33 protein-coding genes are annotated in these 41979 nt (G+C 67.8%); 4 read left to right on the top strand and 29 right to left on the bottom strand.

Annotation, left to right across the window (positions count from 1 at the left end; genetic code table 11):
• Positions 1-167: 167 nt before the first annotated feature.
• The 21 genes from gloA to ABD767_RS14535 all read right to left on the bottom strand — a co-directional run bounded on the left by gloA (position 168) and on the right by ABD767_RS14535 (position 26288).
• On the bottom strand, positions 168-581 hold the full coding sequence (gloA, locus tag ABD767_RS14635; protein ID WP_344869862.1) for a lactoylglutathione lyase: 414 nt from the start codon (positions 579-581) through the stop codon (positions 168-170).
• Between the two features lie 79 nt (positions 582-660).
• Positions 661-1449, bottom strand: a complete 789-nt coding sequence (locus ABD767_RS14630) for a glucose 1-dehydrogenase (protein WP_103046293.1) — start codon at positions 1447-1449, stop codon at positions 661-663.
• 58 nt (positions 1450-1507) lie between these two features.
• Entirely contained in the window at positions 1508-2500 is a 993-nt protein-coding gene (locus ABD767_RS14625; RefSeq protein ID WP_103046294.1) for a tripartite tricarboxylate transporter substrate-binding protein, read from the bottom strand.
• Between the two features lie 55 nt (positions 2501-2555).
• Positions 2556-4142 carry an AMP-binding protein gene (locus ABD767_RS14620; RefSeq protein ID WP_103046295.1) on the bottom strand — a complete coding sequence of 529 codons (1587 nt, stop codon included), beginning with the start codon at positions 4140-4142 and terminating at the stop codon, positions 2556-2558.
• A gap of 39 nt (positions 4143-4181) precedes the next feature.
• A complete protein-coding gene (locus ABD767_RS14615; RefSeq protein ID WP_103046296.1) occupies positions 4182-5996 on the bottom strand; it encodes an acyclic terpene utilization AtuA family protein in 1815 nt (604 codons plus the stop codon).
• A gap of 13 nt (positions 5997-6009) precedes the next feature.
• On the bottom strand, positions 6010-6777 hold the full coding sequence (locus ABD767_RS14610) for an enoyl-CoA hydratase-related protein (protein WP_103046297.1): 768 nt from the start codon (positions 6775-6777) through the stop codon (positions 6010-6012).
• A gap of 23 nt (positions 6778-6800) precedes the next feature.
• Positions 6801-8825, bottom strand: a complete 2025-nt coding sequence (locus ABD767_RS14605) for an ATP-binding protein (protein ID WP_103046298.1) — start codon at positions 8823-8825, stop codon at positions 6801-6803.
• Between the two features lie 43 nt (positions 8826-8868).
• Entirely contained in the window at positions 8869-10047 is a 1179-nt protein-coding gene (locus tag ABD767_RS14600; RefSeq protein WP_103046299.1) for an acyl-CoA dehydrogenase family protein, read from the bottom strand.
• A gap of 164 nt (positions 10048-10211) precedes the next feature.
• Entirely contained in the window at positions 10212-11885 is a 1674-nt protein-coding gene (locus tag ABD767_RS14595) for an acyl-CoA carboxylase subunit beta (RefSeq protein ID WP_344869861.1), read from the bottom strand.
• A 34-nt stretch (positions 11886-11919) separates the two neighbouring features.
• Positions 11920-12645 (bottom strand): TetR-type transcription factor C-terminal domain-containing protein, encoded by a 726-nt coding sequence (locus ABD767_RS14590; protein ID WP_103045859.1) that lies wholly within the window; start codon positions 12643-12645, stop codon positions 11920-11922.
• Between the two features lie 140 nt (positions 12646-12785).
• Positions 12786-13370 (bottom strand): HXXEE domain-containing protein, encoded by a 585-nt coding sequence (locus ABD767_RS14585; protein WP_103045862.1) that lies wholly within the window; start codon positions 13368-13370, stop codon positions 12786-12788.
• Positions 13371-13499: 129 nt separating this feature from the next.
• Positions 13500-15668: a 3-hydroxyacyl-CoA dehydrogenase NAD-binding domain-containing protein gene (locus tag ABD767_RS14580; protein ID WP_103045858.1), complete on the bottom strand. Its 2169-nt coding sequence runs from the start codon at positions 15666-15668 to the stop codon at positions 13500-13502.
• A 35-nt stretch (positions 15669-15703) separates the two neighbouring features.
• The gene (locus ABD767_RS14575) at positions 15704-16909 is read right to left on the bottom strand and encodes an acetyl-CoA C-acetyltransferase (protein ID WP_103045857.1); all 1206 of its coding nucleotides are present in this window, start codon (positions 16907-16909) and stop codon (positions 15704-15706) included.
• Positions 16910-17049: 140 nt separating this feature from the next.
• Positions 17050-18216 carry an acyl-CoA dehydrogenase family protein gene (locus tag ABD767_RS14570; protein ID WP_103045856.1) on the bottom strand — a complete coding sequence of 389 codons (1167 nt, stop codon included), beginning with the start codon at positions 18214-18216 and terminating at the stop codon, positions 17050-17052.
• Between the two features lie 129 nt (positions 18217-18345).
• Entirely contained in the window at positions 18346-19515 is a 1170-nt protein-coding gene (locus ABD767_RS14565) for an ABC transporter substrate-binding protein (RefSeq protein WP_103045855.1), read from the bottom strand.
• Positions 19516-19555: 40 nt separating this feature from the next.
• Entirely contained in the window at positions 19556-20719 is a 1164-nt protein-coding gene (locus ABD767_RS14560; protein WP_103045854.1) for an ABC transporter substrate-binding protein, read from the bottom strand.
• Between the two features lie 73 nt (positions 20720-20792).
• Positions 20793-22655, bottom strand: a complete 1863-nt coding sequence (locus ABD767_RS14555; RefSeq protein ID WP_103045861.1) for an AMP-binding protein — start codon at positions 22653-22655, stop codon at positions 20793-20795.
• A gap of 5 nt (positions 22656-22660) precedes the next feature.
• A complete protein-coding gene (locus ABD767_RS14550) occupies positions 22661-23464 on the bottom strand; it encodes an ATP-binding cassette domain-containing protein (protein WP_103045853.1) in 804 nt (267 codons plus the stop codon).
• Positions 23461-24321 (bottom strand): ATP-binding cassette domain-containing protein, encoded by an 861-nt coding sequence (locus tag ABD767_RS14545; RefSeq protein WP_103045852.1) that lies wholly within the window; start codon positions 24319-24321, stop codon positions 23461-23463. Before ABD767_RS14545 ends, ABD767_RS14550 begins: the two co-directional genes overlap by 4 nt.
• Complete coding sequence (locus ABD767_RS14540; protein ID WP_103045851.1) at positions 24318-25394, bottom strand: ABC transporter permease subunit; 1077 nt, start codon at positions 25392-25394, stop codon at positions 24318-24320. The genes ABD767_RS14545 and ABD767_RS14540 overlap by 4 nt, the downstream gene beginning before the upstream one ends.
• Positions 25395-25415: 21 nt before the next feature.
• Complete coding sequence (locus tag ABD767_RS14535; protein ID WP_103045850.1) at positions 25416-26288, bottom strand: ABC transporter permease subunit; 873 nt, start codon at positions 26286-26288, stop codon at positions 25416-25418.
• A 164-nt stretch (positions 26289-26452) separates the two neighbouring features.
• Here ABD767_RS14535 and ABD767_RS14530 point away from each other — a divergent pair, with 164 nt between their 5' ends.
• A complete protein-coding gene (locus tag ABD767_RS14530) occupies positions 26453-27058 on the top strand; it encodes a hypothetical protein (protein WP_146031493.1) in 606 nt (201 codons plus the stop codon).
• A 139-nt stretch (positions 27059-27197) separates the two neighbouring features.
• Here the strand turns inward: ABD767_RS14530 and ABD767_RS14525 are convergent, their stop codons facing one another.
• The 6 genes from ABD767_RS14525 to dsrO form a co-directional block, all read right to left on the bottom strand.
• Positions 27198-30086, bottom strand: coding sequence for a bifunctional diguanylate cyclase/phosphodiesterase (locus ABD767_RS14525; RefSeq protein WP_344869860.1), 2889 nt, complete (start codon positions 30084-30086; stop codon positions 27198-27200).
• 163 nt (positions 30087-30249) lie between these two features.
• Complete coding sequence (locus ABD767_RS14520) at positions 30250-31704, bottom strand: ATP-binding protein (RefSeq protein ID WP_344869859.1); 1455 nt, start codon at positions 31702-31704, stop codon at positions 30250-30252.
• A complete protein-coding gene (locus ABD767_RS14515) occupies positions 31701-32417 on the bottom strand; it encodes a response regulator (protein ID WP_344869858.1) in 717 nt (238 codons plus the stop codon). Before ABD767_RS14515 ends, ABD767_RS14520 begins: the two co-directional genes overlap by 4 nt.
• Positions 32418-32578: 161 nt before the next feature.
• Positions 32579-35728 carry a tetrathionate reductase subunit A gene (locus ABD767_RS14510; protein WP_344869857.1) on the bottom strand — a complete coding sequence of 1050 codons (3150 nt, stop codon included), beginning with the start codon at positions 35726-35728 and terminating at the stop codon, positions 32579-32581.
• A 107-nt stretch (positions 35729-35835) separates the two neighbouring features.
• A complete protein-coding gene (nrfD, locus tag ABD767_RS14505) occupies positions 35836-36873 on the bottom strand; it encodes an NrfD/PsrC family molybdoenzyme membrane anchor subunit (RefSeq protein ID WP_344869856.1) in 1038 nt (345 codons plus the stop codon).
• A 13-nt stretch (positions 36874-36886) separates the two neighbouring features.
• Complete coding sequence (gene dsrO / locus ABD767_RS14500; protein WP_103046024.1) at positions 36887-37675, bottom strand: sulfate reduction electron transfer complex DsrMKJOP subunit DsrO; 789 nt, start codon at positions 37673-37675, stop codon at positions 36887-36889.
• A gap of 344 nt (positions 37676-38019) precedes the next feature.
• Between dsrO and ABD767_RS14495 the strand changes: the two genes are divergently transcribed.
• Positions 38020-38349, top strand: a complete 330-nt coding sequence (locus ABD767_RS14495; protein ID WP_425549928.1) for a hypothetical protein — start codon at positions 38020-38022, stop codon at positions 38347-38349.
• A gap of 69 nt (positions 38350-38418) precedes the next feature.
• Positions 38419-39900 (top strand): 23S rRNA (uracil(1939)-C(5))-methyltransferase RlmD, encoded by a 1482-nt coding sequence (gene rlmD, locus ABD767_RS14490; protein WP_103046025.1) that lies wholly within the window; start codon positions 38419-38421, stop codon positions 39898-39900.
• A 62-nt stretch (positions 39901-39962) separates the two neighbouring features.
• Here rlmD and ABD767_RS14485 read toward each other — a convergent pair whose 3' ends face one another.
• Together ABD767_RS14485 and ABD767_RS14480 are read right to left on the bottom strand one after the other, a co-directional pair.
• Complete coding sequence (locus ABD767_RS14485) at positions 39963-40355, bottom strand: hypothetical protein (RefSeq protein ID WP_344869855.1); 393 nt, start codon at positions 40353-40355, stop codon at positions 39963-39965.
• A gap of 107 nt (positions 40356-40462) precedes the next feature.
• Positions 40463-41155 carry a Bax inhibitor-1 family protein gene (locus tag ABD767_RS14480; RefSeq protein WP_103046026.1) on the bottom strand — a complete coding sequence of 231 codons (693 nt, stop codon included), beginning with the start codon at positions 41153-41155 and terminating at the stop codon, positions 40463-40465.
• Positions 41156-41409: 254 nt separating this feature from the next.
• Between ABD767_RS14480 and ABD767_RS14475 the strand changes: the two genes are divergently transcribed.
• The gene (locus ABD767_RS14475) at positions 41410-41817 is read left to right on the top strand and encodes a heme-binding protein (protein ID WP_103046027.1); all 408 of its coding nucleotides are present in this window, start codon (positions 41410-41412) and stop codon (positions 41815-41817) included.
• Positions 41818-41979 lie beyond the last annotated feature (162 nt).

Raw genomic sequence — 41979 nt, 5'->3', positions numbered from 1 at the left:
GAACAAGCTCGTTACTTTGTGCTCCCGCCTCGTCGCACTGAGCGATCCTTCCCGCGTGAGGTCAAACGCTCTCGCAGCAAGTTCCCAACGAAAAAATGCCAGTCAGCAGGTTAACTGACTGGCATTGCGCCTTGGCGGGTTTTTTTGTAGGTGCTTGTCCTGGAGGATCAGCGCAGGCCGCCGCCCGCGGCGTCTTCGGCGCGCTGGATAAGTTCGATCTTGTAGCCGTCAGGATCGGTGACGAAGGCAATCACCGTCGTGCCGCCCATCACCGGGCCGGCCTCGCGCGTCACGTTGCCGCCAGCGGCCTTGATTTTTTCGCAGGCGGCATAGGCGTCGGGCACGCCCAGGGCGATGTGGCCGTAGGCCGTGCCCAGTTCGTAGTTGTCGGTGCCCCAGTTGTAGGTCAGCTCGATCTCGGCCTGGCCGGGGTTGCCGCCGCCATAGCCGACGAAGGCCAGCGAGTATTTGTACTCGGGGTTCTCGCTGGTGCGCAGCAGCTGCATGCCCAGCACCTGGGTGTAGAAGTCGATGGAGCGCTGCAGGTTGCCCACGCGCAGCATGGTGTGTAGAAGTCTCATGCGCCGATTATGGCAACGTTGGACAAGTCCCTCGCGCGTCATGCAGACTTGTCCAGCGTCGCCTTGAGTGCGGCCAAAGTCAGACCGGGACGGTGTAATTGAGCGTCATGCGCCCGCCGTCGATGGTGACGATCTCGCCAGTGACGTAGCTGGCGGCGTCGCTCGCGAGCCAGGCGACGACGTCGGCCACTTCGGATGGTTCGCCCAGGCGCTTCATTGGCGTGCGGCTGAGGATTTTGTTTTTCGCTTCTTCGCTGGTCAGCACCGCCCGGGCGGCCAGCTCGGTGGCAATCGTGCCGGGCGCAACCGCGTTGACGCGGATGTTCCTGTCGGCCAGCGCCAGCGCCATCACGCGTGTGAGCTGGTTGACCGCGCCCTTGCTGACGTTGTAGCTGGCGATGTTCGGGATGGCCATCACGCCGTTGACCGAGCTCATGTTGACGATGGCACCGCCGCCTTGCGCGCTCATGGCGCGCGCCGCCGCCTGGCCCATCAGAAAGGCGCCCTTGACGTTGATGCGCAGCACCGCGTCGAAATCTTCCTCGCTGACCTCCAGGAAGTCGCAGGCGCGAAAAATGCCGGCGTTGTTCACCAGGATGTCGATGCGCCCGTGCTGCTGCAGCACGCTGGCGACCAGCGCGTCGACCTGCGCCTTGTCGCCCACGTCGCAGTGCGCGTAGCTGGCCAGCGGCAGCTCTTGGGCCAGCGCCTGGCCGGCTGCGTCCTGGATGTCGGCAATGACGATGCGGGCGCCCTCGCGCGCGAAGCGGCGCGCGCAGGCAGCGCCAATACCCTGCGCGCCGCCGGTGACGATGCAGACGCGGCCGTGGTGGCCCAGAGAAATGGAATGCGTGGTGCCGGAGTTCATGTCCGCATCGTAGCGGCGCGACGGGCCGCCCGGAAACCGCGGTACCCGCACCTGCGCTTTATTTCAGCTCGATGCCCAGCTGATCCAGAAAGACCTTTTCCTTGGGCATCTGCTCTTGTGCGTAGTCATGGTATGCCTGGGCCGACATGTAGAGGTCGTCCTGATCCCACTGCGCGATCAGGCGCTGGTAGGTCGGATCCTGCATGGCCTGGCGCAGTGCGTCGTGCAACTGGGCGACGACTTGCGCCGGCATGCCCCGGGGACCGACGACGCCGATCGGGGAGGTGATCACCAGGTCATACCCCTGCTCCTTGAGGGTGGGCACGTCGGGGCGCTGCTTCAGGCGCTTGCCGCTGTAGGTGGCCAGCAGGCGCATCTTGCCGGCGTCCACCTGCGCGCCCCAGCCGGCGTTGGAGATGAAGTCGATGTGCCCGCCCAGCAGCGCGGTCGCTTCCTCGGCGCCGCCCTTGAACGGGATGTAGTTGAAGCTGGTGCCCGTCGCCTTGGCCAGGCGCTCCATGGCGATGTGGCCGCTGCTGCCCACGCCGGTGGAGCCGTAGTTGATCTGCCCCGGGCGCGTGCGCGCGTCCGCGATCAGGTCGTCCAGCGTCTTCCAGGGGGCGTCGGCGCGCACCGCGATGCCCATGGTGTAGCCGGTGAGGTTGATGAGATAGGTGAAGTCCTTGAGCGGGTCGTAACTCACCTTTTGCAGCAGCGGCAGGCGGTACAGCGTGTTGCCGGCGATCGACAGGGTGTAGCCGTCCGGCGCCGCCGTGCGGGCCATGTTGGCCGGCCCCAGCGTGCCGCCCACGCCGGGCTGGTTGACGACGACCACGCTCTGCCCCAGTACCTTGCCCGCGGCGGCGGCCAGCGCGCGCATCTGGGCGTCGGTGGGGCCGCCGGCCGGGAACGGCACGATCAGCGTGAGGGGCTTGTTCGGGAAGGCCGCGGGCTGCGCCGTGCCGGCCAGGGGCAGGGCGGCCAGCAGGGTCGTGAGCGCGCCGGCTCCAGCAAGGCGCAGGGCGCGGCGGCGGTGCAAGGGTGTGGACATGGCGGTCTTTCGGCAGGAGAGGTTTGCAGGTATGGATGTGCGGAGGGAGGGTTGCTCAGGCGGTGGTGGCCTGGTTCGAGAACAGCTCCAGGAACTGCGTGCGCAGCCGGTGTTTCTGGATCTTTCCAGTGGGCGTCATCGGGAACTCTTGCAGGATTTGCACGTGCTTGGGCGCTTCAAAGCCGGCGAGCTGCTGGCGGCCGTGCCCGATCAGCTCGTCCACGGTGGCCTGCGCACCGGGCTTGAGCAGCACGAACACGGTCACCGCCTCGCCCCAGCGTGCGTGCGGCAGGCCGACGACGGCGGCGTTGGCGACGGCAGGGTGGCGCAGGTAGACCTCCTCGACCTTGATCGATGGGACGTTCTCGCCGCCGGTCTTGATCATGTCCTTGGTGCGGTCCAGGAACAGCAGCTGGCCGTCTTCGTCGAACTTGCCGATATCGCCCGTGTGGTGCCAACCGAAGCGGCTCACCGCGGCCGTGGCCTCGGGATCCTTGTAGTAGCCCAGCATGACGTTGGCGCCGCGGTGCACGATCTCCCCGACTTCGCCCCAGGGCAGCAGGTTGCCGTCGCCATCCATGATGGCGGTGTCGTTGGCCATGGTCGAGGTGCCCCAGTAGCTGCCAAAGCGCTGCAGCTGCTGCTCGGGGCGAAAGCGCACCGTGATCGGGAACGCCTCGGTCTGGCCGCTGCCCAGCGCAAACGAGGGGCAGAAATGCGCGGTGAGCTTCTCCAGCAGCGGGCGCGGCATCGGCGCCATGCCGTAGGTGCACATCTGCAGGCTCGACAGGTCGCGCGGCTGCTGCGTCTGCACCTGCAGCAGCGCGGCATACATCAGCGGCAGGCCGGTGAGCTGGGTGATGCGCCGGCGCTCGACGGCGTCCAGGTAGACATGCGGGTCGAACGCGCGAAACAGCACCATGCTGGAGCCTGCGATCAGCCCGGCGCCCAGGCCGGAGAACTGCGCGCAGTGAAACAGCGGCAGCCCCAGTGTGGCGACCATGTGGATGTCCATCTTGCCTTCGGCGGCGTTGGAGAGCAGGGCGCTGTGCACCGACGCATGGCTGTGCATCACACCTTTCTGCTTGCCGGTGGTGCCGCTGGTGTACATCAGCAGCACCAGGTCGTCGTCATCGATGGCAATGCCCGGCGGCGTAGCGGGCTGGCCTTGCAGTGCCTGCAGCAGCGGGGTGGTGGCGCCGGACGTGCGCCCGGGCGAGAGCACCAGCACCGGCAGGCCCAGTTCCTGCACGGTGGGCGCGAGGTCGGGGCGCTGCAGCAGCTCGTGGTCGGCCAGCACCATGGCGGCCTCGGCGTGCTCGATGACGTAGCGCACGTCGGCGCCGCCGAGCATGTGGTTGACCGGCACCCAGACCATGCCGGCCTTGAAGATGCCGAAGGTGGCGACGACCATCTCGATCGAGTTGCTGGCCAGCATGGCCACCTTGGCGCCGGGCTGCAGGCCGCTGGCCAGCAGGTGGTGCGCCAGCTGGTTGGCCTGGGCTTCGAGCGCGGCGTAGGTCAGCGATTCGTCGCCGTCCCACAGCGCGATGGATTGCGGGCGCCGGCGGGCGCTGCGCGTGGGAATGTCGCCCAGCGTGGTGCGGCGGATGATGTGGCGCGGTGCGTCGGTGGTGGTCATGCGGCTTGTCTCCGGGTGTCGTCGATGTCTTTGTCGTATTCAGTGCTGCGCTTGCGTGGCCGGATGGCCGGGCGGCACGCGCACCGGCAGGGTCAGCACGATCTGGCCCATGCCCTTGCCCAGCGGGTCGTTGCGCAGCGAGCTCATGCCGCCGCCGTCCAGCGCGTCCTCGCACAGAAAGTTCAGCGCGGCGATGCCGGGCAGCTCGTAGCGCGTCACGCGCCCCTTGACCAGGTGGGCCAGGTACTGGCGCAGCGCCTCGGGCGTCAGCTGGGCGCGCAGCAGCGGCAGGTCTGCGCGCCGGCGGGCAATCACGCCGATGTTGGAGTGGTTGCCCTTGTCGCCGCTGCGCGCGTGCGCCAGCGCGATCAGCGGCACGCTGACCCAGTCCGCCTGGGGCTCTTGCACCGGCTGCGCGGCGATGGCCGGCGCCGGGCTGGCGCCGTCGGCACGGCAGGCCAGCGGCAGCGCCACGGCCTGGCCGTCCATCCACACCTGGGGCGCGATCAGCGCCTTGGGAATCAGAAAGCCGCAGTGGCGCAGGTTGGGGCTGACGCTGGAGCGCCCGCCCCCGCCCCCGGTGGTGCCGGGCGACCAGGAGGTACCGGCCGCGGCGATCTCGCGCACGAACAGCGCCAGCGCCTCTTTTTGCGGGTGGCGCACCGCCAGGCGCATCTGCGCCTCGAACAGGTCGGGCGGCGCGCGGTGTGGGCCCAGGCACTGCGCCGCGCCGACCACCTGGCTGTGCGTGGCGCTGAAGTCCTGCAGCCCTTGTTGGGCCAGCAGCTCGCGCACGCGCACCAGGATGGCGTCGGCGGTGCGTTCGGCCTTGGCCGCGGCGTCGAAGCCGACGATGGTCAGCTGCGCCTGGGTGCGCCAGCCATCGACGAAGGTGGCCGACACCTTGTATTGATCGGAAGGCGGACGGCCCAGCGCGCCGTGCACGCGCACCCGGTGGGCGCCGGCCGGCTCGATCTGCACCTGGGTGAAGTCGCAGGTCACGTCGGGCAGCAGGTAGTTCTGCGGGTCGCCGATCTCATAGACCAGCTGCTCGCTGACCACCGGCACGCTGACCAGCCCGCCCGTGCCCTCGGGCTTGGTGACCTCGAAGCTGCCGTCGGCCGCGCACTCGATGATGGGGTAGCCGATGTGCGGCCAGTCGGGTACCTCCCGCCAGTCGGTGAACAGGCCGCCGGTGGCCTGGCAGCCGCATTCGATGATGTGGCCGGCGAGGCTCCCTCCGGCCAGGCGGTTCCAGTCGCCCGCGTCCCAGCCGAATTCGTGCATCAGCACGCCCAGCGTGAGCGCGCTGTCCACGCAGCGGCCGGTGACGACGATGTCGGCGCCCGCGTCCAGCGCCGCTTTGACGGGCAGCGCGCCCAGGTAGGCGTTGGCGGTGGTCAGGCGCGCGGGCAGCGGTTGGCCGGTCTGCATGTCCAGTGGCGCGGCGCCGTCGCGGTACGCCGCCCATTGCGGCATGAAGTCGTCGCCGTGCACCTCGGCCACCTTGACGCTGACACCCAGCTCGCGCGCCAGCGCACGCACTGCCTCGGCGCAGCCGGCCGGGTTGACGCCGCCCGCGTTGGCGACGATGCGCACGCCCTGCTCCACGGCGTCCCGCAACACCTGGCGCAGCGCTACGGTGACGAAGTCCGTGGCGTAGCCGGCCTGCGGGTTCTTCAGCCGCGCGCCGGCCAGGATGGACATGGTCAGCTCGGCCAGGTAATCGAAGGCCAGGTAGTCCAGCCGCCCGGTGCGCATCAGCTGCGCCGGGCCGACGCTGCTGTCGCCCCAGAAACCCGAGGCGCCGCCAATGACGACACGATCAGGGTGGTGTCTGCTGCGTTGTGTCATGTGTGCTCCTGGTTCAGCGCCCGGTCCATACGGGCTTGCGTTTCTCGCGGAAGGCCGCCTGGCCCTCGCGCGCGTCCTCGGTCTGGGCGAACAGCGCGATCTGGCTTTCGGTGAAGGCCATGGCCTGCTCGAACGGCATGCTCCGCGCGGTCTTGAGTGTGTACAGGCCGCGGCGCTGCGCCACGCCCGAGACGGCCAGCAGGTCGGCCAGCAGCGCATCGAGCGCCGCGTCGCTCGCGTCGATGGCGTTGATGAGGCCCAGCGCCAGCGCCTGCTCGGCACCAATGGGGCGGCCGGTCAAGCACATCTGGTTGAGCACGCGCGGCGGAATCAAAGACTGCAGTACCGCCAGCACCTGCGCCGGGAATACGCCGACGCGCACCTCGGGCAGGCCGAACTGCGCGTGCGGCGCGGCCACCGCCATGTCGCACATGGCCAAGAGCCCCATGCCGCCGGCCATGCAGGCGCCGTTGACGCGCGCGATCAGCGGCACGTGGCTGGCGTGCGCGGCGCGCAGCAGGTTGGCAAATCCCAGCTGTGGGCGGGAATAGTCGAACTGGAAGGACTGGCCGCTCTGCAGGTCGGCGCCGGAGCAGAACGCCTGCTCGCCGTTGCCGGTGATGACGATGGCGCGCACCGCGCCGCCCTGGCCGGCTTCGGTGATCGCGCGCGTCAGGCCTTCGACGACGGCGGTGCTCATCGCGTTGCGCCGCTCGGGTCGGTCGATGGTCAGGCGCAGCACGCCGCCGTCCAGTGTTTCGATCAGGTCTGGTGAAGACATGGGGGAATTCCTTGTGGTAATCGTCACGGCTCGGCCGGTGCAAAGCGCATCAGCAGCTGCCCGCGCGTGACCTGCTGCTCGGCCTCGACCAGCACCTCGACGACGGTGACTGCGCCGCTGGTGCTGAGCACGTGCTCCAGCTTCATCGAGTCGATGACGACTGCGGCGTCGTCCGGGCCCAGCGCGTCGCCGGCGCCCGCGCCGATGCGGATCACCCGGCCGTTGAAGGGCGCGCGCAGTTCGGCGGCGCCGGCTGCACCGGCGTCGCTGTCGGCGCCGGCCATGCTGCGGTCGCGCAGCCACAGCTCGTCGCCGGCGCTGGTCTGCACATGCCATTCGTCGCTGGCGGTGCGCACCGCGCTTACCGCAAGCTCCTGCCCGCCGCAGTGCAGGCGCAGGCGCTCGTGCGCATGCATGGCGGGCTGCCACTGCCATTGCGTCGGTGGCTGCGGCGTGCCGGCGTCGGCACTGCGCGCGCGCACCTGTATGCGCCGGCCCGGCTGCAGCGCCATGCCCCAGTCGTGGGCCTGGCTGCGGTGGGCCATGCGCAGCGGGCGCTCCAGCGTGCAGGGCAGGGCGCCGTCGGGCGTTGCATCGGGGGGGCTGGCTGGCAGTTGCGTGGCCAGTGCGGCGGGCAGCAGTGCAGCGGCTTCGCTCGCGGCCAGTTGCTGGCGCAGCGGTGCGGCCGCAGTCTGCAGGAAGGGCACCAGCGCCTGGCCCTGGCGGAAGGCCTCGATGTCCAGGCAGGCGGCCAGGAAGGCGCGGTTGGTCGGCAGGCCCAGCACCTGGGTCTGGCGCAGCGCGAGGATCAGTGCGTCGATCGCTGCATCGCGGCTGTCCGCATGCACGATGAGCTTGCCCAGCATCGAGTCGTAGTAGGGCGAGACGGTGAGCCCTTGAGCAATGGCGTGGTCGATGCGCAGCACCGGGCCCGCGTTGCCCTGCGCAGCCGGCGCGTTGGAAAAGCTGGCGTGGGGCGGCGCGTGCCAGTGCTGGATGGCGCCGGTGCAGGGGGTGAACTGCTCATCCTCGGCGCACAGGCGCACCTCGATGGCGTGGCCCGAGAACTGCACCTGATCCTGCGCCAGCGGCAAAGGCTCGCCGCGCGCCACGCGGATCTGCCATTCGACCAGGTCCAGGCCGGTGATGGCTTCCGTCACCGGATGCTCGACCTGCAGGCGGGTATTCATCTCCATCAGGTAGAACGCGCCGTCCTGCACCAGAAACTCCACCGTGCCCGCGCCCACGTAGCCGGCAGCCTGCGCCAGCTGCACCGCGCAGGCGCCCATGTGGTTGCGCAGCGCGGCGTCCACCGCCGGGCTGGGCGCCTCCTCAATGATCTTCTGGTTGCGCCTCTGTACCGAGCAGTCGCGCTCGCCCAGATGGATGCAGCGGCCGTGCGCGTCGGCAAACACCTGTACCTCGACGTGGCGCGGCGCGAGCAGCGCGCGTTCGAGCAGCACGCGGTCGCTGCCGAAGGCGGCCTGCGCCTCGGAGCGGGCGCTGGCCAGCGCGGCGGCAAAGTCCTTGGCGTCGGCCACCAGCCGCATGCCGCGCCCGCCGCCGCCGGCCACGGCCTTGACCATCACCGGGTAGCCGACCTGCTGCGCCTGCGCGGCCAGCAGCGCCTCGTCCTGCGCGTCGCCGTCGTAGCCGGGCAGGCAGGGCACGCCAGCCTGGCGCGCCAGTGCCTTGGCGCCGGCCTTGTCGCCCAGCGCGCGGATCGCCGGCGGCGGCGGGCCGATCCAGGTCAGGCCCGCCTGCTGCACCGCCTCGGCGAAGTCGGCGTTCTCGCTAAGGAAGCCGTAGCCGGGGTGGACTGCGTCGGCGCCGCTGTCGCGCGCTGCCTGCAGCAGCTTGTCTGCGCGCAGATAGCTCTCTGCCGAGGTCTGGCCGCCCAGCGCGCAGGCGGTGGTGGCCTCGCGCACGTGCAGCGCGCCGGCGTCGGGGTCGGAGTACACCGCCACGGTCTGGATGCCCATGGCGTGGGCGGTGCGGATGACGCGGCGCGCGATCTCCCCGCGATTCGCAATCAGGATTTTTTTCATGTGTCGTGCCTTTGCGGCGGGATCGAGGGGCAGTGCATGCGCGTCAGTCCCGCGCTTTCTTGGCAATGCCCATGGTCTTGGCCAGGATGCCCAGCATCACCTCGTCGGCGCCGCCGCCGATGGAGCCCAGACGGCCGTCGCGGTAGGCGCGCGAGATGCGGTTGTCCCAGGTAAAGCCCATGCCGCCCCAGAACTGCAGGCAGGTGTCAGCCACCAGGCGGCTGGTGCGGCCTGACTTGAGCTTGCACATGGTGGCCAGCTCCAGCACGTTCTTGCCGCCGACGTATTCCTCGCAGGCGCGGTACAGCATGCAGCGCAGCGCCTCGACCTCGGTGGCCAGCTCGCCCATCTTGAACTGGAACCACTGCATGTCGGCCAGGCGCTGGCCGAACATGGCGCGCTGCTGCGCGTATTCGATGGTCAGGTCGATCAGCTGGCGCAGGCCGCCCGCGTTGGACGCGGCAGCCCACAGGCGCTCTTCCTGGAATTGCTGCATCTGGTAGACGAAGCCCTTGCCTTCCTCGCCGATCAGGTTGCGCCGGGGCACGCGCACGTTGTCGAAGAACAGGTGGCCGGTGTCGCTCGAATGCATGCCGATCTTCTCGATCTTGTGCGCGGTGATGCCGGGCACAAGCTTTCCGTTCTCGCGCAGGCGCACCATGATCAGGCTCTTGTTGTGGTGCGTGTTGCCGCCCACGGGCTCGCTGGTGTTGGCCAGCATGCACATCCAGTCGGCCTGCAGGCTGTTGGTGATCCACATCTTCTCGCCGTTGATCACGTAGTCGTCGCCGTCCTTCTTGGCCGTGGTGCGCACCGACGACACGTCGCTGCCCGAGCCCGGCTCGGACACGCCGATGCAGCCGACCATGTCGCCGGCAATCGCCGGCGCCAGGAATTCATGGCGCAGCGCGTCGCTGCCAAAGCGCGCCAGCGCCGGCGTGCACATGTCGGTCTGCACGCCAATGGCCATCGGGATGCCGCCGCAGCCGATGTGGTGCAGCATCTCTGCCATGGCCACGCCGTAGGAATAGTCCAGCCCGGCGCCGCCAAATTCCACCGGCTTGGTCAGACCCAGCAGCCCCAGGTCGCCCAGGCCCTTGAAGACCTGGTGCGCGGGGAAGATGCCGGCCTTCTCCCACTCGTCCACGTGCGGGGCGATGTGGTCGTCGATGTAGCGCTTGAGGGTGCGCTGAATTTCCAGGTGTTCATGGTTCCATTGCATGGTGGGTCTCCTTGGGGTTTGCGTCGTGTGTGTTGGTGGGTTGGAAGGGGTGGATCGGTCTCATTCCATTTTTAAATCAAACGGTTACTTTGTCGGCTTCGCTTGCCGTGCTACAGCACTGTCTGCGCTGCGCCTTCGCGTACCCGATTGATTGAAAAATGGAATCACATGCGCGGCAGGCTGAACTGCAGCGGGTGCATCTGCCGGCTGTTGGCGTCGGCAAAGATGGCCAGGCACTGCGCCAGTACGGCGCGGGTGTCGCGCGGGTCGATCAGGCCGTCGTCCAGCATCTGGCCGCTGGTGTAGAAGGCGTCGGCCTGGCGTTCGAAGTTCTGCACGATCTGCGCGGTCTGTGCATCGAGCTGCGCGCGCATGGCGTCGTCCATGGCCACGCCCTTGCGCGCCAGGCCCGCCTCGGCCACGGTGCGCATGGTCTGCGCGGCCTGCTCGGCACCCATTACCGCGGTGCGCGCGTTGGGCCAGGCGAACAGAAAGCGCGGCGCGTAGGCACGCCCGCACATGCCGTAGTTGCCCGCGCCAAAGCTGGCGCCGCACTGGATGGTGATCTGCGGGATCAGGCGCGCCGCGTTGGTCACCGCCTGGATCATCTTGGAGCCGTGCTTGATCATGCCGGCCTGCTCGCTGTCCTTGCCGACCATGTAGCCGGTGGTGTTCTGCAGGTAGACCAGCGGCTGGCCGAGCTTGCACATCCACTGGATGAAATGCGTGGCCTTGTTGGCGCCGGCCACGTCGATCGGGCCGTTGTTGGTGATGAAGCCCACGGGCTGGCCGTAGATGCGCGCCTGAGCGCAGATCGTGGCCGCGCCGTAGTCGGGCTTGAATTCCAGCAGTTCGGAGCGGTCGGCCAGCCGTGCGATCACCTCGCGCATGTCCACCGGCTGGCGCAGATCCTCGGAGAACAGGCCGAGCAGGTCGTCGGCCGCCAGCGCGGGCGGGGCCGGGTCGGCCGGGGGCAGGGCGCGGCTGGCCCAGCCCAGGCCGCCTACCACCTGGCGCGCAATGCCAATGGCCTCGCGGTCGTCGCCGGCCAGGTATTCGCCCAGGCCGGTGGTCTGGCAATGCATCTCGGCTCCGCCCAGCTCCTCCTCGGTGGCAATCTCGCCGGTGGCGGCCTTGAGCAGCGGCGGGCCGGCCAGAAAGGCGCGCGAGCGGCCCTTGACCATGATGACGATGTCGGACAGCCCCGGCATGTAGGCGCCGCCCGCGGTGCCCGAGCCGTGCTGGATGGTGACGATGGGAATGCCCGCGGCGGACAGCCGCGCCAGGTTGCGAAACAGCGCGCCGCCCTTGACGAAGCCCTCGACGCGGTAGCGCATCAGGTTGGCGCCGGCGCTCTCGACCAGGAAGACGAAGGGCAGCCTGTTCTCCAGCGCGATTTCCTGCGCACGCAGCATCTTCTCGCCGCCCATGGGCTGCATGGCGCCGGCGTTGATGCCCGAGTCGTTGGCGACGATCATGCAGCGCACGCCATTCACCCAGCCAATGCCGGCCAGCACGCCGCCGCCGGGCACGGATCGATCCAGGTCGTCGGTGTCGGCGCCATAGCCGGCCAGTGCCGACAGCGGCAGCCACGGCGCGCCGGGGTCGAGCAGCAGTGCGATGCGCTGCCGCGGCAGCAGCTGGCCGCGCCGCTCGAACGCGGGCAGCGAGCGCAGCGATGCGCGGGCGGCGCGCTCCTCCAGCGCCTGCCACTGCGCAATGCGCGCCAGCAGCGCAGCCTTGCGCTCGGCCGTGGCCCTGGACTGGCCGTTGAAGCGCGACGCGAACGGCAGGAAGGAGGTGGTGGGCTGGCTGGGGTTCATTGGAGAAAAAAGCATGGCGGTGTTGCGGGTGGGTGCGGTGTGCCGGGGGTCACGGGCGCGTGGCAGGCGTGCTTGCGCCAGCATTGGCGGCGGGCAGCGGCGCAATGAAGATCGCCATGTAATGCCCGGCCAGCGCCGGCAGCGACAGCTTTTGCCGCCGGTCGTACCAGGTCAGCGTGCCGTGCAGGCTGCCAAACAGCGCCAGCCGGGTGATGGACGCCGGCGCGCGCAGCAGGTCCTGGTCTTCGAGCTCGGCCAGAACCTCGATCCAGGCCTGCTCATAGCGGTTGCGGATGTCGCGGATCGCCGCGTGGTGCTCCTGCAGCAGCGCACGCTGCTCGGTCACCATCACCGCGATGAAGTCGTTGCCGGGGTCGAGCAGCACATGCAGGTGGTGCAGCACCAGCGCGGCCAGCCGGTCGCGCGCGCCGGCGCTGGCCGGCAGGCGGGCCAGCGCGCGCTGCTGGCTGTGCAAGGCCTTGTCCATGCCGTGCTGCATGACGGCGAACAGCAGCGCGTTCTTGCTCTTGAAGTGATAGAAGGGCGAGCCGCTTTGCATGCCCGACGCGGCGGCGATGTCGCGCGTGGTCGTGGCGTCGAAGCCCTTCATGCGAAAGCTGCGGGCGGCGATCGCGATCAGCTCGTTGCGCCGCGCGTTGCCGTCGCCGCCCTGCCCGCGCGGGCGCCCGGCCTTGCGCGGCGCCTCGGGCGCGGTAGCGGCGCCTGGAGCGCCGCCGTCATCGGTTTCAACCGTAGGTGCAGACTGGGAATGCATGTCCGCCAGTGTGGGTGAAGCAAATGATTTAATCAATCAAGCGATTGCTTGAAAAAATAGTTAGAAACCCTTGGTTGTACGGAGGCGTGCCAGTTGCTCACACCAGCAGTAGGCGCAAGAAAGCCGGTGGCCAGCGCGCCTTATCGCGCCGCCTTGTCACCCTGCAGGGCTGCCAGGCGGCGCATGGCGTGCGCCAGAATGGCCGCGTGCAGTGCCACGGCGATGGCCAGCCCGGCAGCGTGGTGCGCCAGCGAGCCTGCCCCCGCGTGCTGGATCAGCCAGAGCGTCGTGCCGCCGAGCGGCACGAACACGAGGACGGCGGTTGCCAGACCCGGGTTGTAGCGGCGAAGCACGACGGCATGCACGATGTGCACCAGCGCATTGACCAGCATGAGGTAGGTGGCAGCCAGCGCCCAGCCCAGGTGCTGCGTGGCCGCGGCGTGAAACGCCAGCGTGAGCAGGCCCCATACCACGGGAACGTTGATGATGAACACGGCCAGCGGGGTGAGAACCTCGTGGCCCCTGCCGATGTGCATGTTCACGAACCGCCGGAACCGGTCGTGGTCGTGCTCCTCGTACTGGTGGAGCATGTACGCAGGCAGGTGCAGAAACACCGCGACTTGCGCCAGCGGCCGGCCGGCGAGAAGCGCCGGGGCCAGCGCCAGCAGCAGGACGGCGGCAAGCGCGCCGCCGTAAACCCAGAAAGAGACCAGTCGCTGCACCATGGGCGCCACCTTTGCCAAGCCAAGGTGGCCCGGCCACCTTCATGCAGGCGATGATGCGGCCTGGCTGGTCGAGGCACAACCCGGAGAGCGCGGGAGCAGGCCCGGGGCGCGATCTCTCAGAACCCGTTCTCAATACCGGGGCTGGTGGCGCTCGATGGCTTCGCGCACCGCGGGGCTGATTGCAAAGCCCTCGCCGTACTGCTCGGCCAGCTGCTGCGCGCGGGCGCAGAAGGCGTCCACACCGGTGCCGTAGATGAACTGCATCGCACCGCCCGTCCAGGCCGGGAAGCCGATGCCGAAGATCGAGCCGATGTTGGCGTCGTGCACGCTGGTCAGCACACCCTCCTGCAGGCAGCGGGCGGTTTCGATGGCCTGGCGGTAGAGGATGCGATCCTGGATGTCCTGCACGCTCCAGGGTTGGCCCGGCTTTTCGAACAGCGCCTTGAGCTGCGGCCACAGCTGCTTTTTGCCGCCGGCGGGGTAGTCGTAGAAGCCGCCGCCACCGGTGCGGCCCGGGCGGTGCAGTTCCTTGACCATGCGCTCGACCAGCAGCTGGCCGGCGGTGGCTTGGTAGGTCTTGCCCTCGGCGGCGAAGTCGGCACGGGTCTGGTCCATCACGTGCACGCTCAAGGAGAGCGCGGTTTCGTCGAGCACCGCCAGCGGGCCGACCGGCATGCCGGCCTGCATCGACGCGTTCTCTATCACTGCCGCCGGGATGCCCTCGGCCAGCATGGCCGCGCCTTCCATCACGAAGGTGCCGAAGGTGCGGCTGGTGTAGAAGCCGCGCGAGTCGTTGACGACGATGGGTGTCTTGCCCAGCGCCTGCACGTAGTCGAAGGCGCGGGCAACGGTGGCGTCGTCGGTCTGTTTGCCGCGGATGATCTCGACCAGCTGCATCTTGTCCACCGGGCTGAAGAAGTGGATGCCGATGAACTTCTGCGGCGCGCGGCTGGCCTGGGACAGGCCGCTGATCGGCAGCGTCGAGGTGTTGCTGGCGAAGAAGCCGCCGGCGGCCAGATGGGGCTCGGCCTCCTGCGTCACCTTGGCCTTGAGCTCGCGGTTCTCGAACACCGCCTCGATGATCAGCTCGCAGCCTTGCAGGTCCGTCGCGCTGCCGGTGGGCGTGATGCGCGCCAGCAGCGCGTCGCGCGCCTCGGCGCTCATCCGGCCTTTTTCCACGCGCTTGCCGGCCAGCTTGGCGCTGTAGGCCTTGCCGGCCTCGGCCTTCTCGGTGCTCACGTCCTTGAGCACGGTGGCGATGCCGCGGCTGGCCTGCGCCCAGGCGATGCCCGCGCCCATCATGCCGGCGCCGAGCACGCCGACCTTGGCGGGCTTGAAACGCTCGGCCGCGGCTGGGCGCGACTTGCCGCTCTTGATGGCGTTCAGGTCGAAGAAAAAGGTGTTGATCATGTTCTTCGCCACCGGGCTGGTCATCAGGCCGGCCAGGTAGCGGCTTTCGATGCGCAGAGCGGTGTCGAAATCGACCTGCGCGCCCTCGGCCATGGCCGAGAGGATGGCCTCGGGCGCAGGGTAGCGTCCGCGCGTGGTCCTCTTGAGCATGGCGGGCGCCACGCTCAGCGCGCCGGCCACCTTGGGGTTGCTCGGCGTGCCGCCGGGAATCTTGTAATTCTTGTCGTCCCAGGGCTGGTGCGACGCGGGGTGGGCGGCGATGTGCGCCAGCGCGGCGGGCAGCAGCTCGTCGGGCGTGGCGACCAGCGCGTGCACCAGGCCCAGCTCCAGCGCCTGCTGCGGGTTCATCAGCTTGCCTTCGAGCAGATAGGGCTGGGCGCCCAGCAGGCCGAGCAGGCGCACCGTCTTGGTCACGCCGGTGGCGCCGGGCATCAGGCCGAGCGTGACCTCGGGCAGGCCGAACTGGGTCTTGGGGTTGTTGGTGGCAATGCGGTGGTGGGCCACCAGCGCCACCTCCCAGCCGCCGCCCAGCGCCGTTCCATTCAGGCAGGCGACGACCGGGATGCCCAGCGTCTCCAGCGTGCGGAACTGCTTCTTCATGCGCTCGATTTCGGTGAACACCTGGGGCGCGTCGGCGGGCGTCAGGCGCATCGTCGCCTTCAGGTCGGCGCCGGCAAAAAAGCTGCTCTTGGCCGACGCGAGCACGACGCCCTTGAGCGCGGCGCCAAGCTTCTCGCGGTCGGCCAGCACCTGCGCGGTGACGGTGGCCAGGTCGTCCTGCCAGCGCTGACACATGGTGTTGACGGGCGAGCCCTGCTCGTCAAAGGTGATCAGGGCGATCTGGCCATCGTCCTGGGCGGCGATCAGTTCGTAGCGGATGGTGTCCATGGCAATCTTTCAATCTCTTGGAATAGGGGCGTGGCTTACAGGCGCTCGACGATGGTGGCTATGCCCATGCCGCCGCCCACGCACAGCGTGACCAGGCCATAGCGCAGGCCGCGGCGGTGCAACTCGTCGATCACCGTGCCCAGCAGCATTGCGCCGGTGGCGCCCAGCGGGTGGCCCATGGCGATGGCGCCGCCGTTGACGTTGACCTTCTCGTGCGGCACTTCCAACTCTTTCATGAAGCGCATCGGCACGGCGGCGAATGCCTCGTTGACCTCGAACAGGTCGATCTGGTCGATGGTCAGGCCCGCCTTGGCCAGCACCTTGCGCGTGGCGGGCATGGGGCCGGTGAGCATGATGGTCGGGTCGTCACCACTCACCGCGGTGGCGACGATACGCGCGCGCGGGCTCAATCCGTGCGCGCGGGCGGCGGCGTCGTTGCCGATCAGAACGGCGGTGGCGCCGTCGACGATGCCCGAGGCGTTGCCCGCGTGGTGCACATGCTGGATGCGCTCGACCTGCGGGTAGCGCTGCAGCGCCACGGCGTCGAAGCCCATGCCGCCCAGCTGCTCGAACGAGGGCTTGAGCGCGGCCAGGCCTTCGAGCGTGGTCTGGGGCTTGATGAATTCGTCCTCGGCCAGAATGGTCTGGCCCAGGAAGTCGCGCACCGGCACCAGCGAGCGGCTGAACCAGCCCTCGGCGCGCGCCTTGGCCGCGCGGCGCTGCGACTCGACGGCGAAGGCGTCCACGTCGGCGCGGGTAAAGCCGTCGAGCGTGGCGATCAGGTCGGCGCCGATGCCCTGGGGCACGAACAGCGTCTGCAGGTTGGTGGCAGGATCCTGCGCCCAGGCGCCGCCGTCGCTGCCAATCGGCACTCGGCTCATGCTCTCCACGCCGCCGGCCACTACCAGGTCTTCCCAGCCGCTGGCGACTTTCTGCGCCGCCAGGTTCACCGCCTCCAGGCCCGAGGCGCAGAAGCGGTTGACCTGCACGCCGGCGCAGCGCCAGTCCCAGCCGGCCTTGAGCGCGGCGACCTTGGGCAGCACCGAGCCCTGCTCGCCGATCGGCGAGACGATGCCCATGACCACGTCGTCGACGGCGGCGGTGTCGAAGCCGTTGCGCTCCTTGAGCGCCGACAGCACGGTGACGGCCAGGTCGATGGGCTTGACCTCGTGCAGGCTGCCGTCCTTCTTGCCCTTGCCGCGCGGGGTGCGCAGCGCGTCGAATACATAGGCGGTGGTCATGTGTCTTCCTTTATCAAAATCAAAACAGGTGTTTCTCCTCCCCCTTTGGGAAAGACAGGGATGGGGCGGCATGCGCCTGTGCGCGGCGCCGGCCTCCACCCCCAACCCTCCGCCAGCGGGAGCGGGCATGGCGGGGCATTTCAGCGGGCGGGCAGGCCCATCGCGCGGGTGATCACTTCCTTCATGATCTCGTTGGTGCCGCCGTAGATGCGCTGCACACGCGCGTCGGCCCAGGCGCGGGCGATCGGGTATTCCCACATGTAGCCGTAGCCGCCGTGCAACTGCACGCAGTCGTCGATCACCTTGCACTGCAGGTCGGTGGTCCAGAACTTGGCCATGCTGGCGGTGGCGGTGTCGAGTTGCTTGGCTTGCAGCAGCTCGCAGCATTTGTCCACGAAGACGCGCGCCACCTGCACCTCGGTCTGTGCCTGGGCCAGGGTGAAGCGGGTGTTCTGGAACGCGGCCACCGGCTGGCCGAAGGCCTTGCGCTGCTGCACGTAGGCCACGGTCTCGTCGATGGCGGCCTGGGCGCTGGCCACGGCGCTGATGGCGATCTGCAGCCGCTCCCAGGGCAGCTGCTCCATCAGGCAGACAAAACCCTTGCCCTGCATGGCCGGGCCGCCCAGCAGGTTCCCGGCCGGCACCTTGACGTCGTTGAAGAACAGCTCGGAGGTGTCCTGCGCCTTCATGCCGACCTTCTTCAGGCGCTGGCCCTTCTCGAAGCCCGGCATGCCGCGCTCGACCAGCAGCAGGCTGGTGCCCTTGGCGCCGGCGGCCGGGTCGGTCTTGGCGACGACGATGACCAGGTCGGCATGCCAGCCGTTGGTGATGAAGGTCTTGCTGCCGTTGACCACGTAGTGGCTGCCGCCGGCCGAGAGCTGCGCGGTGGTCTTGACGCCCTGCAGGTCGCTGCCGGCGCCGGGCTCGGTCATGGCGATCGCGCCGACCATCTCGCCGCTGGCAAGCCTGGGCAGGTAGCGGCGTTTCTGCTCCTCGGTGCCGTAGTGCAGGATGTAGGGCGCGACGATTTCGCTGTGCAGGCCGAAGCCGATGCCGCTGCAGCCGGCGCGCGCGATCTCCTCCATCTGCGCCATGCTGTAGCGCAGGTCGGCGCCGGCGCCGCCGTATTCCTCGGGCAGCGTCATGCACAGAAAGCCGTTGTCGCCGGCGCGTGCCCAGACGGCGCGATCCACATAGCCCTGTTCCTCCCACTGCGCGTGGTGCGGGGCGATTTCCTTGTCGATGAAGCGGCGGAAGCTGTCGGCAAACGCCAGGTGTTCGCTGTCGTAGAGAGTGCGTTCGATCATGGTGTTCGGTATTTATACAAAGCAAATGCTTGGTTAAATTCTGACAGCGAAAAACACGATCTCCAAGCCCTGAAAACACCAAACCGCCCCAAGGGGCGGTCTGATGTGTCACCAAGGTGATTCAGGAGGTCAGTCGTCGATGTAGTCGGCCACCACCTTCCAGCGCCCATCCTGGATCTGCGACAGGCGCGAGGCGTTGCTGCCCAGGTGCTTGGTGGGCGAGAAGCTCATGCTGGGCATGCCGAAGATGTCGGGCTCGGAGGTGAAGCTGTCCATGGCCTTGACGAAGCTGTCGGTGCTCAGGTTGGCGCCGGCCTTGTGCAGCACCTGGCCGAACACGTCGACCAGCATGTAGCCATAAACCGAGAACACCGCCGGATCCTCGCCGAACTTGGTCTTGTACTTGCTGGCCCAGAAGCGGATCGGCTGCGAGGCGTCGTCCAGGTAGGGCTGCTGCACGGTCATCGTTGCGTACAGGCCGTCCATGGCCTTGCCGCCGAGCTTGTGGATCAGCTCGGTATAGGCGCCGCTGGAGCCGAGGAAGGTCGGGTTGAAGCCGGTCTTGCGCGCCTCGCCGATGGTGCCAATGGTCTCGCGGATCAGCGTGCCGAGCACGACGAAATCGCAGCCGGCGGCCTTCATCTTGGCCACTTGCGACGAGAAATCGGTCGCGCCGCGCTTGAACGAGGTCTTCTCGGCGTATTCCATGCCGATGGTCTTGAGCCCGGCCTCGCCGCCGCGCAGCACCTCCAGGCCGAACTCGTCGTCCTGGTAGATGGCGCAGACCTTGTGCGCGTTCTTCTCCTTGACCAGCTGCGGCGTGCGCTGGCGGATCTGGTCGTAGTAGGTGGCTGCAAACGAGTACTTGAGCCGGTGCAGCGGCTCATACATCTCGCGCGCGGCGGTGACCGGGAAGAAGCTGATCACGTTCTTGGAGAACAGCACCGGAAAGCTGGCCACGTTGCCGGCGGTGCCGATGTGGCCGAGCATCGCGAAGATTTTGTCCTGGTTGACCAGTTTTTGCGCCGCCAGCACCGCGCGCTTGGGGTCGTAGCCCGAATCTTCGACCTTCAGCACCAGCTTGCGGCCGTCGATGCCGCCCTGTTCGTTGATCTCTTCGACGCGCAGAAGCATGCCGTCGCGGATCTGCTTGCCGAAGCCGGCCAGCGGACCGGACAGATCCTGGATGGTGCCAACGGTGATGCTGTCCTTGGTCACGCCCTGCGTGGCCTGGGCGTGGGCGGTGCTGCCAAAGGCGGCAACGGCAAGGGAGGCGAGAGCGATAAGCGTATGTTTCATGGAGTTCTCTGCGGGTGGGTGGTCGGAAAGCGACGCGACATCAGGGCTGGGCGTAGTCGGAGACCACCTTCCAGCGTCCGTCCTGGATCTGCGAGACGCGCGACAGATGGCTGCCCAGACGCTTGGTCGGGCCGAAGGTCTGCTCGGGGCTGCCGAAGATGTCCATCGGGATCTTCATCGTGTCCATGGCCTTGGTGAAGCTGTCCACAGTCAGGTTGGGGCCGGCCTTTTGCGCCGCGGCGATGAAGGCGTCCATGGCGTTGTAGCCGTAGACGGCGAGCACCGAGGGATCCTCGTTGTACTTGGTCTTGAACTTGTTGGCCCAGAAGCGTATGGGCTGCGATTCATCGTCCAGGTAGGGCTGCTGCGCGGTCATCGTCGCGTAGTAGCCGTCCATGGCCTTGCCGCCGAGCTTGTGGATCATCTCGGTGTAGGAGGCGGCCGAGCCGATCGCCGTCGGGTTGTAGCCGCTCTTGCGCATCTCGGCGATGGTGCCGATGGTCTCGCGGATGATGGTGCCCATCACGACGAAGTCGCAGCCTGCGGCCTTCATCTTGGCGACCTGCGAGGAGAAGTCGGTCGCCCCGCGCTTGAACGAGGTTTTTTCGGCGTATTCGACGCCGATGGATTTCAGCCCCGCCTCGCCGCCGCGCAACACCTCCAGGCCGTATTCATCGTCCTGGTAGATGGCGCAGGCCTTCTGGGCGTTCTTCTCCTTGAACAGCCGGGGCGCGTGCGTCTGCAGCTGCTCGTAATAGGTGGCCAGCGACGCGAATTTCAGCGGGTGGGGCGGCTCGTACATTTCGCGCGCGGCGGTCAGCGGGAAGAAGTTGGCCACGTTCTTGCTGAACTGCACCGGCATCGCCGCCATGTTCTGCGCGGTGCCGATGTGGCCGACCATCATGAAGATCTTGTCCTGGTTGACCAGCTTTTGCGCTGCCAGCACCGCGCGCTTGGGGTCGTAGCCCGAGTCCTCGATCTTGAGCACCAGCTTGCGGCCATGGATGCCGCCCTGTTCGTTGATCTCGTCCACGCGCAGCTGCAGGCCCAGGCGTGCCGGCTTGCCCAGGCCGGCCACCGGGCCGGAAAGATCCTGGATGGTGCCCAAAACAATGGTGTCTTTGGTCACGCCCTGCGTGGCCTGGGCGCTGGCCCAGGTACTGGCGACAAACAGCGCGGCGGCGACATAAAGCTGGCGTTTCATCGGCATCTCCTGAACGGGTTGGGTGAATGTGACAGGTTGTTATAGGGCGATGACGGCTGCACAGGCACCCGCACTAACCCTGGCGGTACATGGCTTCGATCTGCGGCGCGTACTTGGTCTGCACCAGCTTGCGCTTGAGCTTCATCGTCGGCGTCAGCTCTTCGTCCTCGGCGGTGAGTTGGGTGTCGAGCAGGAAGAACTTCTTGATCTGCTCGACGCGGGCGAATTTCTTGTTGACCTCGTCGATCACGTCCTGGATCAGCGCCTGCACCTCGGCCGCGCGCGTGAGGCTGGCGTAGTTGGAGAACGGCACGTCGTGATCCTGCGCATATTTCTCGACGTTCTCCTGGTCGATCATGATGATCACCGTCAGATATGCCCGCGCGTCGCCGATGACCACCGCGTCGGTCACGTAGGGGCTGAACTTCAGCTCGTTCTCCAGCTCGCTGGGCGTCACGTTCTTGCCACCGGCGGTGATGATGATGTCCTTCATCCGGTCGGTGATGCGATAGAAACCCTCGTCGTCCACGGTGCCCACGTCGCCGGTGCGCAGCCAGCCGTCTTCGGTGAAGGTCTCGGTGGTTTTTTCAGGCAGGTTCAGGTAGCCCTTGAACACGTTGGGACCCTTGACCTGGATCTCGCTGGTGGCTGGATCAAGCCTCACCTCGTTGAAGCCGATGGCCGGGCCGATCGAGCCGGGCTTGATGCGCTCGGCGCGCATGCCGGTCGAGGCGCCGCAGGTCTCGGTCATGCCCCAGACTTCGAGCATCGGCACGCCCAGCGCCAGATACCACTTGACCAGCTCGGGCGAGATGGGCGCCGCGCCGGTAACCAGGAAGCGCGCGCGGTGAATGCCGATCATCTTGCGCACATTGCCCAGCACCAGCCAGCGCGCCAGGTGGAACTGCGCCTTGAGTGTGGCCGGTACCGGCTGCTGCGCCAGCACGCGGTCGGCAATGCGCGTACCCACGCCAATCGCCCAGGCGTAGGCCAGTTGCTGGACGCGGCTCGACTCCTTGAGCGCGATCATCACGCCCGAATAGAACTTCTCCCACACCCGCGGCACGGCGGTGAAGACGGTGGGCGCGATCTCGCGCACGTTCTCGGGCACGGTGTCGGGGTTCTCGACGAAGTTGAGCTTGCAGCCGGTGTAGAGCGAGAAATACTCGCCGCCCATGCGCTCGGCGATATGGCACAGCGGCAGAAAACACATGGCCTCGTCGGCCTCGCTGCGCGAGACCAGCGTGTTCAGCCCGCGCGCGCTGTAGACCAGGGCCTCGTGCGTGTGCATCGCCCCCTTGGGCTTGCCGGTCGTGCCCGAGGTGTAGACCAGGATGGCAACGTCCTCGGGGCGGGTGGCGGCCACGCGCTCGGCCAGGGCTTCGGGGTGTTGGGCGTTCCATGCGCGCCCCATCTCGCGCAGCGCGTCAAGGCTCAGGATGGACGGGTCGTCGAGCTGGTGCAGGCCCTCCATGTCGAAGACGATGATCTTGTCCAGCAGCGGTAGCCGCTCGCGCACCTCCAGCGCCTTGTCCAGCTGCTCGTCGTCCTCGACGAACAGCAGGCGCGTGGCCGAGTCCTCGCACAGGTAGTGCACCTGGCTGGCGGCGTCGGTCGGGTAGATGCCGTTGGCCACGCCGGCGCAGCTGAGTACGGCGATGTCCGACAGCACCCATTCGATGTTGGTGTTGGACAGGATGGAGGCGCAGTGCCCAGGCGCAAAACCCAGCGCCATCAGGCCGCCGGCGATCTCGCGCACCGCGTCGGCCGTCTGCTGCCAGCTCCAGCTCTTCCAGATGCCGAGCTTTTTCTGGCGCATCCAGGTCTGCGTGCCGCGCTGGCGGGCGGCGTTCCAGAACATCTTGGCCAGCGTGTCGCCTTCGACGACGACGTCGTTGCATGGCTGGATGCGGGACAGATCCCAAAGCGTGGACATGCGGCTCATCTCCAGGTTTTCTTTTTCTTCCAGCGCCGCTCGCCGCGCACGCCTTCGTCCTTCATGCCGAGGTAGAACTCCTTGATGTCGTCCTTCTCGCGCAGCACCTCGCAAGCGCCCTCCATCACGATGCGGCCGTTCTCCAGTACGTAGCCGTAGTCGGACGCATTGAGCGCCATGTTGGCGTTCTGCTCGACCAGCAAGATGGTGGTGCCGCGCTCGCGGTTGATGCGCACCACGATCTCGAAGATCTCCTTGGTCAGGCGCGGGCTCAGGCCCAGGCTGGGCTCGTCGAGCAGGATCAGAGCGGGCGCGGCCATGATGGCGCGCGAGATGGCCAGCATCTGCTGCTGGCCGCCAGACAGCAGGCCGGCGTCTTGCGCGGCGCGCTCCTTCAGGATGGGGAAGTAGCCGTAGACGGTCTCCATGTCGCGCGCCACCGCGTCGCGGTCGGTGCGGGTGTAGGCGCCCATCAACAGGTTGTCGCGCACCGACAGCAGGGGGAACACCTCCCGTCCCTCGGGCACGTGCGACAGGCCGCGGCGCACGATGGCCGCCGGGTCGTGGGCGGTAATGTCCTGGCCCTGGAACACCACGCTGCCCTTGCGCGGGTCGATGATGCCTGAGATGGTCTTGAGGATGGTGGTCTTGCCTGCGCCGTTGCTGCCAAGCACCGTGGCGACCTCGCCGCGCGCGACCTGCAGGCTGACGCCGCGGATCGCCTTGATCGGGCCGTAGCTGCTCTCGACGTTCTGCAGGCGCAGCACGGTGTCGGCAGCGGCGCTTGCGGGGGGGCTGTCCTGGCTCATGCGCGCCTCGCTGGCTGGGCGCCCGCCGGGCGGCGCAGGCTGCTGACGTCGTCGATGCTGCCCAGGTAGGCCTCGGCCACGCCGGGGTGGTTCTGCACCTCGCGCGGCGTACCCAGCGCCAGCACCTCGCCCTGGTTCATCGCCAGAACGCGGTCGGAGACCTTGGAGACCAGCCCCATGTCGTGCTCGACCATCAGCACCGTGATGCCCAGGTCGTTCTTGATGTCCTGGATCCAGAACGCCATGTCGTCGGTCTCCTCCACGTTCAGGCCCGACGAGGGCTCGTCGAGCAGCAGCAGCTCGGGCTCGGTGCACAGCGCGCGCGCCAGCTCGACCACCTTGCGCACGCCATAGGGCAGGCCGGCCACCAGCTGGTCGCGGTAGTGCTGCAGATCCAGGAAGTCGATCACCTCCTCGACCTTCTCGCGGGCGCGTATTTCGGCAGCGCGCACCTTGGGGGTGAAGCACAGCTCGGACCAGAAGCCGCTCTCGCGCTGCGTGTGGCGGCCAATCAAGAGGTTGCTCAGCACGCTGGCGTGCTCGAACAATTCGATGTTCTGGAAGGTGCGCGCAATGCCCAGGCCGGCCACCTGGTGCGCCGGCTGCGCCGTGAGCACCAGCGGTGCGCGGCCGGTGCCGGCATAGGTGATCGACCCGCTGGTGGGCTGGTAGATGCGGCTGATCAGGTTGAACACCGTGGTCTTGCCGGCGCCGTTGGGGCCGATCAGCGTGAACACCTCGCCGCGGCGCACGTCGAACGAGACGTCGCTCACGGCCAGCAGGCCGCCGAAGCGCACCGTCAAGTGCTCGGCGCGCAGCAGCACGTCGGAGGGGAGGGCGGGGGAGTGCGTCGTCATTTCAGGCGATCCGATTTCTGGAACGATTTCTGCCGCTTGAACATGCCCTTGCGGTAGAACGGGAACAGCTCCAGCCAGGTGCGCATCTTCAGCCAGCGCCCGTACAGGCCCAGCGGCTCGAACAGCACGAAGGCCACCAGCACCGCGCCGTAGACGACGGCCTGCAGGCCCGGCGCCTGGCCGATCGCGTCGGGCAGCCAGTCCTTGCCCATCGAGATCAGCTGCGGCATCAGGATCAGGAACATCGCGCCCAGAAACGCGCCATGCACCGACCCCAGGCCGCCGATCACGATCATCAGGAGCAGGTCGATGGACTGCACGATGTTGAACTGGTCGGGCGAGATGAACATCATCTTGTGCGCATACAGCGCGCCGCCAATGCCGGCCAGTGCTGCCGACAGCGCGAACGACAGCGTCTTGTAGCGCGCCAGGTGAATGCCCATGCTCTGCGCCGAGATCTCCGAGTCGCGGATCGCGACGAAGGCGCGCCCGGTCGATGAGCGCAGCAGATTCAGGATGGCCAGCGTGCAGACCACGGCGATCGCCAGGCACAGGTAATAGAAGGACTCGGTCGAGGAGAACTCGTAGCCGGCGATCTGCGGCGGCATCAGCGACTTGCCGCTGTTGCCGCCGGTCACCGACTCCCAGCGGGCGAACACCTCCTCGACGATGAAGCCGAACGCCAGCGTGGCAATGCCAAGGTAAATGCCCTTGACCCGCAGCGCCGGCAGGCCGACGACCACGCCCACGGCCGCCGACAGCCCGGCCGCGCAGGCCAGCGCCAGTGCAAACGGCCAGCCCAGGCCGACCAGCGCCGCCTGGGTGTAGGCGCCCACGCCCAAAAATGCCGCATGCCCGAGCGAGAACTGCCCGGTGAAGCCCGCCAGCAGCATCAGCCCCAGGCCGACGATGCCGTAGATCAGAACGAAGGTGAGTTGCGCCAGCCAGTACTCGGGCGCGGCCCAGGGGGCCAGCAGCAGCGCCAGGCACAGCAGCCCGTACCAGAACACATGGCCGCCGTGCTTGGCCAGGCGGATGTCCTGCGCGTAGCTGGTCTTGAAAATGAATCGCATGGGAGGTTCAGCCTTGGGGGTTCACACTTTCTTGCGCAGCTTCTCGCCGAACAGCCCGTTGGGCTTGAGCATCAGCATTACCAGCACCACGATGTAAGCGGCTGTGTCCTTGAAGCCCTCGGGCAGGTAGAAGCCCGACAGCGACTCGATCACGCCGATCGTCACGCCGCCGACGATGGCGCCCGGCAGGCTGCCAAAGCCGCCGACGACCGCCGCCGGAAACGCCTTCAGGCCGATGAAGCCCATGTTGGCGTGCACAAAGGTGATAGGCGCCAGCAGCAGCCCGGCCAGCGTGGCCACCGCCGCCGCCAGGCCCCAGACCAGGCCGTTGAGGCGCTGCACCGGAATTCCCATGTAGTAGGCGGCAAGCTGGTTTTGCGACGCCGCCTGCATGGCCACGCCCAGGCGGGTGTAGCGAAACATCAGGTACAGCAGCGTGCACAGCAGCACGGTGGAGGCGATCACCATCAGCTGCTCGGCGCTGAGCACCAGCGCGCCCAGCTGGTAGGTCACGTCCTTGTAGGGCACGGGCAGCGCGTGGGTTTCGGTGCCCAGGCCGGGAATCATCGTCACCAGCCCGCGCAACACATAGCCTATGCCGATGGTGAGCATGACGATGGAGAACTGCGGCTGGCCAAGGATGGGGCGTATCACCAGGCGTTCGAGCAGCACGCCGAACAGCGTCATTGCGACCAGGCTGGCCAGCGCCGCCAGCCAGAAGGAAAAGCCCAGGCCCATCAGCACCAGGCCGCTGAACGCGCCCAGCATCATCAGCTCGCCCTGGGCGAAGCTGACGGTCTCGGTGGCCTTGTAGATCAGCACGAACCCCAACGCGATCAGCCCGTAGATGCACCCTTGCGCGATGCCGCTGATCACGAGTTGGATAAATTGCACACTGCGTCTCCAAAGATTTATACAAAGCAACCGCTTTGTATAAATCATGCAGCAGCGCAAGCCGCCGCGCATTCGGTGCTAACCCTCGCTTGCAGTCACCACGGTGATACGCTCACGGCCCCGATTCAATGGCGGGCGCGCATGCGCCCCAGGAGATCCCGAGCATGAACTTTCGACATGCGGCCGCATTGGCCGCGGTGCTGGCCCTGGCGGCCTGCGCCAGCAGCGGCCCGCGCCCGTCCGCAGTGCATCAGAGCGTGGCGCAGGATGGCAGCAAAGTGGTGACCATGGCAGCGCAGCCGCTGGCCTGCGAGGGCATGCGCTGCCCGGTGCTGGCCGCTGCGTGGAGCAGCGCCAAGCCGGGCCAGGCGTTGCTCACCGTGGGCCTGCCGGGCCAGCCGGCCGCGGTGAGCGGCGCGGATTTCCGCCTGATGACCGCTGGCGTGGTGCGCCTGCGCCTGGCCGCGCACGGCGAGGCGCCCCAGCTGGGCTACCCGGCCACCGCGTTCGACGTGCCGCTGACCCTGATCGAACGCATCGCCTACACCCAGCGCAGCTCGGTCAAGGTCTATACCGACGACGGGCGCAGCGTGGAGGAAGGGCTCAACGGCGCCGAGGGCGGCATGGACGCGCGCAACCCGCGCTCGCGCGCCAGCGAGGTGATGGCGCAGTTTCTGGCGGCGGTGCAGTCGGCCGGCGGCGGCGAGGGCCTGCAGGCACCCGGCGGCGGGCTGCTGCAACTTCTGGGCGACGAACGCCAGCGCAAATAAGTTGTGCCTCTGCCCCGGGCAGAGGGCAGCGCAATTCATTCCATTTCCATATCAACCGATTACTTTGTCGGCTTCGCTTGTCGTGCTACAGCACTGTCTGCGCTTCACCTTCGCGTACTCGATCGATATAGAAATGGAATCAGGCGGCGCGCACGCCCTCGCGCTCGCTGCGCTGCACGAAGGTGTGGAACTGCTCGGGCGGCAGCGGCCGGCTGAAGTAATAGCCCTGCACGTGGGTGCAGCCGCGCGCGCGCAAGAAGGCCAGCTGCTCGGCGCTCTCCACGCCCTCGGCCACGGTGGCCAGGCCCAGGCTGCGCGCCAGGTCGACGATGGCGCCGGTGATCGCCTGGTCGTCGGCGTCGGTCTCGATGTCGCGCACGAAGGACTGGTCGATCTTGAGCGCATGCAGGAAAAAGCGCTTGAGGTAGCTCAGCGATGAATGGCCGGTGCCGAAGTCGTCGATCGCCAGGCGCACGCCCAGCTCGCCCAGACGCTGCAGCTGCGCGGCGGCGGCCTGCGGGTTCTTCATCGTGGCCGCCTCGGTCAGCTCGAGCTCCAGCTCGTCGGCCCTGGCACCGGTCTCCTGCAGCACGCGCGAGACCAGCGCGGGCAGCTCGACCTGGTTGAACTGCACGGCCGACAGGTTGACCGCGATGCGCAGCGGCGGCAGCCCCTGCGCGCGCCAGGCCACCAGCTGCGCCATGGCGGTGCGCAGCACCCATTCGCCAATCGGCACGATCAGTCCGCCGGATTCGGCAATCGGAATGAATTCGGCCGGCGAGACCGCACCCCACTGCGCCGAATGCCAGCGCAAGAGCGCCTCGGCGCCGACCACGCGCCCGTCTTCGAGCGCGATCTGCGGCTGGTAGACCAGGTGCAGCTCGTTGCGCGCCAGCGCCAGCTTGAGCGCGCTGGCCAGCGCCAGCGTGCGCGCCGAGTGCTCCTGCATCGCCGGCGTGAAGAAGCAATAGCTGTTGCGGCTGTCCTGCTTGACGCGGTACATCGCGGTCTCGGCGTTCTTGAGCAGGTCGTCGAATTCCCGGGCGTCGTCCGGGTACAGCGCAATGCCCATCGACGCCGACAGCGCGATCTCCTGGCCCGCCAGCTGCAGCGGCTGGTCCAGCGTCCTGAGCAGCCGCTCGGCCAGCTGCGCCAGCTCGCCCTGGCCGATGTCGGGCAGCAGCGCGATGAATTCGTCGCCCGACTGGCGCGTGAGCATGTCCTGCGGGCGCAGCGTGGCGCGCAGGCGGTGCGCCATCTCCAGCAGCAGCAAGTCGCCCATGCTGTGGCCGAGTGCGTCGTTGACGTCCTTGAAATGATCCAGATCCAGCCACAGCAGCGCCAGCGATTCGCTGCGCGAGCGTGCGTGCAGAAACTGCTCCTGCAACAGGCTGCGGTTGGGCAGGCCGGTGAGCTGGTCGTACTGCGACAGGTGCTGGATGCGTTCGGCACTGCGTTTCTTCTCGGAAACATCCTCTTTGTGCGCCAGGTAGTGGGTGACGGCGCCCTGGGGGTTGCGCACCGGGTAGATCAGCACCGACTCGGTGTATTCGCGCCCGGCGCTGTCGCGGTTGACCAGCTCGCCCGACCAGGACTGGCCCTTGCCGAGCCGCTCCCACATCGCGCGGTAGGTGCTGGGCGCGGTCTTGCCCGACTGCAGCAGGCTGGGGTTGCACCCCAGCACCTGCTCTTGGGTGTAACCGCTGTTGCGCGTGAAAGCCTTGTTGACGTATTCGATGCGCGCCTGCACGTCGGTGATCACGATGGCCACCGGGCTTTGCTCGACCGCTTCGGACAGCAGGTGCAGGCTTTGTTCGTCGCGCTGGCGTGTGGTCACGTCGCGCGAGAGCATGAAGAAGCGCTCGCCCTGGTCGTCCTGCACGCGTTTGTAGGACACCGACAGCTCGAACCAGCGGTGGTTCCCGGCGGCCTCGCCCAGGTCAATGACCTTGCCGCGCGAGACGCCGTGCTCGCGCGCCTCGTCCAGCGCCGCGTAGGCGGTGCGGGCGGCCTCGGCCGGCAAGATCTCGGCCAGCGATTTGCCTTGCACGCCCCCGGTTGGGCCGTGCAGCTGCTCCAGGTTGCCGGTGTGCAGGCGCAGGTAGCGCCCATGGCCGTCGAACTCGAAGAACAGGTCGGGCAGGGCGTTGAGCGTGGCCGTAAGGCGCTGTTCGGAGGCATGCAGCAGTGCATACGGGCGGCGTACGGTCTGGCCGAAGACGGCGCGAAAGACGAAGACACAGGCCAGCGTCGTGTACGCATGGCCGAGCAGCACGGTCAGGTCGGTGACCTGCTCGTACAGCGCGAACAGCAAGCTGCCCATCGCCATCAGGCTGGAGGCGACGAACAGGCGGCGGGCGTCCGTGCCGTGGGGGTGGCGCGCGTGGCCGCAAAAGACCACGGCGGCCCACAGGTAGAGCGCAATGAGCAGCACTTCGGCGCCGATCTTCCAGCCGGCAGGCCCCTGGCCCGGGATGAAGGCGGTGGGCAGCAGCGCGGGCGCGCCCAGGGCGAGCAGCAGAACCAGGACGACGAAGCCGGCGATGATCATGCCCACCGGCCGCTGACCGCGGCCGCGAACCGCAGGCGGGGCCTGGCCGTTCCAGGGCGACATGGCCGCGCCCAGCAGCGCCAGCGCCGCCAGCAGGCGCGCAGCCAGTGACAGGACAATCGACTTGTCCGGCGAATTTGGCGTGATGAACACCGGCATGCCGGCATAGGACAGCATGTGCGCAAAGTCCAGCAGCGCCACGCCCAGAAAGGCGTGGCCAAGCAACAGCACATGGGTGGGCAAGCGGGTGTGGCGGGCGCTGCTGTAGACCACGGCGAACACCAGGCTGGCCAGCACGATGGCCATGGTCTCCAGCGCCAGGTGCATCGGCATATGCCAGGCATCGTGGCGTGCCGTCAACGTAGGCGCGGGCAGCAGCACGACCAGCAGCATCAGCAGCGCAGATGCCCCGACGGTCCTCAGGCTGCGGTGCATCTGGCGCCGGCGCTTGGAGGGTGAGGACAGGTCGGTCGACATACGGGGCGGCAAAGCAAACAATTGTAAATGCGAACGTGCGGGTAATCTTGATGTGAGTCAAGATCGGGCGCCCGCCCACGCTGCGCTTGACGCACCGCGGTGCGCAATACCCCGGCAACCATGGGGCTGTGATCCGTGGACGCGGCGAAAGAGGGCGTGTCGGTCAATGGCCCTCAATCGGTGCAACCAGTGGCAGGCGCAGTTGCACCTGCAGTCCGGGCTGGGCCGGCGCCAGCTGCAGACTGCCGCCGCCGCTGTGCATGATGCGGTCGGTGATCGTCAGCCCCAGGCCGCTGCCGGGGCTTTGGCCGCTCTTGCGCCAAAAGCGCTGCAGCGCCCGCTCGCAATCCTGCTGGCTCATGCCCGGGCCCTGGTCGCGCACCGTGATGGCGAGCTGCCCGAAGGGTGTCTGCGCCGTTGGCGCGGCCAGCTGCAATGCCACGGTGACCGGCGCGTCGCCATGGTGGTGCTCCAAGGCGTTGTTCAGCACATTGGTCAGCGCGGCAGCCAGCAAGGGGGCGGGCAGAGCGACGCAAGCCGCTTCCCAAGCCGCATCGTCCGCCTGCGGCCGGCAGTGCAGTGCGACCTCCGCGCAGGCCTGGCCGGCGTGGGCGCGGCTTTGCGCAATCGCCTGCTCCAGCGTTTGCAGGAGCACAGCGCCGCAGGTCAGGCCGCGCTCGCGCTCGGGCGTGCCTTCGGCCTCCAGGCGCGCCAGTTCCAGCAACTGCTCCATCATGTGCTGCATCTGCGCAATGCCTTGCTGCGTCTGCTCCAGCGCCTGATGGCAAGTGCCGTCCTGCCCGCCGCGCGCCAGCGCCAGCTGCGCCACCTGCACATGGGTCTTGATGGCGGTCAGCGGTGTGCGCAGCTCGTGGGCGGCATCGGCGCTCCAGCGCCGCTCGTGTTCCATCAGCGCGTGGGTGCGCGTCAGCAACTGATTGAGCGCATCGACCACCGGGCCCAGTTCCTGCGTGTCGCTGCCGGCGGTCAGCGCGTCGGTGCTGCCGGTCGGCTGCTGCTGCAACTCGCGGCGCAGGCGCTGCAGCGGGCGCAGGCCGTGGGTGGTGATCCACCACGACAGCAGCGCAACGCCGGCCAGCGCCAGCGCGAAAGGCCAGGCCAGTGCGATCCAGGTCTCACGCGCCATCTGTGCGCGCAAGTCCAGCCGGTCGGCCGTGGCCACGCGCAGGCCGCCCTCTTGCAGCACATAGGTGCGCCACAGCTTGCCGCCCTTGGTCGCCTGGCCAAAGCCCGTCGCCGCCAGCGAAGCGTGCTCGGGCGCGCCCGCGGTGCGTGCAATGGGCAGCATGTCGACCTCGCTGCGCACCAGGCTGACCTCGCAGGCCACGCCGTCGCGCCCGATCACGGTCTGCAGCGTTGGCTCCAAGCCGGCCGGAACGGGCAAGCCATCGCGGCCGTGCGGCTGCAACTGCTGGGCAATGCTGGCGACCATGTGGGCCGAGGCCACCAGACGCTCGTCGAGCATGGCGTTGAGCTCATGCTCCAACCGCTGCAGCCGCCACCAGCCGACGCTGCCCCACAGCAGGCAGGAGGCGGCCACCAGCGCCAGCACCAGGCGCAGGCGCAGGCTGCGTGGCTTGGAGGCGGGGGCGGTCATGGCTGCGGGGCGTGCGCGGGCGCGCCGCCGCTGCTGCAATAGGCCGCGCCCAGGCGAAAGCCCAGGCCGCGCACAGTCTCGATGATGTCGGCACCCAGTTTTTTGCGCAGGTGGTGCACGTGGACGTTGACGGTGTTGCTCTCCACCGACTCGGCGCTGTCATACAGGCTGTCGTGCAACTGGGCCGTGCTCAGCACCCGGCCATGCGCCCGGGCCAAGGCAGCCAGCAGCAGCGCTTCGCGGCGCGGCAAATCGATGCGCTCGTCGCCGCGCCACAGCAGACCGCTGGCCGGCTCGAGCGTGAGCGCGCCCAAGGCCAGCGGCTCTTGCGCGCCGTCTTGCGCCTGGGCCGCGGGCGCCCGGCGCAGCAGGGCCTGCAGGCGCAGTGCCAGCTCGGTCAGGTCGAAGGGCTTGGCCAGATGGTCGTCGCTGCCGCTGCGAAAGCCGTCGATGCGATCCTCCAGCGCCGAGCGCGCACTCAGGATCAGCACCGGCAACTGCACGCCGGCCGCGCGCCATTGGCGCAGCAGCTGCAGGCCGTCGCCGTCGGGCAGGCCCAGGTCGAGCACGCAGGCGTCAAAGCGGTTTTGCGCCTGCAGCGCCCGGGCCTGTGCCAGCGTATGGGCCAGCGTGCAGGCAAAGCCCTGCAGCCCCAGCCCGGCCTGCAGGCCGCTGGCGACGAGGGCGTTGTCTTCGACGAGGAGGATGTGCATGGACGCGAGGCCGGTGGCCAAAACGCCTGATTCTATGGATGCGGTCATGGGTGGGTCGGCATCATCCGGGAGGGTGCCGGGTGATGCTGGCGTCCTGGATTCCGGCTTTCGCAGGAATGACGGACGCCACGGAATTGCCGTGCACGTGCCGCGCCCCGTCCTCACACCTTGCGCACCCGAACCGGCAGCCCCTGGCGCACCACCGCGCCCGAGACCCAGTCGATCCACACGTTGTCCCGGGCCGGGCGCGTGGGATCGGCAAAGCCCAGGTCGTTGAGGTTGACACCGCGCCCGTGCTGCGGGTTGTGTGCCGTCGGCTTGCCGTCCACCAGGTGGGCGACGGTGCCCAGCTGCCGATGACCGTAGCCGTACTCGATGGCCACCGCGCCGCAGGCCACGCCTTCGCGCACCAGGGCCACGCCCTGGACGTGGGCGCCGGGCGTCGCCACCTCGATGGTGTCGCCGTTGGCGATACCCAGCTGGCGCGCGTCCTCGCGGTGTAGCGAGATCGGGTTGTGCGGGTGCACCTGGCGCAGGCGGTCGGCGGCGATCGACATGCTGCTCATCAGATTGGACTTGTAGCTGCTCATGGTCAGCGGCCAGTCCTTCTCGGGGTAGTGCGTGCGCATCGCCGAGCCGTCGGCAAAGCGCGTGGCGAACCAGGTCGGGCAGCCGGCGTAGCGCTCGCCGGTCATCGAGTGGCGCATCCTGGCCAGGCCTTCGTGCCACAGCTGCACCGGGAATTTGTGTGCGGCCTTGAGGTGGTCACCCGCCCAGGCGTCGTCTACACGATCGAAGCGCCCGCCGCGCGTCATCACCATGGCGACGCGGCGCAGTTCCTCGGGCTTCAGGCGTTTTTCCAGCTCGGGCATCCAGCGCTTGACACCCGTAATTTCGATGTCGTCGTCGCTGGCCTCGCCCACGGGCTTGCCCATTTGGTAGGCGATGTTGGCAATGGCGCGGATGTACAGGTCTTGCGCGCTTTCCAGGTCCAGCGGTTCGCCGTCTTTCGTGCTCATCGCGCCCTTGCCAAAGCCGGGCAGCTGCAGCTCCTTGGCGACGGCGAACAAAAAGCTCTCCAGGCTCACCGGCTGGCCGTCGGCCGTCTGCGCCGTAGCGGGTTTGACCACCGGCCAGCGCACGGTGCTGGTCTTGGCGATCACGTCGGCCCAGGGTGCGCCTATGCCCCAGCTTTCATAGGTGACGGTGTCGGGCACGATGTAGTCGGCCAGGGCCGAGGTCTCGTTGATGAAGGGATCGACCGAGACGAACAGCGGCAGCTTCTTCGGGTCTTTCATGGCGGCGACCAGCGTGTTCTCAAAACCGCAGATGGCGTACACCGGATTGCTCATGTGGTTGATCCAGGCCTTGACCGGGTAGGGGTAGCCCAGAAGGCCTGCGGCCAGCATCTCGCTGCTCATGTTGCCCGGCGCCGGGTACCAGGGAGCCTTGGCGGGGTAGGGGTTTTCGCCCGCGTCCTTCTTGCGCTTGAATTCGCTGGTTTTCTCGTAGGGAAAGCGCGTGCGCGACAAGGCCACGCCGCTGGGTTTGACGGCTCCGGGGAACTGCGCAAAGTTGTAGCGCGGGCCGGGGCCGAACGGGCCGAACGGGCCGGCGTCCAGCACCCAGCCGCCCTTGACGTTCAGGTTGCCGATCAGGTTGTTCAGCATGGCGATGGCGTAGGCGGTGTAAAAGCCCGCGCCGCTCATGGTGCCGCCGTGCGAGTTGGCCACCGCCTGCTTGCCGTGGCTGGTGAACTCGCGCGCCAGGTCTTCGATGTCCTTGACTGGCACGCCGCACAGGTCGGAATACTGCTGCAGCGTCATCTTGTGCGCCTCGGTGCGCAGCTTGACAAAGGCGCTGCAGACTGCCACTGGCGCATCCTCGCCCGGCAGGGTGATTTCCCGCTCGACGATCAACTCGGCCGGTTCGGCGCCGGTGTGCGCGTCTAGGCTGCCGGCGCGTTGCACCAGGATCACGTCTTCGGCAGGCGTTTTGTCATCGACCGGCGCGGGCAGCGGTAGGCCGATGTCGGCGCCGCGCAAGAACTGGCCGTAGCGCGGGTGCTTGGCGTCGTTGATCAGCAGGTGGGTGGCGTTGCTCCAGCTGGCCTCGCCCGCGGCGGCCATGGCGGCGGGGCCGGGCTGGGTCAAAAATGCTGCGTCATAGCGCTCGTTGTCGATGATCCAGCGGATCAGCGCCATGGCCAGCGCCAGGTCGGTCGCGGGCTTGATCGGCATCCAGCGGTTGTTGTCGCCCGCCGCCAGGCTGGACGAGGTGGGCAGCACCGGCGAGACCACCACGTAGCGGTAGGTGTTTTCCTCGCGCGAGCGCGCCTCGGCGAGTTCCCGGCCCATGCGCTGGAAGGGGTTTCCGGCCTGCGCCGGCGCGGTGCCCAAAAAGAGGCCAAAGCGCGAGTTCTTCCAGTCCGGCTTGCCGTGCGGCATGCCTGGGATGTTGCCCAGGGCCGCTGCCGTGCCCACGCGGTAGGTCTGGCCGCAGTAGGCGCCGTGGTTGGCAAAGTTGACCGAGCCGAAGGCCGGGCCGACGAAGCGGCGGATCAGCGGCGTGCGCCCCTCGTTGGAGGCGTCGGTGAACAGCAGCTGATTGGACTTGGGGCCGTACTCGGGGTTGTCGGCGTCGATCAGCGTCTGCGTGTCGCGGATCGCCCGCAGACCGTCCACATGGCCTTCGCCGAACAGGTCGCCACCGTCGCAGATCTCCTGCACCAGCTGCTCCAGGCTGATGCTCTTCCACTGGCCCGAGCCGCGCGGGCCGACGCGCTTGAGCGGGGTGAGTACGCGGTGAGCCGCCTTCTGGTGCGCCAGCATGGCCGAGCCGCGCGCACAGCTGGTGGCGCGCCCTTCCAGGCCGTTGTCGCCGCCTAGCTGCGCCCAGACCTCGCGCACCGGCGTGGCCATGGCTGCGGGCTGGGTGGTCGCCAGCGGGTGGTAGGGGTTGCCGGCAATGCGGATGATTTCGTCCTTCTCGGTGTCGATGCGCACGCGCACGCCGCACTGCGTCCAGCAGCCCAGGCAGCTGCTGGGGCTGACGATCTGCCCCGGCTGGGTCGAGAGCAGGCCGGTGGCCGGGTCGATGCGGAACTCGGGCGTGAGCGAGTTGCCGCGTGTGGCGTGCGCGGTCGCCTTGCCGGCGCTGCCGGTGATCAATCCCTTGGCGCCCTTGGCCACCACCTCGCCGTAGCCGGCGGCAAACGCCGTCAGGCCCCCGGCCACCGCGCCGCCGCGCAGCAGCATGCGGCGGCGGTTGGCGTCGGGGGTGTTCTTCGGGTCTTTGGTTTTGTCGTTCATGGTCTTGCCTTTCGTGGCCGGCGCGTCAGCGGTCCACTCTTGGTTTGATAGCTGTTCGCGCTTGCCTGGTATGCGTTAGAGGCGGTTTTTTATGGATATTTTGTGGATCAGGCGCTGCGCACCTGCCGCGCCGGGAACAACTCCAGCGCCCAGCTGGCCAGCGCCACCAGCGCCACGCACAGGCCGGCCACGCCGACGATGCCCAGCAGCCCACCGCCGCCCAGCGGCATGCTGTACAGGTACAGCCCGGCGCCAAACTTGGGCACGCCCTGCACGCTCATGAACAGCGCCCAGCGGAAGGCCCAGGCGCTGCCAGCCAGCAGCAGGCCGAGCGCCACGCGGTAGTACGGGCAGCCGATGCGCGTCCTGCCGGCCCACAGCACGGCCAGCACAGCCACGCCGCCCAGCGCCGACAGCACCATGCCGATGCGCCAGACCGGGAAGTCGCTCCACAGGCGGGCGGCGGCCATCAGCGACGGCGCGCGCGTCACCAGTCCCAGCGTCGCCCAGCTCAGCGTGGCCAGCACCAGCGCGCTGGCAAGGGCTAGCGTCACGCCGCGCAGCAGCTGCAGCGCGCCGTCCTGCGGGCGCAGGGCAGCAGGCAAAAAACGCTCGACGATGAACATCACGCCGATCGCCGCGAGCCAGCCGGTCAGCGCCAGGTTGACCGGCAGCCAGGCGGTGTTCCACAGCGGGCGCGCGCGCACCACCATGACCTCGGCGCCGGTGTAGACGACGATGCTGAGCGCCGACAGCACCAAGAGCGGCGCGACCAGGCGCATCCAGCCCGGCCGCCCCAGCCACCAGCTGGCGCACAGCGCGAGTGACAGCGTGACGAAGGTCGGCAGCAGCAGCGCGCCGATCGACATCCACGACCAGGGCGTGAAGTGCGCGTAGAAATGCCAGAAGCGCGCTGGCTGGTGCAGGTCGGCCAGCAGCGAGACCGGCGCGGCGATCGCCGCCACCGCCAGCGTGAAGACCACCACCGGCGTCAGCTGCGCCAGGCGGCTGCCTGCGGGCGCGAAGACGCAGGCGGCAGCCAGCAGCGCGGCGCCGGTGGCCACACCGGCAAGAAAGAAATACTGCACCGCCCAGGGCAGCCAGGCCACTTCGTAGGCGGGGGTCAGGAGTTCGATGATCTGCATGGTGTGCGCTCCTTCAATCGTGGGCCACCAGGCGCACGCTGGCCTGGCCGTCGACGCCGTTGACGAACTGGTCGGGCAGGCCGATGTAGAACACGCGCGGCTGGGTCTTCATTCCGGGCTTCAAGACCTTGATGTCGCGCTCGTGCTCGGCCATGCGGCGGTTGATCTCGCTGTGCTCGTCGTTGAGGTCGCCGATCACACGCGCGCCGCCCACGCAGCTCTCCACGCAGGCGGGCAGCAGGCCGACTTCGAGGCGGTGGTCGCAGAAGGTGCACTTGTCGGCGGTCTGCGTCTCGTGGTTGATGAAGCGCGCGTCGTAGGGGCAGGCCTGCACGCAGTAGCCGCAGCCGACGCAGCGGTCGCCATCGACCAGCACGATGCCGTCCTCGCGCTGGAAGGTGGCCTGCACCGGACACACCGGCACGCAGGGCGGCTCCTCGCAGTGGTTGCACAGGCGCGGCAGGCTGACCATGGCCGGCGCCTCGTTGGGGCGGTCCACCTCGTACTGCAGCACCGTGGTGCGGAACTGGCCGATCGGCGGCTGGTTTTCCACCGAGCAGCTCACCGTGCAGGCCTGGCAGCCGATGCACTTGCGGATGTCGACCAGCATGCCCCAGCGCTTGCCCTTCATTCCTTCGCGCCGCGGCGGCTGGTAGTCGGCAATGGCCGCGGCCGCGGGACTTGCGGCGCCCGCCACGCCAAACGTGGTGGCAAGGGCCACAAGATCCTGCAGGAATCCGCGCTTGCCGGGCTGGACGGTCTCTGGCGCCTGGGTGCGCGCCGTCGTGGGTTCTAGTGCCATGGAAATCCTCTGAAACGAATTGCGCAACTTCTCGACCACTGCGTTGGCGCATCAAGCGCCGGCCACCGCTTGTTGCGGCGGGTCAAGAAATAACCTAGGGTTTATTCTTAATGATTTATCGATTATTAGATTTGATAATCATCAATATCTTTGGGTAATTAATTATATTTATATTCCAGACAAACCTTGCGATATTAATAAGCGCAGATTAAGCAAATATTAAATAAATCCGAGCGCATTGCTCGGACATGGTAAATCCGAGGATTCACGGGCCGCCACGGCGCGCCGGACGGGGCAAAATGGGCGCCATACCAACCCGCAATCCAACGCCGGAGGCCTTTCCCATGTCGCTCCAACGTCTTCTGATGCGCTGCGGCGCTGTGTCCGCCGTGCTGTCTTCCATGGCGTGCGCGCCGGCCGCCTGGGCCGCGTGCTACGTGGTGTATGACAACGCCCAGCAGGTGGTGTACCGCTCGCAGACGCCACCGGTCGACCTGTCCAAGCCACTGCACGAGACGCTGCCCGGCATTGCGCCAGGCGGCGCTCTGGTGTTTTCGCTGGGCAACAGCGGCTGCGAGCGCGAATTCAACCGGCTGCCCGCGACTGACACGCTGCGCCACGGCGCAGCGCAGCGCACCCGTACGGCGGCGTCGCGGCGGCTTAAGAGATCGTAAACACGCTCTAATCAAAACAGGGGCGGGCTCTTTGCCGCCGAGGCAATGCAGGGCTGAGACAATCGGCGCATGAGCGAGCCCGTCACCCCCATTCCTGCCCCCAGTCCCGCCAGCGCCGTTGTGCCAGAAATCCGGCCACCTCATTTGCCGGACGATGCGCTGCGCATCCTCTCGATGGATCTGGACGCCCAGGGCGTTGCCCGAAACGCCGACGGCAAGGTCGTCTTCATCGACGGCGCGCTGCCCGGCGAATGGGTCAGCGCCACGACGACGCGGCGCAAGAACAACTGGGAGCAGGCCGGCCTGACGGCCATCCACCGCGAATCGAGCCTGCGCGTGCGCCCGCAGTGCCCGCATTTCGGCCTGCACACCGGCGCCTGCGGCGGATGCAAGATGCAGCATCTGGACATGGGCGCGCAGGTCGCGGTCAAGCAGCGCGTACTTGAGGACAACCTCTGGCACCTGGGCAAGGTGCGCCCACAGATGGTGTTGCGCCCGATTGCAGGCCCCGACTGGGGCTACCGCTACCGCGCGCGGCTGGCGGTGCGCCACGTGATCAAGAAGGGCGTGGTGCTGGTCGGCTTTCATGAGCGCAAGAGCCGCTATATCGCCGACATGGACAGCTGCGCCATCCTGCCGCCGCATGTGAGCAGCATGCTGGTGCCGCTGCGCGGCCTGATCGCATCGATGGACGCGCGCGACACCTGCCCGCAGATCGAGCTGGCCTGCGGCGACACCGTGACCGCACTGGTGCTTCGCCATCTGCAGCCGCTGTCGGACGGCGACCGGGACAAGCTGCGCGACTTTGCCCGCGCGCACGGCGTGCAGTGGTGGCTGCAGCCCAAGGGGCCGGACACGGTGCATCTGCTGGACGAGGGCGGCGAGGTGCTGGCCTACGCACTACCCGAATTCGGCATCACCATGCCGTTTCGTCCGACCGACTTCACCCAGGTCAACCCGCAGATCAACCGCGTGCTGGTCGGTCGGGCGCTGCGCCTGCTCGACGTGCAGCCGCACGAGCGCGTGATCGACTGGTTCTGCGGCCTGGGCAACTTCACGCTGCCGCTGGCCACTCAGGCACGCCAGGTGCTGGGCGTGGAGGGCAGCGAGACGCTGGTTGCCCGCGCACGGGCCAACTATGGCCACAACCAGGGGTTGCGCGCCGCCGGCGCGGCATTGGCATCCACCGAATTTGTCGCGCGCAACCTGTTCGAGATGACGCCCGGGCTTTTGACGGCCGACGGCGTGGCCGACAAATGGTTGGTCGACCCGCCGCGCGAGGGCGCTTTTGCGCTGGTCAAGGCGCTGGCCGACATCCACCAGGCACGCATCGGTGCCGAAGGCGCGCCGCCGCTGCCCGAAAGCGCGCAGGAGTGGACGGCACCGCGGCGCATCGTCTACGTCAGCTGCAACCCCGCTACGCTGGCGCGCGACGCAGGGCTGCTGGTGCACCAGGCAGGCTACCGCTGCACGGCGGCGGGCATGGTCAATATGTTTCCGCACACGGCGCACGTGGAGAGCATCGCGGTGTTCGAGCGCGAAGGCGCATAAGCCAAAGCCCGCATTGCGCGGGCCTGTCATGGGTCGGTTGACGGCGTGGCGCCGATGGCCGCTCAGCTGCGTGGCAACTGCTCGTCGTCTTCACTGTCGCGGCTGCGCCGGCGGGGCTTGGCGGGTTCGGGCGCCAGCTGCGTGAGCACCGAGGGCGTGCCTTCGATCTTGTTCTCGCGCATATACAAGTCCATGTCCTTCCAGCCGGCGAACACGTCGGCCTTGTTGGCCGCGGGGTTGAGCGTGTAGCAGTCCTCCAGGCCGCGCAGCGCGTGGCGGCAGGCGCCGCCCACAGCCTTGGCCTCGGCCTGTTTTTGCAGCAGGCGCGGGTCAGGGCCCAGGCCGGGAATGTCCTTGAGGTCACAGCCGGCCAACACCAGCAGCGCTGCGCCCGCCAGGCAGATGCGCAGTGCGCTTCGAGGCAGCGGACGAGAGGAGGGTATGGGCGCAGGCATCGGCATATACGAACGGTATCGGCGTTTGGTGACCGGGCTTTAATTCTTGACACAAAAAACCCCTGCCGGAATGCACCGGCAGGGGGCGCCGTACAGGGGAGGGGGGCTCAGTCGTCGCCGCCGAAGATGCCCAGCAGCATCAGCAGGCTCTGGAAGACGTTGAACAGATCCAGGTACAGCGCCAGCGTGGCCGTGATGTAGTTGGTCTCGCCGCCGTCCAGCACGCGCTTGATGTCATACAGCATGAAGGCGCTGAAAATGCCGATGGCAGCGACCGAGATTGCCATCACGCCGGCCGACGAGGCGACGAACACGTTGATGATTGCGGCCACCATCAGCACGACGGCGCCGACGAACAGCCACTTGCCCATGCCTGACAGGTCGCGCTTGATCACGGTGGCGAGGCTGGCCATCACGAAGAACACGCCCGCCGTGCCGGCAAACGCGGTCATGATCAGCTCGCTGCCGTTCTGGAAACCCAGGATCATGCCGATCAGGCGCGAGAGCATCAGCCCCATGAAGAAGGTGAAGGCCAGCAGCACGCCCACGCCTGCGCCCGAGTTCTTCGTCTTCTCGATGGCAAACATGAAGCCGAACGCGCCGCCCAGGAAGACGATCAGGCCCAGGCCGCCCGACAACGCCATCGTGATGCCGGTGGACAGGCCGACCCAGGCGCCCAGCACCGTGGGCAGCAGGCTCAGCGCCAGCAGCCAGTAGGTATTGCGCAGCACGCGGTGGCGCTGCTCTTGCGACAGTCCGTAGCCAGCGGCGCTGCCGTAGCGGGTCAGAGGTGTGTTCATTGGTTGCTCCAGGGCGGTAGTCTCGTTCAAAGAAGGTGCTGCGACGAGGCCGGGCGGCTTGAACCCGTCCCGGCCCGCAGCTCGATTCACAGCAGCCACCAAGCATAAGCTGGATGCTGCGCCGCATTTTGCAATCCCTATCACCATACCCGTGATTTTGGTTGGCATTGCTTTGCCGGCGCTGCACGCACTGCCCATATGCCATGCAGTTATGCTGTCTGCTTCATTGATTCTCGACCAAGGAAAAAGTTGCCATGCAACACCAAGCAACCCTCGAATTGTCCGATCTCAAGGCCATTGCCGCTGCCGCCGAGGCCGAGGCGCAGAAAAACCAGTGGGCGGTGACGATTGCCATCGTCGACGCCGGCGGCCACCCGCTGTGGCTGCAGCGCCTGGACGGCGCGGCGCCCATCTCGGCACACATTGCCCAGGCCAAGGCGCATTCGGCAGCACTGGGCCGGCGCGAGACCAAGGGGTTCGAGGACATGATCAACGGCGGGCGCACATCCTTCCTGTCGGCGCCGGCGATCCAGGGCATGCTTGAAGGCGGCGTGCCCATCGTCAAGGATGGCCACTGCCTGGGCGCCGTGGGCGTGAGCGGCGTCAAGTCCACCGAAGATGTCCAGGTGGCGCGCGCCGGCATCGCCGCGTTGGGGCTGTAAACACGCTCCAAGACAGGCGCCGGGGCGCACCGGTTCGGAGGGTGTGCAGAATTTTGTGTAAACGGACAATCCACCGCCGGCGTAAGCCGGCCTGTCCGTAAGCGCAATGAACACCAAGAAACACGACGTACCCGAAGAACTGCTGTCTGGCCTGCTGGCCAA

This window comes from Comamonas faecalis (assembly GCF_039538025.1).
GTDB lineage: Bacteria > Pseudomonadota > Gammaproteobacteria > Burkholderiales > Burkholderiaceae_C > Comamonas_C > Comamonas_C faecalis.
This window is presented reverse-complemented; position numbering and strand designations above follow the sequence as displayed.

Coding starts and splice junctions, on each gene's coding strand:
- ABD767_RS14525 (WP_344869860.1), bottom strand. CDS start 30,086: ATGTCGACCGACCTGTCCTCACCCTCCAAGCGCCGGCGCCAGATGCAC.
- gloA (WP_344869862.1), bottom strand. CDS start 581: ATGAGACTTCTACACACCATGCTGCGCGTGGGCAACCTGCAGCGCTCC.
- ABD767_RS14520 (WP_344869859.1), bottom strand. CDS start 31,704: ATGACCGCCCCCGCCTCCAAGCCACGCAGCCTGCGCCTGCGCCTGGTG.
- ABD767_RS14575 (WP_103045857.1), bottom strand. CDS start 16,909: ATGACCACCGCCTATGTATTCGACGCGCTGCGCACCCCGCGCGGCAAG.
- ABD767_RS14585 (WP_103045862.1), bottom strand. CDS start 13,370: ATGGTGCAGCGACTGGTCTCTTTCTGGGTTTACGGCGGCGCGCTTGCC.
- ABD767_RS14515 (WP_344869858.1), bottom strand. CDS start 32,417: ATGCACATCCTCCTCGTCGAAGACAACGCCCTCGTCGCCAGCGGCCTG.
- ABD767_RS14625 (WP_103046294.1), bottom strand. CDS start 2,500: ATGTCCACACCCTTGCACCGCCGCCGCGCCCTGCGCCTTGCTGGAGCC.
- ABD767_RS14620 (WP_103046295.1), bottom strand. CDS start 4,142: ATGACCACCACCGACGCACCGCGCCACATCATCCGCCGCACCACGCTG.
- rlmD (WP_103046025.1), top strand. CDS start 38,419: ATGAGCGAGCCCGTCACCCCCATTCCTGCCCCCAGTCCCGCCAGCGCC.
- ABD767_RS14555 (WP_103045861.1), bottom strand. CDS start 22,655: ATGTCCACGCTTTGGGATCTGTCCCGCATCCAGCCATGCAACGACGTC.
- ABD767_RS14565 (WP_103045855.1), bottom strand. CDS start 19,515: ATGAAACATACGCTTATCGCTCTCGCCTCCCTTGCCGTTGCCGCCTTT.
- ABD767_RS14475 (WP_103046027.1), top strand. CDS start 41,410: ATGCAACACCAAGCAACCCTCGAATTGTCCGATCTCAAGGCCATTGCC.
- ABD767_RS14510 (WP_344869857.1), bottom strand. CDS start 35,728: ATGAACGACAAAACCAAAGACCCGAAGAACACCCCCGACGCCAACCGC.
- ABD767_RS14540 (WP_103045851.1), bottom strand. CDS start 25,394: ATGCGATTCATTTTCAAGACCAGCTACGCGCAGGACATCCGCCTGGCC.
- ABD767_RS14550 (WP_103045853.1), bottom strand. CDS start 23,464: ATGAGCCAGGACAGCCCCCCCGCAAGCGCCGCTGCCGACACCGTGCTG.
- nrfD (WP_344869856.1), bottom strand. CDS start 36,873: ATGCAGATCATCGAACTCCTGACCCCCGCCTACGAAGTGGCCTGGCTG.
- ABD767_RS14605 (WP_103046298.1), bottom strand. CDS start 8,825: ATGAAAAAAATCCTGATTGCGAATCGCGGGGAGATCGCGCGCCGCGTC.
- ABD767_RS14570 (WP_103045856.1), bottom strand. CDS start 18,216: ATGATCGAACGCACTCTCTACGACAGCGAACACCTGGCGTTTGCCGAC.
- ABD767_RS14495 (WP_425549928.1), top strand. CDS start 38,020: ATGTCGCTCCAACGTCTTCTGATGCGCTGCGGCGCTGTGTCCGCCGTG.
- ABD767_RS14595 (WP_344869861.1), bottom strand. CDS start 11,885: ATGCTTTTTTCTCCAATGAACCCCAGCCAGCCCACCACCTCCTTCCTG.
- ABD767_RS14485 (WP_344869855.1), bottom strand. CDS start 40,355: ATGCCTGCGCCCATACCCTCCTCTCGTCCGCTGCCTCGAAGCGCACTG.
- ABD767_RS14615 (WP_103046296.1), bottom strand. CDS start 5,996: ATGACACAACGCAGCAGACACCACCCTGATCGTGTCGTCATTGGCGGC.
- ABD767_RS14480 (WP_103046026.1), bottom strand. CDS start 41,155: ATGAACACACCTCTGACCCGCTACGGCAGCGCCGCTGGCTACGGACTG.
- ABD767_RS14630 (WP_103046293.1), bottom strand. CDS start 1,449: ATGAACTCCGGCACCACGCATTCCATTTCTCTGGGCCACCACGGCCGC.
- ABD767_RS14610 (WP_103046297.1), bottom strand. CDS start 6,777: ATGTCTTCACCAGACCTGATCGAAACACTGGACGGCGGCGTGCTGCGC.
- ABD767_RS14530 (WP_146031493.1), top strand. CDS start 26,453: ATGAACTTTCGACATGCGGCCGCATTGGCCGCGGTGCTGGCCCTGGCG.
- dsrO (WP_103046024.1), bottom strand. CDS start 37,675: ATGGCACTAGAACCCACGACGGCGCGCACCCAGGCGCCAGAGACCGTC.
- ABD767_RS14600 (WP_103046299.1), bottom strand. CDS start 10,047: ATGCAATGGAACCATGAACACCTGGAAATTCAGCGCACCCTCAAGCGC.
- ABD767_RS14560 (WP_103045854.1), bottom strand. CDS start 20,719: ATGAAACGCCAGCTTTATGTCGCCGCCGCGCTGTTTGTCGCCAGTACC.
- ABD767_RS14580 (WP_103045858.1), bottom strand. CDS start 15,668: ATGGACACCATCCGCTACGAACTGATCGCCGCCCAGGACGATGGCCAG.
- ABD767_RS14590 (WP_103045859.1), bottom strand. CDS start 12,645: ATGCATTCCCAGTCTGCACCTACGGTTGAAACCGATGACGGCGGCGCT.
- ABD767_RS14545 (WP_103045852.1), bottom strand. CDS start 24,321: ATGACGACGCACTCCCCCGCCCTCCCCTCCGACGTGCTGCTGCGCGCC.